56 protein-coding genes, 1 tRNA gene and 1 pseudogene are annotated in these 54,226 nt (G+C 67.6%); 27 read left to right on the top strand and 31 right to left on the bottom strand.

Annotated features, from left to right (window positions below):
• The first annotated feature begins 529 nt into the window (after positions 1 to 529).
• From tnpB to QQK25_RS24325, 3 genes and pseudogenes are all read left to right on the top strand, one after another.
• On the top strand, positions 530 to 868 hold the full coding sequence (tnpB, locus tag QQK25_RS10835; RefSeq protein ID WP_284187933.1) for an IS66 family insertion sequence element accessory protein TnpB: 339 nt from the start codon (positions 530 to 532) through the stop codon (positions 866 to 868).
• 25 nt (positions 869 to 893) lie between these two features.
• Positions 894 to 1,292: an IS66 family transposase gene (locus QQK25_RS10830; protein WP_438696434.1), complete on the top strand. Its 399-nt coding sequence runs from the start codon at positions 894 to 896 to the stop codon at positions 1,290 to 1,292.
• Positions 1,205 to 1,435: pseudogene (locus QQK25_RS24325) on the top strand (IS66 family transposase zinc-finger binding domain-containing protein); the annotation flags it as partial. The gene QQK25_RS10830 and the pseudogene QQK25_RS24325, both read left to right, overlap by 88 nt.
• A 159-nt stretch (positions 1,436 to 1,594) precedes the next feature.
• Here the strand turns inward: QQK25_RS24325 and QQK25_RS10820 are convergent.
• A tRNA-Met gene (locus tag QQK25_RS10820) sits at positions 1,595 to 1,671 on the bottom strand.
• 49 nt (positions 1,672 to 1,720) lie between these two features.
• On the opposite strand from QQK25_RS10820, the gene miaB reads away from it, so the two are divergent.
• The 8 genes from miaB (at position 1,721) to QQK25_RS10780 (ending at position 11,674) form a co-directional block, all read left to right on the top strand.
• The gene (gene miaB, locus QQK25_RS10815; protein ID WP_284187930.1) at positions 1,721 to 3,055 is read left to right on the top strand and encodes a tRNA (N6-isopentenyl adenosine(37)-C2)-methylthiotransferase MiaB; all 1,335 of its coding nucleotides are present in this window, start codon (positions 1,721 to 1,723) and stop codon (positions 3,053 to 3,055) included.
• Positions 3,056 to 3,124: 69 nt separating this feature from the next.
• Positions 3,125 to 4,087: a PhoH family protein gene (locus QQK25_RS10810; protein ID WP_284187929.1), complete on the top strand. Its 963-nt coding sequence runs from the start codon at positions 3,125 to 3,127 to the stop codon at positions 4,085 to 4,087.
• Positions 4,084 to 4,566, top strand: coding sequence for an rRNA maturation RNase YbeY (ybeY, locus tag QQK25_RS10805; protein ID WP_284187928.1), 483 nt, complete (start codon positions 4,084 to 4,086; stop codon positions 4,564 to 4,566). The genes QQK25_RS10810 and ybeY overlap by 4 nt, the downstream gene beginning before the upstream one ends.
• A gap of 84 nt (positions 4,567 to 4,650) precedes the next feature.
• On the top strand, positions 4,651 to 5,493 hold the full coding sequence (locus QQK25_RS10800) for a CorC family transporter (RefSeq protein ID WP_153162463.1): 843 nt from the start codon (positions 4,651 to 4,653) through the stop codon (positions 5,491 to 5,493).
• Positions 5,493 to 6,995: an apolipoprotein N-acyltransferase gene (gene lnt / locus QQK25_RS10795; protein ID WP_284187927.1), complete on the top strand. Its 1,503-nt coding sequence runs from the start codon at positions 5,493 to 5,495 to the stop codon at positions 6,993 to 6,995. Before QQK25_RS10800 ends, lnt begins: the two co-directional genes overlap by 1 nt.
• A gap of 77 nt (positions 6,996 to 7,072) precedes the next feature.
• Positions 7,073 to 7,471, top strand: a complete 399-nt coding sequence (locus tag QQK25_RS10790; protein ID WP_284187926.1) for a tellurite resistance TerB family protein — start codon at positions 7,073 to 7,075, stop codon at positions 7,469 to 7,471.
• A 56-nt stretch (positions 7,472 to 7,527) separates the two neighbouring features.
• Complete coding sequence (locus tag QQK25_RS10785) at positions 7,528 to 8,898, top strand: TrpB-like pyridoxal phosphate-dependent enzyme (protein WP_284187925.1); 1,371 nt, start codon at positions 7,528 to 7,530, stop codon at positions 8,896 to 8,898.
• A gap of 97 nt (positions 8,899 to 8,995) precedes the next feature.
• Positions 8,996 to 11,674 (top strand): cation-translocating P-type ATPase, encoded by a 2,679-nt coding sequence (locus QQK25_RS10780; RefSeq protein ID WP_284187924.1) that lies wholly within the window; start codon positions 8,996 to 8,998, stop codon positions 11,672 to 11,674.
• Between the two features lie 21 nt (positions 11,675 to 11,695).
• Here QQK25_RS10780 and QQK25_RS10775 read toward each other — a convergent pair whose 3' ends face one another.
• Positions 11,696 to 13,321: a methyl-accepting chemotaxis protein gene (locus QQK25_RS10775; protein ID WP_284187923.1), complete on the bottom strand. Its 1,626-nt coding sequence runs from the start codon at positions 13,319 to 13,321 to the stop codon at positions 11,696 to 11,698.
• Between the two features lie 300 nt (positions 13,322 to 13,621).
• Here QQK25_RS10775 and glyQ point away from each other — a divergent pair, with 300 nt between their 5' ends.
• Genes glyQ through gloA form a run of 6 tightly spaced genes read left to right on the top strand, consistent with a single transcriptional unit; the run spans position 13,622 to position 19,058 of the window.
• Complete coding sequence (gene glyQ / locus QQK25_RS10770; protein ID WP_284187922.1) at positions 13,622 to 14,530, top strand: glycine--tRNA ligase subunit alpha; 909 nt, start codon at positions 13,622 to 13,624, stop codon at positions 14,528 to 14,530.
• A complete protein-coding gene (gene glyS / locus QQK25_RS10765; protein ID WP_284187921.1) occupies positions 14,530 to 16,614 on the top strand; it encodes a glycine--tRNA ligase subunit beta in 2,085 nt (694 codons plus the stop codon). Before glyQ ends, glyS begins: the two co-directional genes overlap by 1 nt.
• Before the next feature lie 20 nt (positions 16,615 to 16,634).
• Positions 16,635 to 17,168, top strand: coding sequence for a D-glycero-beta-D-manno-heptose 1,7-bisphosphate 7-phosphatase (gene gmhB, locus QQK25_RS10760; RefSeq protein WP_284187920.1), 534 nt, complete (start codon positions 16,635 to 16,637; stop codon positions 17,166 to 17,168).
• Between the two features lie 14 nt (positions 17,169 to 17,182).
• Positions 17,183 to 17,935: a lysophospholipid acyltransferase family protein gene (locus QQK25_RS10755; RefSeq protein WP_284187919.1), complete on the top strand. Its 753-nt coding sequence runs from the start codon at positions 17,183 to 17,185 to the stop codon at positions 17,933 to 17,935.
• A complete protein-coding gene (locus tag QQK25_RS10750; protein WP_284187918.1) occupies positions 17,932 to 18,654 on the top strand; it encodes a M48 family metallopeptidase in 723 nt (240 codons plus the stop codon). Before QQK25_RS10755 ends, QQK25_RS10750 begins: the two co-directional genes overlap by 4 nt.
• Before the next feature lie 17 nt (positions 18,655 to 18,671).
• A complete protein-coding gene (gloA, locus tag QQK25_RS10745; protein ID WP_284187917.1) occupies positions 18,672 to 19,058 on the top strand; it encodes a lactoylglutathione lyase in 387 nt (128 codons plus the stop codon).
• Positions 19,059 to 19,085: 27 nt separating this feature from the next.
• On the opposite strand, the gene QQK25_RS10740 is transcribed toward gloA, so the two are convergent.
• From QQK25_RS10740 to fliO, 7 genes are read right to left on the bottom strand one after another with little or no spacing between them, the layout of a single operon-like run.
• Positions 19,086 to 22,226: a PAS domain-containing hybrid sensor histidine kinase/response regulator gene (locus tag QQK25_RS10740; protein ID WP_284187916.1), complete on the bottom strand. Its 3,141-nt coding sequence runs from the start codon at positions 22,224 to 22,226 to the stop codon at positions 19,086 to 19,088.
• Positions 22,223 to 23,263, bottom strand: a complete 1,041-nt coding sequence (locus QQK25_RS10735; RefSeq protein WP_284187915.1) for an HD domain-containing phosphohydrolase — start codon at positions 23,261 to 23,263, stop codon at positions 22,223 to 22,225. The genes QQK25_RS10740 and QQK25_RS10735 overlap by 4 nt, the downstream gene beginning before the upstream one ends.
• A gap of 38 nt (positions 23,264 to 23,301) precedes the next feature.
• Complete coding sequence (locus QQK25_RS10730; protein ID WP_284187914.1) at positions 23,302 to 25,404, bottom strand: PAS domain S-box protein; 2,103 nt, start codon at positions 25,402 to 25,404, stop codon at positions 23,302 to 23,304.
• Positions 25,405 to 25,410: 6 nt separating this feature from the next.
• A complete protein-coding gene (gene fliR / locus QQK25_RS10725; RefSeq protein ID WP_284187913.1) occupies positions 25,411 to 26,193 on the bottom strand; it encodes a flagellar biosynthetic protein FliR in 783 nt (260 codons plus the stop codon).
• A 4-nt stretch (positions 26,194 to 26,197) separates the two neighbouring features.
• Positions 26,198 to 26,467: a flagellar biosynthesis protein FliQ gene (gene fliQ, locus QQK25_RS10720; protein ID WP_153162450.1), complete on the bottom strand. Its 270-nt coding sequence runs from the start codon at positions 26,465 to 26,467 to the stop codon at positions 26,198 to 26,200.
• Between the two features lie 19 nt (positions 26,468 to 26,486).
• Complete coding sequence (gene fliP / locus QQK25_RS10715; RefSeq protein ID WP_284187912.1) at positions 26,487 to 27,242, bottom strand: flagellar type III secretion system pore protein FliP; 756 nt, start codon at positions 27,240 to 27,242, stop codon at positions 26,487 to 26,489.
• A complete protein-coding gene (fliO, locus tag QQK25_RS10710; protein ID WP_284187911.1) occupies positions 27,239 to 27,658 on the bottom strand; it encodes a flagellar biosynthetic protein FliO in 420 nt (139 codons plus the stop codon). The genes fliP and fliO overlap by 4 nt, the downstream gene beginning before the upstream one ends.
• Before the next feature lie 229 nt (positions 27,659 to 27,887).
• Here fliO and QQK25_RS10705 point away from each other — a divergent pair, with 229 nt between their 5' ends.
• The gene (locus QQK25_RS10705; RefSeq protein ID WP_284187910.1) at positions 27,888 to 28,091 is read left to right on the top strand and encodes a hypothetical protein; all 204 of its coding nucleotides are present in this window, start codon (positions 27,888 to 27,890) and stop codon (positions 28,089 to 28,091) included.
• A 75-nt stretch (positions 28,092 to 28,166) separates the two neighbouring features.
• On the opposite strand, the gene fliN is transcribed toward QQK25_RS10705, so the two are convergent.
• From fliN to fliF, 9 genes are all read right to left on the bottom strand, one after another.
• Entirely contained in the window at positions 28,167 to 28,625 is a 459-nt protein-coding gene (gene fliN / locus QQK25_RS10700) for a flagellar motor switch protein FliN (RefSeq protein ID WP_284187909.1), read from the bottom strand.
• A gap of 3 nt (positions 28,626 to 28,628) precedes the next feature.
• Complete coding sequence (gene fliM / locus QQK25_RS10695) at positions 28,629 to 29,627, bottom strand: flagellar motor switch protein FliM (protein ID WP_284187908.1); 999 nt, start codon at positions 29,625 to 29,627, stop codon at positions 28,629 to 28,631.
• A gap of 14 nt (positions 29,628 to 29,641) precedes the next feature.
• Complete coding sequence (locus QQK25_RS10690; protein WP_153162445.1) at positions 29,642 to 30,211, bottom strand: flagellar basal body-associated FliL family protein; 570 nt, start codon at positions 30,209 to 30,211, stop codon at positions 29,642 to 29,644.
• A 93-nt stretch (positions 30,212 to 30,304) separates the two neighbouring features.
• Positions 30,305 to 31,420: a flagellar hook-length control protein FliK gene (locus QQK25_RS10685; RefSeq protein WP_284187907.1), complete on the bottom strand. Its 1,116-nt coding sequence runs from the start codon at positions 31,418 to 31,420 to the stop codon at positions 30,305 to 30,307.
• A 73-nt stretch (positions 31,421 to 31,493) separates the two neighbouring features.
• Positions 31,494 to 31,943 (bottom strand): flagellar export protein FliJ, encoded by a 450-nt coding sequence (gene fliJ / locus QQK25_RS10680; protein ID WP_153162443.1) that lies wholly within the window; start codon positions 31,941 to 31,943, stop codon positions 31,494 to 31,496.
• A gap of 93 nt (positions 31,944 to 32,036) precedes the next feature.
• Positions 32,037 to 33,440 carry a flagellar protein export ATPase FliI gene (gene fliI, locus QQK25_RS10675; protein WP_284187906.1) on the bottom strand — a complete coding sequence of 468 codons (1,404 nt, stop codon included), beginning with the start codon at positions 33,438 to 33,440 and terminating at the stop codon, positions 32,037 to 32,039.
• Positions 33,440 to 34,153 (bottom strand): flagellar assembly protein FliH, encoded by a 714-nt coding sequence (locus QQK25_RS10670; RefSeq protein ID WP_284187905.1) that lies wholly within the window; start codon positions 34,151 to 34,153, stop codon positions 33,440 to 33,442. Before QQK25_RS10670 ends, fliI begins: the two co-directional genes overlap by 1 nt.
• Positions 34,154 to 34,168: 15 nt before the next feature.
• Complete coding sequence (gene fliG, locus QQK25_RS10665) at positions 34,169 to 35,170, bottom strand: flagellar motor switch protein FliG (RefSeq protein WP_284187904.1); 1,002 nt, start codon at positions 35,168 to 35,170, stop codon at positions 34,169 to 34,171.
• Positions 35,154 to 36,854, bottom strand: coding sequence for a flagellar basal-body MS-ring/collar protein FliF (gene fliF, locus QQK25_RS10660; protein ID WP_284187903.1), 1,701 nt, complete (start codon positions 36,852 to 36,854; stop codon positions 35,154 to 35,156). Before fliF ends, fliG begins: the two co-directional genes overlap by 17 nt.
• Before the next feature lie 154 nt (positions 36,855 to 37,008).
• Here fliF and QQK25_RS10655 point away from each other — a divergent pair, with 154 nt between their 5' ends.
• The 3 genes from QQK25_RS10655 (at position 37,009) to fliE (ending at position 39,941) form a co-directional block, all read left to right on the top strand.
• Positions 37,009 to 38,112, top strand: coding sequence for a sensor histidine kinase (locus QQK25_RS10655; protein ID WP_284187902.1), 1,104 nt, complete (start codon positions 37,009 to 37,011; stop codon positions 38,110 to 38,112).
• Between the two features lie 43 nt (positions 38,113 to 38,155).
• Positions 38,156 to 39,556, top strand: coding sequence for a sigma-54-dependent transcriptional regulator (locus tag QQK25_RS10650; protein WP_284187901.1), 1,401 nt, complete (start codon positions 38,156 to 38,158; stop codon positions 39,554 to 39,556).
• A 64-nt stretch (positions 39,557 to 39,620) separates the two neighbouring features.
• Positions 39,621 to 39,941: a flagellar hook-basal body complex protein FliE gene (fliE, locus tag QQK25_RS10645; protein WP_153162437.1), complete on the top strand. Its 321-nt coding sequence runs from the start codon at positions 39,621 to 39,623 to the stop codon at positions 39,939 to 39,941.
• A gap of 69 nt (positions 39,942 to 40,010) precedes the next feature.
• Here the strand turns inward: fliE and QQK25_RS10640 are convergent, their stop codons facing one another.
• The 3 genes from QQK25_RS10640 to rpiA all read right to left on the bottom strand — a co-directional run bounded on the left by QQK25_RS10640 (position 40,011) and on the right by rpiA (position 42,356).
• The gene (locus QQK25_RS10640; RefSeq protein ID WP_284187900.1) at positions 40,011 to 40,775 is read right to left on the bottom strand and encodes a flagellar brake protein; all 765 of its coding nucleotides are present in this window, start codon (positions 40,773 to 40,775) and stop codon (positions 40,011 to 40,013) included.
• 161 nt (positions 40,776 to 40,936) lie between these two features.
• Positions 40,937 to 41,635, bottom strand: coding sequence for a phosphate signaling complex protein PhoU (gene phoU, locus QQK25_RS10635; RefSeq protein WP_153162435.1), 699 nt, complete (start codon positions 41,633 to 41,635; stop codon positions 40,937 to 40,939).
• 58 nt (positions 41,636 to 41,693) lie between these two features.
• Positions 41,694 to 42,356 (bottom strand): ribose-5-phosphate isomerase RpiA, encoded by a 663-nt coding sequence (rpiA, locus tag QQK25_RS10630; protein ID WP_284187899.1) that lies wholly within the window; start codon positions 42,354 to 42,356, stop codon positions 41,694 to 41,696.
• Between the two features lie 203 nt (positions 42,357 to 42,559).
• Here rpiA and QQK25_RS10625 point away from each other — a divergent pair, with 203 nt between their 5' ends.
• Positions 42,560 to 42,988, top strand: a complete 429-nt coding sequence (locus tag QQK25_RS10625; protein ID WP_284187898.1) for a YidB family protein — start codon at positions 42,560 to 42,562, stop codon at positions 42,986 to 42,988.
• A gap of 80 nt (positions 42,989 to 43,068) precedes the next feature.
• Here the strand turns inward: QQK25_RS10625 and QQK25_RS10620 are convergent, their stop codons facing one another.
• The 9 genes from QQK25_RS10620 to QQK25_RS10580 all read right to left on the bottom strand — a co-directional run bounded on the left by QQK25_RS10620 (position 43,069) and on the right by QQK25_RS10580 (position 49,382).
• Positions 43,069 to 43,905: a hypothetical protein gene (locus QQK25_RS10620; protein ID WP_284187897.1), complete on the bottom strand. Its 837-nt coding sequence runs from the start codon at positions 43,903 to 43,905 to the stop codon at positions 43,069 to 43,071.
• Between the two features lie 68 nt (positions 43,906 to 43,973).
• The gene (locus tag QQK25_RS10615; protein WP_284187896.1) at positions 43,974 to 44,567 is read right to left on the bottom strand and encodes a tetratricopeptide repeat protein; all 594 of its coding nucleotides are present in this window, start codon (positions 44,565 to 44,567) and stop codon (positions 43,974 to 43,976) included.
• Between the two features lie 309 nt (positions 44,568 to 44,876).
• Positions 44,877 to 45,695: a nitrogen fixation protein NifM gene (gene nifM / locus QQK25_RS10610; RefSeq protein WP_284187895.1), complete on the bottom strand. Its 819-nt coding sequence runs from the start codon at positions 45,693 to 45,695 to the stop codon at positions 44,877 to 44,879.
• A 3-nt stretch (positions 45,696 to 45,698) separates the two neighbouring features.
• Positions 45,699 to 46,175, bottom strand: coding sequence for a nitrogen fixation protein NifZ (locus tag QQK25_RS10605; protein WP_284187894.1), 477 nt, complete (start codon positions 46,173 to 46,175; stop codon positions 45,699 to 45,701).
• A 24-nt stretch (positions 46,176 to 46,199) separates the two neighbouring features.
• A complete protein-coding gene (nifW, locus tag QQK25_RS10600) occupies positions 46,200 to 46,541 on the bottom strand; it encodes a nitrogenase-stabilizing/protective protein NifW (protein ID WP_284187893.1) in 342 nt (113 codons plus the stop codon).
• Positions 46,542 to 46,551: 10 nt separating this feature from the next.
• Positions 46,552 to 47,094: a hypothetical protein gene (locus QQK25_RS10595; protein ID WP_284187892.1), complete on the bottom strand. Its 543-nt coding sequence runs from the start codon at positions 47,092 to 47,094 to the stop codon at positions 46,552 to 46,554.
• A gap of 6 nt (positions 47,095 to 47,100) precedes the next feature.
• Positions 47,101 to 47,880 (bottom strand): serine O-acetyltransferase, encoded by a 780-nt coding sequence (cysE, locus tag QQK25_RS10590; RefSeq protein ID WP_284187891.1) that lies wholly within the window; start codon positions 47,878 to 47,880, stop codon positions 47,101 to 47,103.
• Entirely contained in the window at positions 47,873 to 49,009 is a 1,137-nt protein-coding gene (nifV, locus tag QQK25_RS10585; protein ID WP_284187890.1) for a homocitrate synthase, read from the bottom strand. Before nifV ends, cysE begins: the two co-directional genes overlap by 8 nt.
• 124 nt (positions 49,010 to 49,133) lie before the next feature.
• Positions 49,134 to 49,382 carry a hypothetical protein gene (locus tag QQK25_RS10580; protein ID WP_153162422.1) on the bottom strand — a complete coding sequence of 83 codons (249 nt, stop codon included), beginning with the start codon at positions 49,380 to 49,382 and terminating at the stop codon, positions 49,134 to 49,136.
• A 180-nt stretch (positions 49,383 to 49,562) separates the two neighbouring features.
• Between QQK25_RS10580 and QQK25_RS10575 the strand changes: the two genes are divergently transcribed.
• From QQK25_RS10575 to aroQ, 3 genes are read left to right on the top strand one after another with little or no spacing between them, the layout of a single operon-like run.
• The gene (locus QQK25_RS10575) at positions 49,563 to 50,318 is read left to right on the top strand and encodes a TerC family protein (protein ID WP_284187889.1); all 756 of its coding nucleotides are present in this window, start codon (positions 49,563 to 49,565) and stop codon (positions 50,316 to 50,318) included.
• Positions 50,315 to 50,743: a universal stress protein gene (locus QQK25_RS10570; RefSeq protein WP_284187888.1), complete on the top strand. Its 429-nt coding sequence runs from the start codon at positions 50,315 to 50,317 to the stop codon at positions 50,741 to 50,743. The genes QQK25_RS10575 and QQK25_RS10570 overlap by 4 nt, the downstream gene beginning before the upstream one ends.
• 46 nt (positions 50,744 to 50,789) lie before the next feature.
• The gene (gene aroQ, locus QQK25_RS10565; RefSeq protein ID WP_153162420.1) at positions 50,790 to 51,227 is read left to right on the top strand and encodes a type II 3-dehydroquinate dehydratase; all 438 of its coding nucleotides are present in this window, start codon (positions 50,790 to 50,792) and stop codon (positions 51,225 to 51,227) included.
• 6 nt (positions 51,228 to 51,233) lie between these two features.
• Here the strand turns inward: aroQ and QQK25_RS10560 are convergent, their stop codons facing one another.
• Positions 51,234 to 52,151 (bottom strand): LysR substrate-binding domain-containing protein, encoded by a 918-nt coding sequence (locus QQK25_RS10560; RefSeq protein ID WP_284187887.1) that lies wholly within the window; start codon positions 52,149 to 52,151, stop codon positions 51,234 to 51,236.
• Between the two features lie 151 nt (positions 52,152 to 52,302).
• On the opposite strand from QQK25_RS10560, the gene QQK25_RS10555 reads away from it, so the two are divergent.
• The gene (locus QQK25_RS10555) at positions 52,303 to 53,508 is read left to right on the top strand and encodes a YbfB/YjiJ family MFS transporter (RefSeq protein WP_284187886.1); all 1,206 of its coding nucleotides are present in this window, start codon (positions 52,303 to 52,305) and stop codon (positions 53,506 to 53,508) included.
• 119 nt (positions 53,509 to 53,627) lie between these two features.
• The coding region (locus QQK25_RS10550; RefSeq protein WP_498027232.1) for a L,D-transpeptidase scaffold domain-containing protein at positions 53,628 to 54,226 on the top strand (599 nt) is incomplete at its 3' end.

The raw sequence follows: 54,226 nt of genomic DNA, 5'->3' as shown, positions 1-54,226 counted from the left end.
CACACACGTGCGTGAAAGTAGGTCATCGTCAGACTATCCATTCAACACCCCCTCAGGCTATTCGCCTCAGGGGGTGTTACGCTTTGGAAAACAACAAAGCCGACACTAAGCGTAAGCACCCGGCCAACTCATCTTCCCCCGGCCCCTTAGCTCGCTAACCATAGTGTCCACTGGCCAATAGAAGTGGACTCTTTCATGAACGTCACGAAGCCCCGCCGTACCCGTCGTGCCCACTCCGAAGCATTCAAATAGTCCCTGATCGAAGCCTGCGGCGCGCCCGGCGCGTCAGTCGCCGGCGTGGCCCTGGCCAACGGGATCAACGCCAACCAGCTGCGGCGCTGGATGCGCGAGCGGGGCATCGAGCCACCCGAGCTGTCCTGTCTGCACTTACGTGTGGCGGCTTCGTTCCGGTGCAGCTTTCCCTCCGCGTTGATCCACCCATCCGGCGGGAACTGCGCAAAGGTGCCGCAGTGGTCACGGTAGACTGGCCCGCGTCCTCGGCCGCCGCGTGTGGCGCCTGGCTGCGCGAGTGGCTCGGGTGATCCGGATCGAGGCACTGTGGCTATCGGTGGCACCGCTCGACATGCGGGCCGGCATGGACATGATCCTCGCCCAGGTGGTGCGGGTCTTCGGCGAGGCGCGCCCGCATCATGCCTACCTCTTCGCCAACCGGCGCGGCACCCGGATGAAGGTGCTGATCCACGACGGCCAGGGGATCTGGCTCGCCTGCCGGCGACTCAACCAGGGGCGCTTGCGCTGGGCCGAGGGGAACGGTTCGCTGACGCTCTCCCAGGCCCAGTTCGACGCCTTGGTGCTCGGTCTGCCCTGGCAACAACTCGGGGGCGACGGGGCGATCCGAATGATTTGACTGTCCACCATCGGGTGATGTCCCGATGGCTGGATCCGTGCGCCAGCGGCATGATCCGGGCATGGCTCTCCCTCCCAATCTCCACGCACTCGGGGCCGACGCCCTGCGTCAGTTGCTCGTCGCCCAGAATCGGGAGCTCGTCTGGCGCCAGGCCAAGATCGACCAACTCACCCACGAGCTCTCGCTGCACAAGCGCTGGCGCTTCGGGATGAAGACCGAACGCCTGCCGGCGGAGCGGGCCCAGCTGTTCGAGGAGACGGTGGAGGCCGACCTCGCCGCGATGACCGAAGAGCTCGCACAGCTCTCGGGCAAACCATCTGCGGCCAAGGGGCAGCCAAGCGCAAGCCGCTGCCGCCCGAGCTGCCCCGCACCGAGATCCGCCACGAGCCAGACTCCACCACCTGCACCTGTGGCTGCCAGATGAAACGCATCGGCGAGGATGTCGCCGAGAAGCTCGATTACACCCCGGGCTCCTTCAGCGCCCTCCGCCACGTCCGCGGTAAGTGGGTCTGCGGGGTGTACAAAACCTTGGCGCAGGCGCCGGTACTCGCCCACGTGATCGAGCGGTACCCGACGCCGGAAGCGAAACGTGGTCTGGTGCCGGGATTTTATGGCGAAGCATGCCGGGCATGTGATACCCCTGCGTGACACCCCGGCAGCGCATGAGGGCGGTTCGGAACGTAAAAAAGCCGCTGAATCCTGCGATTCAGCGGCTTAGTGTTCTGTTGGTGGTGATGGGCGGAGTCGAACCGCCGACCTACGGGTTATGAATCCGTCGCTCTAACCATCTGAGCTACATCACCAACCTGAGCCCGCTATAATAGAGTTTTAGAGCACCTCGGTCAACACAAAATGAAAAAGCTTTATATCCGTACCTTCGGTTGCCAGATGAACGAGTACGACTCGGACAAGATGGCGGATGTGCTCGGAGCTGCTGATGGGCTGGAGAAGACCGATAACCCCGAAGAGGCCGACGTGATCCTCTTTAACACCTGTTCGGTGCGCGAGAAGGCACAGGAGAAAGTGTTTCATGATCTCGGTCGGGTCAAGCACCTGAAGCAGAAGAATCCCAACCTGATCATCGGGGTTGGCGGTTGTGTGGCGAGCCAGGAGGGCGAGGCGATCGTCGCACGGGCGCCGTATGTGGATCTGGTTTTTGGGCCGCAAACCCTGCATCGTCTGCCCAAGCTGATTGCCGAGCGCAAGTCGTCGGGGCGTTCGCAGGTGGATATCTCGTTCCCCGAGATCGAGAAGTTCGACAACCTGCCTCCCGCGCGGGTGGAGGGGGCGAGCGCCTTTGTGTCGATCATGGAGGGCTGTTCCAAGTACTGTACGTTCTGCATCGTGCCCTACACTCGCGGTGACGAGGTCTATCGGCCGCTGGCTGATGTGCTGGCCGAAGTGGCCGGTCTGGCTGCTCAGGGGGTGAAGGAAGTGACGCTGCTGGGGCAGAACGTGAATGCCTGGCGTGCGCCGATTGACGGCGAGAGCGGCGAGATGGCGGACTTTGCCTTCCTGCTCGAATGCGTGCATGACATCCCGGGCATCGAGCGCCTGCGTTATACCACCTCGCATCCGCGCGAGATGACCCAGCGCGTCGTCGATGCCTACGCCAAGCTGCCCAAGTTGGTGTCGCACCTGCATCTGCCGGTTCAGGCCGGGTCCGATCGCGTGCTGGCGGCGATGAAGCGCGGCTATACGGTGCTGGAATACAAATCGCTGGTGCGGCGGCTGCGAGCCGCGCGGCCCGACATCTCCCTGTCGTCCGATTTCATCATCGGCTTCCCGGGCGAGACCGAGGCGGATTTCGAGGCGACGATGAAGCTCATCGACGATCTCAAGTTCGATACGTCCTTCAGTTTTGTGTATAGCTCGCGGCCCGGCACGCCAGCTTCGGATCTGCCCGACGACACCCCGGCCGACGTCAAGCTCGCCCGCCTTGCGCGCCTGCAGAAGCGTATCGAGGAGCACGCGGCCGAGATCAGCGCCAGCATGGTTGGCAGCGTCCAGCGTATTCTGGTCGAAGGCCCGTCGAAGAAGGATCCCAACGAGCTCGCCGGCCGCACCGACAACAACCGTGTCGTAAACTTTGCGGGTAACCCTCGTCTGGTGGGTAATTTTGTTGATGTGACGATCACCTCGGCGCTGCCGCACTCCCTGCGCGGCGAGATCGTCGTGAAGGATTGAGCGACCGGATGACGGTCCGATCGTGACAGCCACTTTCCCGCCGGGCGCTGGTCTGGCAGCATGTACCTGATGAAGCCAACCGAAATCACGCTGCATCCCCTCGACAACCTGCGCCTCGCCAACCTGTGCGGGGCGCTCGACGAGAACATCCGCCAGATCGAAACTGCCTACGACGTGACCATCGCCCGCCGGGGCGAGCGTTTCACGCTGCATGGAGAGGCGCCGCAGGCTCACGTTGCGGCGCGCGCGCTGCGGCATTTTTACGATCGATCCGACGCGCCCCTGTCGGTGGATGACATCCAGCTCGGCCTCATCGAGCTCGCTAACCTGTCTCAGGCCAGCCCGGCGGCGCCGACGCTGCTCACCCGCAAGAGCGAGCTGCACGGCCGTACGCCGCGTCAGGTGGATTACATCCGGCAGATCCAGGAGCACGACATCACCTTCGGCGTCGGCCCGGCCGGCACCGGCAAGACTTATCTTGCGGTGGCGAGCGCGGTGGATGCCTTTGAGCGGGAACACGTGGAGCGCATCGTCCTCACCCGTCCGGCGGTCGAGGCGGGCGAGCGGCTGGGCTTCCTGCCCGGCGATCTGGCCCAGAAGGTCGACCCTTACCTGCGCCCGCTGTATGACGCGCTCTACGATCTGATGGGCTTCGATCGCGTCACCAAGCTCTTCGAGCGCGGCTGCATCGAGATCGCGCCCCTGGCGTTCATGCGTGGGCGCACCCTGTCGCGGGCCTTCATCATCCTGGATGAAGCCCAGAACACCTCGCCCGAGCAGATGAAGATGTTCCTCACCCGCATCGGCATCGGTTCGCGGGCGGTCATCACCGGCGACCTCACTCAGGTGGATCTCCCTCGCGGCCAGAAAAGCGGCCTGGGCGAGGCGGTTCAGGTGCTCGCCGATGTGCGCGGCGTGGCCTTCACCCACTTCCTGAAAGAAGACGTGGTGCGCCATCCCCTCGTCGCCCGCATCGTCGACGCCTACGAAAAGCATTCCCAGCGCAACCAGCAACAGCAGACCCAGCAATGACCCAACCCAAGCTGCCCCGCCGACTCGACCTTTCGGTGCAATACGCCTGTAACCGCGAGGGCGTACCCTCCCGCATCGATTTTCGCCGCTGGCTGCGCGCGGCCGAACCCGGCGCCGCGCGGATCACCGTGCGCATCGTCGATGAAGACGAAGGCCGCGAACTCAACCGCGATTACCGCGGCAAGGATTACGCCACCAACGTGCTCACCTTTGCCTATGATGAAGGCGAGGACATGCCGCTGCCCGAAGGTCTGCCGCTGATGGGCGATCTGGTGCTGTGCCGGCAGGTGGTCGAGCGCGAGGCGGCGGAGCAGGGCAAGGCGCTGGAAGCGCATTACGCCCATTTATCCGTGCATGGTATGCTGCATTTGCAGGGCTTCGACCACATCGAGGATGCCGAGGCCGAGGAAATGGAAGCGCGGGAGCGCGAGATCCTCGCCGGCCTGGGATATCCCGACCCGTACGCGGGAGAGCGATGATCCGGTGGGATGAGCAATGCGCCATGGGCGATGGGTCGGAACCCCGATTCATCGCCCATCGCCCATTTCTCATCAACCCCTTTTATGGAACCCTCCAGTAGTAAACCGTCCTTGCTAGAACGGCTTTCCGCCCTCCTGACCCGGGAGCCGGAAGACCGCGAAGAACTTCTGCACCTTCTGCACGCCGCCCACGACCGCAATCTGTTTGACGCGGACGCCCTGGCGATCATCGAAGGTGCGCTCCAGGTGTCCGAGATGCAGGTGCGCGACGTGATGATTCCCCGCGCGCAGATGGATGTCGTCAATCTTGCCGACTCCGTCGAGGACATCACCCGCTTTGCCATCGGCGCCGCCCACTCCCGCTTTCCCGTCGTGGGCGAAGGCAAGGACGACGTGCTCGGCGTGCTGCTCGCCAAGGATCTGCTGCGGGTCTTTGCCGGCGAATCCTTCAACCTGCGCGAGATGCTGCGCCCCGCGGTGTTCGTGCCCGAATCCAAGCGACTCAACGTGCTGCTGCGGGATTTCCGCGTCAGCCGCAACCACATGGCGATCGTGGTCGATGAGTACGGCGGCGTGGCCGGGCTCGTCACCATCGAGGACGTACTCGAGCAGATCGTCGGCGACATCGAGGACGAATACGACTTCGACGAGACCGCCGACAACATCCGCATCGACCAGGCCGGCCGCTACCGGGTCAAGGCGGGCACCGAGATCGAGGATTTCAACGAAGCCTTCGGCTGCGAGTTCAGCGACAGCGAGTACGACACCGTCGGCGGCCTGCTGATCCGCAAGCTCGGCCGCCTGCCCAAGCGCAACGAGGTCGTCGAGCTCGAAGGCCTGCGCTTCCAGGTGCTGCGCGCCGACAGCCGGCGCATTCACTCCCTGCTGGTCGAGCGCTTGCCCGACACCGACACGGTCGGCGGCTGATGGGCTGGCTGCGTCTCGTCGGGGCCCTCCTGGCCGGAGGGGCTTCGGTGCTCGCCTATGCGCCGGTCGGATTGTTTCCTGTGGTTTTCGTCGCGCTTGGCGTGCTGTTCTGGCTGCTCGGGCCGGGGGCGCCTGCTGCGCTGCTCGAGGCGTCGCCGGGCCGTCGCGCCCGGGCCGGATTCGTCACCGGTCTTGCCTGGGGCCTCGGGGCGATGCTCGGCGGTGTCTCGTGGCTTTATGTGGCGCTCCACCGTTTTGGCGGCATGCCGATGCCGCTGGCCGCGCTGGCGATCCTGCTTTTCTGTGCGCTGGTGGGCGTCTTTGCCGGGCTGGCCGGGGCCGCCTTCGGTGGGCTGCGGCGGGGCAGGGGGGGGCCGGATGCCGGGCTTTTCGCCGCCTGCTGGCTGATTTTCGAATGGACTCGCTGCTGGATCTTCACTGGCTTTCCGTGGTTGGCCATCGGCTACAGCCAGACGCCGCCCAGCCCGCTGGCAGGGTTCGCGCCGGTGGTGGGTGTGTTCGGCGTGGGTGGGCTGGTGGCGCTGGTGTCGGCCTTGGCCGTGGCCGCGCTGGCCGAGCGACGCTGGCAGCCGCTGCTGGGCGTGGCGCTGGTGATCGGCGCCGGGGCCGGGCTGCGCCAGATCGCCTGGACGGCGCCTGTCGGCGAGCCCGTCAAGGTGGCGCTGCTGCAGACCAACATCGGGCAGAGCCTCAAGTGGCGGCCCGAGATGCTCCAGCATTGGCTCGACCGCAACCTGACGATGGTCCGCGACAACCCGGCGCAGATCGTCGTGCTGCCCGAAACCACCATTCCGCTCCTCATCGACTACCTGCCGCCGGGCTACCTGGAGGCAGTCGGCCGCAGCGCGGCCAGCCACGGTGGCGACGTGATCCTCGGCACCTTCACCCGCGACGCGGAAGGCCACATCTTCAACGCCGCGATCAGCCTCGGCGTGTCGCCCTCGGGCCACTACGCCAAGCAGCATCTGGTGCCCTTTGGTGAATACTCGCCGCCGATGTTCCGCTGGTTCTACGATCTGGTGAACATTCCGATGGCTGACCAGACCCGCGGCCCCGAGCGCCAGCCGCCTCTGGCCCTGGCCGGGCAGAAGGTGGCGATCAACATTTGCTACGAAGACGTGTTTGGCGAGGAGCTGATCCGCAGCCTGCCCGAGGCCACGCTGATGCTCAACCTCTCCAATCTGGCCTGGTATGGCGACTCCTTCGCCCAGCCGCAGCATCTGCAGATCGCCCGCCTGCGCGCGCTGGAAACCGGCCGGCCGATGCTGCGCAGCACCAACACCGGGATGACCGCGCTGGTGATGCCCGACGGCCACGTCGAGGCGGTGCTGCCGCCCTTCGAGGCCGGCGCGCTGCACGTGTCGGTGCGCGGCTATCAGGGCCTGACGCCCTACGCCCGCTGGGGCAACGGCCCGGCGGTTGGCGTCGCGCTGCTGTTTCTGGGCCTGACGGTGCTCGCAGGGCGCCGCCGACGGGGCTGAGCCTCCGGTGGCGGGAGCGCTGGCGCGTATGAGCGTATGATCGCGGTTCGCCCTTTATCGAACAGGATCATCGAACCATGCGCGCTTATCCGACCAACAGCCCCGAGGCGCTCGCACGCCTGATCGCCATGGCGATTCTCGCCGATGGCCGGCTGGACAACCGGGAAATCGACTGGCTCAAGCACCACGACACCGTCGCCCTCGTCGGCATCGAGCAGGACGTGCTCATTCAGGCGCTGCTCGACTGCTGTCGAGACGTCATCACCGAGGCCGAACAGGAACGCGTGTTCCTCCTCGAAGAGCGCCGGCTGGCCCGGTTGGCCGACGACATCGTCGATCCAACCCTGCAGAAGGTCGCCCTGTCGGCGATCCTCATCATCGCCAAGGCCGACGGTGCGGTCAGTGAAGGCGAGCAGACCCTGCTGCGCTACCTGATGAAGCACTGGGGCATCGCCCTGGAAGATCTGGCCGCCTGAGCGTCGGCCGCCCCCTTTCAAACACGACAAAACCAAGACCGATCAGGAGGAAAACCATGAGCGACCAGATCAAGTATCTGCTCGACGAATCCCGCATGCCCAAGGCCTGGTACAACATCGCCGCCGATCTGCCGGTGCCGCTGCCGCCGCCGCTCCACCCGGGGACGCTCCAGCCCCTCGGCCCGTCCGATCTGGCGCCGATCTTCCCGAACGCGATCATCGCCCAGGAGATGTCCACCGAGCGCTACATCGACATCCCTGAGCCCGTCCGTGACGTGCTGTGCCAGTGGCGCCCCAGCCCGCTGTTCCGCGCCCGCCGTCTCGAAAAGTTGCTCGGTACCCCGGCCAAGATCTACTTCAAGTACGAAGGCGTGTCGCCCGCCGGCAGCCACAAGCCCAACTCCGCCGTGCCCCAGGCCTGGTACAACGCCCAGGAAGGCGTGAAGCGCCTCGCCACCGAAACCGGCGCCGGCCAGTGGGGCTCGTCGCTGGCCTACGCCGGCGGCCTGTTCGGGCTGGATGTGACCGTCTTCCAGGTGCGCGTGTCGTACGACCAGAAGCCCTATCGCCGCGCCCTGATGGAAACCTGGGGTGCCCGCTGCATCCCGTCGCCGTCCCCCGAGACCGATTACGGCCGCGCGGTGCTCGCCGAGCATCCGGACCACATCGGCTCCCTGGGCATCGCGATCTCCGAAGCTGTCGAGGTGGCCGCGAAGAACGACGACACCAAATACGCCCTGGGCTCGGTGCTCAACCACGTGCTGCTGCACCAGACCATCGTTGGCGAGGAAGCCATCCTGCAGATGGAGATGGCCGGCGACGACCCGGACGTGGTGATCAGCTGTGTCGGCGGTGGCTCCAACTTCGCCGGCATTGCCTTCCCCTTCCTGGGCCAGCAGCTGCGCGGCGAAACCACCAAGAAGCGCCGCATCGTGGCGGTCGAGCCCTCGGCCTGTCCGTCCCTTTCCCGCGGCAAGTACGCCTACGATTTTGGCGACACCGCCCACCTCACGCCGCTGGTCAAGATGCACACCCTCGGCAGCGACTTCACCCCGCCGGGCCTGCACGCCGGTGGCCTGCGCTACCACGGCATGGCGCCGCTGGTGAGCCACGTGATGGAGCTGGGCCTCATCGAAGCGCAGGCCTACGGCCAGACTTCGTGCTTTGAAGCGGGTGTGATGTTTGCCCGCGCCGAAGGCATCGTGCCGGCGCCGGAATCCACCCACTCCATCCGCGGTGCGATCCAGGAAGCCCTGCGCTGCAAGGCCGAGGGCAAGAGCGAGACCATCCTGTTCTGTCTCTCCGGCCACGGCCACTTCGACATGACCTCCTACACCAACTACCTCTCCGGCAAGCTGGTGGACCAGCAATACGACGAGAAGGAGCTGGCGATGGCCCTGTCGATGCTGCCCAAGGTCGACGCCTGACGGTTTGCGGGGCGGCCCCGGCAGCGGCCGCCCCGTTGAACCCGCCTGGTCGGGCTGCGGTCCGACCAGGCAAACCGCTTCAATCTGCCACTGTGCCATGACTGCCTCCGCGCCCTCCGACTGGCATGCCCGTCCTCACGACGAGGCATTCACTGAACTGGCTTCGAGCGCCGACACGGGGCTCGCCGAAGGCGACGCTGCCGAGCGCCTGGCCCGCCACGGCCCCAACCGCATCGACGCCAAGGCCGGCCGCGGGCCGCTCCTGCGTCTGGCGCTGCAGTTCCACCAGCCCCTCATCTACATCCTGATCGTCAGCGGGGCCATCGCCGCGTTCCTCGGCGAATGGGCCGACGCCGGCGTGATCTTCGGCGTCGTCGTGGTCAATGCGTTGATCGGCTTCATCCAGGAAGGCCGCGCCGAGAACGCCCTGGCCGCCCTGGCCCGCAGCGTGGCCAGCGACGTGACGGTGCTCCGCGATGCCACCCGCCGCCGGATTGATGCCGTCGAACTGGTGCCCGGCGACGTGGTGTGGCTGGCTGCCGGCGACAAGGTGCCGGCCGATCTGCGGCTGTTCGACGCTCGCGCCCTGCAGGTCACCGAGGCGTCCCTCACCGGCGAATCCACCGCCGTCGCCAAGCACGCCAACCCGATCGCCGCCGACAGCGTGCTGGCCGACCGGGCCAACATGGCCTACGCCGGCACCCTCGTCGTGGCCGGGCAGGCCGGCGGGCTGGTGGTGGCCACCGGGCGCGCCACCGAGACCGGCCGCATCGCCGATCTGCTCGACGCCACCGAGACCCTCGTCACGCCGCTCACCCGGGCGATGGAGCGCTTCTCCAACTTTCTGCTGGTGGTGATCCTGGGTCTTGCCGCCCTTGGTTTTGCGGTGGGCAGCCTGCGCGGCGAGCCGCTCCTCGACATGCTGATGGCCGCGGTGGCGCTGGCCGTGGGGGCGATCCCCGAAGGGCTGCCGGCGGCGATCACCGTCACCCTGGCCATCGGCGTCGCGCGGATGGCGAAGCGCCGGGCCATCATCCGCCGGCTGCCGGCGGTCGAGACCCTCGGCAGCACCACGGTGATCTGCTCCGACAAGACCGGCACCCTCACCGAAAACCAGATGACCGTCCGCGCCCTCGTTGCCGGCGGCCAGCACTTTGCCGTGGACGGAGACGGCTACGCGCCGGAGGGTGCGGTGACGCTGGACGGCCAGCCCGCCGCCGTCGCCGGCCCGCTCCGCGACCTGCTGGTGATCGGCGTGCTGTGCAACGACGCCGGTCTGGCCCAGAAGGACTGCGCCTGGACGATCACCGGCGACCCCACCGAGGCCGCGCTGCTGGTGGCCGCCCGTAAGGCCGGGCTGGACGAGCAGCAGCTGCGCGCCGATTCACCGCGCGTAGACGAGATCGCCTTCGACTCCGCGCGCCAGTACATGGCCAGCCTCCATCGCCTGGACGGCCAGCCGGTGGCGCTGGTGAAGGGCGCGCTGGAGGCGATCCTGCCCCGTTGTTCTAGCCAGCTCGGCCCGGACGGCGAGCCCGTCGCCATTGACATGGACGCCGTCGACGCCCAGGCCCGGGCGCTGGCGTCCGACGGCCTGCGGGTGCTGGCCTTCGCCCGCGCCGAGGTGGCCGGCGAAAGGCTGGACGAATCCGCCCTGGCCAGCGGCCTGTGCCTCGTGGGCCTGCAGGCCATGCTCGATCCACCGCGTCAGGCGGCGCTTCGGGCGATCCAGGCCTGCGCTGCGGCCGGAGTGGCGGTCAAGATGATCACCGGCGACCACGCCGAGACCGCCCTCGCCATCGCCCGCAAGCTCGGCCTCGCCGGCCCCACCTCGCGGGCCGTCACCGGGCGCGAGCTCGCCGCCATGGACGACGCGGCGCTGCAGGTGACGGTGGGCGAGGTGAGCGTCTTCGCCCGGGTCGAGCCCGAGCAGAAGCTGCGCCTCGTCCAGGCCCTGCAGGCGCGGGGCGAGGTGGTGGCGATGACCGGCGACGGGGTGAATGACGCGCCGGCCCTCAAGGCGGCCGACATCGGCGTGGCGATGGGCGCCGGCGGCACCGAGGTGGCCAAGGACGCCGCCGCGATGGTGCTCACCGACGACAACTTCGCCACCATCGAGGCGGCCATCGAGGAAGGGCGGGGCGTCTACGACAACCTCGTCAAGTTCATCATCTGGACGCTGCCCACCAACTTTGGCGAAGGGTTGGTGATCCTCTTCGCGGTGCTGGCCGGCGTCACCCTGCCGATCACGCCGCTGCAGATCCTGTGGATCAACATGACCACCGCGGTGCTGCTGGGGATGGCGCTGGCCTTCGAGCCGATCCAGCGGGACGTGATGGGCCGGCCGCCGCGGGCGCCGGGCGCGGCCATCCTCGACGCGGTGCTGATCCGCCGCATCGTGCTGGTGGGCGTGCTGCTGCTGGTCGCCTCCTTCGGGCTGTTCCTGCGCTGGCGTGGCCTCGGCGCATCTCTGGAGGAGGCGCGCACGGTGGCGGTCAATGTCTTCGTGGCGGGCGAGATCGCCTACCTCTTCAACTGCCGCAACCTGCGCGGGCCGTTCTGGTGTTGCGGGTGGTGGTCGAACCCGTGGTTCTGGGGCGGCATCGGCGCGATGGTGGCGCTGCAGGCGCTGTTCACCTATCTGCCGGCGATGAATCGGGTGTTTGCCTCGGCGCCGATCGGTCCGATGGCGTGGCTGGAAATCGGGGCGGCAGCGCTTGCGACGGCGCTGGTGGTGGGGATGGAAAAACGCCTCGGCCGGGGCCGAGGCGTTTAGCGTCGTGCGGGGGAGGGGGCGTCAGACCCGGAAGCGGGCGATCTGATCCTTGAGCCCGCCGGCGATGCGTTCGAGGTTGACCGCCGCCTCGGCCGCGCCGCGGATGTTGGCCGAGGTGTTTTCGACCATGTGCGAGATCTCCTCGACCTGCTGGGCGATGGACGTGCTGGCGGCGCTCTGTTCGTGGGTGGCGTCGGCAATCTCATGGGCGCGGGCCAGGGCTTCCTGGGCGCCGGCCTCGATGGCCGTCAGGGCGCCGGTGGCCGCGGTGGCCAGGGCGATGCCGTGATCCACTTCGGGCAGCGCGGCGTTCATCGCGCGGACCGCTTCGCCGGTGTCGCCCTGGATGCCGGTAATCATCTGCTCGATCTCGGTGGTGGCGGACGAGGTGCGTTCGGCCAGCTTGCGGACTTCGTCGGCGACGACCGCAAAGCCGCGGCCCTGCTCGCCGGCGCGGGCTGCCTCGATGGCGGCATTGAGCGCCAGCAGGTTGGTCTGGCCGGCGATCTCCTTGATCACGTTGGCGATGGACGACACCTCGCCGATGCGCTCTTCAAGGGCGCGGATGCGGTCCGAGGCGCCGATCACCGTCCCCGACATCTTGCGGATCGCGCTGACGGCCTCCTCGACGCGGGTGCTGCCCTCGGCGGCGAGGCGCATCGACTGCTGGGCATTGAGTTCGGTCTCGCGGGCGCTGGCCGAGATGTGGCTGGAGCTGACGGTGAGCTCCTCCATCGCCGCAGCCATGGCCGCCGTGGCGTCGGACTGGCGTTCGGCGGCGTCGGCCACCTGGGTGGAAACCCGCGAGATGTGGTCGGCGTTGCTGACCAGCTGGTTGGCGCCTTCGTTGATCTCGCCGACCATCCGCCGCAGGGCGCGCATCATGTCCGCCAGGGCGTGGAGCATGCTGCCTTGACGGGGCTCGCCCAGATCGGTGGTGAGGTTGCCGTCGGCCGCCTGCTGCATCACCGTGGTGGCGCTCCGGGGCTCGCCGCCGAGCTGGCGGGTCACGCTCTCGCTGATGCGCCAGCCGAAGAGGCCGAGGACCGCCAGCAGCAACAACGAAATGCCGCCGAGGATCGTGGCGATGGCGCGGAACTCCCGGTCCACGTCATCCACGTAGATGCCGGTGCCGATGATCCAGCCCCAGGGGGTGAAGCCGGTGGCGTACGAGACCTTCGGGCTGGATTCCTGTGCGCCGGGTTTCGGGAACCAGTAGTCCACGAACCCGCCGCCAGCGTTGGCCGCCTTCACGATGTCCTGGATGATGAGTTTGCCGTTGGTGTCCTTCAGTCCGCTGGCGTCGCGGCCTTCCATCTCGGGCTTGGTGGGAAACAGGATGTAGTGGTTGGTGGTGGTGACGATGAACAGATAGTTGTTGCCGTCGTAGCGCACGGAGCGCAGGGTTTCGGTGGCGGCTTTCTTGGCATCCGCCTCGGATAGCGTGCCGGCCTGGGCCAGCGCATGGAAGTGTTTGATGATGCTGGCGCCGCTTTCGACCATGTGCTTGGTCTGCACCTTGCGGTCGTCCATCATGGACGTGCGCAGGCTGCCCAGGCTGACGGCGCACAGGGCGACCAGGCCGAGCATCATCATTCCGATGAGCAGGCGCATACGTGCGGCGACGGCCAGGTTGGCTAACTTCATGGTCTGGATTCTCCTTGGTGACGCCTGCTTACCGTCCTATTCCCATGGCGGCCGGCCGAACTGGCGGCCCCCGGAGCAACGGCAGGTCTTTTTAATTGACAAGTGATGTGACGCAAGCTTTTACGGTTCGTGGAAGCAATTCCTTGAGTTAAGTAGGGATATTCGGCGGTCGTGGGGCATTGGCGGGGTGGGTGGGGTGGTTTCCGGTACCACCCATGCGGCCGGGCGTTCCCTGACTGCCCAAACACAGTAAAATCGATACTTTGCCCAAAACCGCGCGGCCCTCGCCGCGGAGCATCCATGTCCGTCCAAAAACCGACTTTCCAGCAGATCATCCTGCGCCTCTCGAACTTCTGGGCCGAGCACGGCTGCACGCTGCTCCAGCCTTACGACATCGAGGTCGGCGCCGGCACCTTCCACACCGCCACCTTCCTGCGCGCCATCGGCCCGGAGCACTGGAACGCCGCCTACGTTCAGCCGTCCCGCCGCCCGAAGGATGGCCGCTACGGCGAGAACCCCAACCGCCTGCAGCACTACTACCAGTACCAGGTGGTGCTCAAGCCCTCGCCGGTCAATATCCAGGAGCTATACATCGACAGCCTGCGCGCGCTGGGCATCGATCCGAACGCCCACGACATCCGCTTTGTCGAGGACGACTGGGAATCCCCCACCCTCGGCGCCTGGGGGCTGGGCTGGGAAGTCTGGCTCGATGGCATGGAAGTCACTCAGTTCACCTACTTCCAGGAAGTCGGTTCGCTGTCGTGCCGCCCGGTGCTGGGCGAGATCACCTACGGTCTCGAGCGCCTGGCGATGTACCTGCAGGGCGTCGAAAATGTGTATGACCTGGTCTGGTCGATCGGCCCGGACGGCACGCCCGTCACCTACGGCAACGTCTATCACCAGAACGAAGTGGAGCAATCCACCTACAACTTCGAGCACTCCAACGTCGAATGGCTGTTCCGCCTGTTCGGCGAATACGAAGGCGAGGCCAAGCGCCTGATGGCCGTGCCGCTGGTGCTGCCGGCCTTCGAGATGGTCATGAAGTGCTCCCACACCTTCAACCTGCTCGACGCCCGTGGCGCGATCTCGGTGACCGAACGCGCCGCCTACATCGGCCGCGTGCGTGCGCTGGCCCGTGAAGTGGCCCAGGCCTATTACAACTCCCGCGAAGCCCTCGGCTTCCCGATGCTGAAGAAGGAGGCCGCGTGATGACTGGCGCGACCCTGCTCGTTGAACTGCTGACCGAAGAACTGCCGCCCAAGGCCCTGCCCAAACTGGGCCAGGCCTTCTCCAACGCCATCGTGGCCGGCCTGCGCACCCGCGGCCTGGCTGCCGCCGACGGTGCCTTCCGCTGGTTCGCCACCCCGCGCCGCCTGGCCGTGACGGTTGCCCACGTGCTCCCCGAAGCCGCCGCCAAGGACGTCACCGAAAAGATCATGCCGGTCTCGGTCGCCCTCACCGCTGATGGCCAGCCGACCCCGGCCCTGACCAAGAAGCTCGAAGGCAAGGGCATTCCCCTGTCGGCCGTGGCGAGCTTCGAGCGCCGCATGGACGGCAAGGCCGAGGCCCTGTTCTACACCAGCACCGTGGCCGGCGCGAAGCTCGCCGACGTGCTCGCCGGCATCGTCCAGGACGCCCTCAAGTCGCTGCCGATCCCCAAGGTGATGCGCTGGGGCGACGGCGACGCCACCTTCGTGCGTCCCGCCCACAAGCTCACCCTGCTCCACGGCGCCGACGTGGTGCCGGGCAGCGTGCTCGACATCCAGTCTGGCCGCACCACCCGCGGTCACCGCTTCATGAGCAAGGGCGACATCGAGATCGCCACCGCCGACGCCTACGAGCCCACGCTCCTCGCCGAAGGCAAGGTGATCCCCGATTTCGCCGAGCGCCGCGCCAACATCGAGAAGCAGCTCGTCACCGAAGCCGGCCGTCAGGGCGCCACCCTCGGCGAATACGCCGATCTGCTCGATGAAGTCACCGCGCTGGTCGAGCACCCGACCGTTTACGTGGGCGAGTTCGAGGCCGAATTCCTGGCCGTGCCGCAGGAATGCCTGATCCTCACGATGCGCGCCAACCAGAAGTATTTCCCGCTGTTCGACAACCAGGGCAAGCTCACCAGCCGCTTCCTGATCGTCTCGAACATGGAGCTGGCCGATCCCACCAACATCATCGCCGGCAACCAGCGCGTGGTGCGCCCGCGCCTGTCCGACGCCCGCTTCTTCTTCGAGCAGGACATCAAGGCCGGCCTCACGCCGCGCGTGGTCAAGCTCGGCTCGGTGGTCTATCACAACAAGCTCGGCTCCCTGGGCGACCGCGTCGAGCGCCTGTCCACCGTGGCCCGCAAGATCGCCGGCATGCTGGGCGCCGACGAGAACCTCGCCAACCGCGCCGCGCTGCTCTCCAAGGCCGATCTGCTGACCGACATGGTCGGCGAGTTCCCCGAACTGCAGGGCATCATGGGCCGCTACTACGCGCTGGCCGAAGGCGCGCAGCCGGTGGTGGCGGAGGCAATCGAACAGCACTACCGCCCGCGCTTTGCCGGCGACGCGCTGCCCGACTCCAACATCGGCCGCGCCCTGGCCCTGGCCGACAAGCTCGACGCCCTAACCGGCTTCTTCGGCATCGGCCAGATCCCCACCGGCGACCGCGATCCCTTCGGCCTGCGCCGTGCCGCCCTGGGCGTGCTGCGGATCCTGATGGAGGGTCAGCTGCCCCTCGATCTGGTCGCGCTCATCAACGAATCTGCCGGGGCCTTCAACCCGGGCGTGCTCGGCGCCGAGCTGCCTGGCCCGCTGTTCGACTTCATGCTCGAACGCCTGCGCAACCTGCTGCGCGAAGCCGGCCATGCCCAGGACGTGGTGGATGCGGTGCTGGCGCTCCGCCCCACCCGCATCGATCTGGTAGTGCCCAAGCTCGAGGCCGTCGTGGCCTTCCAGCAGCTGCCCGAAGCCGCTGCCCTGGCCGCCGCCAACAAGCGGATCGTCAACATCCTCAAGAAGACCGAGGTTGCTCCGGGCGAACCGGACGTGGCGCTGCTCGTCGAGGACGCCGAGAAGGCCTTGTTCCACGCCATCGTCGAAGTCGCCCCGCTGGCCCGCTCCCACTTCCAGAACGAGGCCTACACCGAAGCCCTGCGCGTGCTCGCCGGCCTGCGTGCGGCGGTGGACCGCTTCTTTGACGAGGTGATGGTGATGGCCGATGAGCCGCTGGTGCGTCAGAACCGCCTGGCCCTGCTGGCTCAGCTGGCGGGTCTCATGAACCAGGTGGCCGACATCTCGCGGCTTTCCGCATGAGCCGGGCGAGGGGGCAGTCCATGAAACTCATCGTTCTCGACCGGGATGGCGTCATCAACTTCGACTCCGACCAGTTCATCAAGTCGCCGGACGAATGGAAGCCGATCCCCGGCTCCCTCGAGGCCATCGCGCGCCTCAACGAATCCGGCTGGCGGGTGGTGGTTGCCTCCAACCAGTCCGGGGTCGGGCGCGGGCTGTTCGACATGGACACCCTCAACGCCATCAACGAAAAGATGACCAAGACGCTCGCCCAGGTGGGCGGGCGGCTGGATGCCATCTTCTTCTGCCCCCACGCCGCGGATTCCACCTGCGACTGCCGCAAGCCCAAACCGGGCATGTTCCAGCAGATCGCCGAGCGCTTCAATGTGGACATGCGCGGTGTGCCGGTGGTGGGCGACAGCCTGCGCGACCTGCAGGCCGGCGTCGCCGTGGGTTGCACGCCGTTTCTGGTGCTGACCGGCAAGGGCGTCAAGACCCAGGCCGACCCGGCCCTGCCGCCCGGCACCCAGATCTTCCCCGACCTGGCAGCCATCGCTGCCCAGCTCACCGTCTGACTGGAAACCCCTCCGTGGTCCTGATCCGCAACCTGTTGTTCATGCTCGCCCTGGGCATCTTCACGCCGCTCTACGCCCTCATCGGCATGGCGACCTTCCCGTTCCGCCCGCAGACGCGCCACAAGCTCATCCGGGGCTGGGCGCGGATCATGATCTGGGTCATCAAGCACGTGCTGGGCATTCCGTACCGGCTCGAAGGCGCCGCCAACATTCCGGCCGGGCCGGCCATCGTGCTCTCCAAGCACATGTCCGCCTGGGAAACCATCATGCTGCAGGATGTCTTTCCGCCGATGGTTTTCGTGATGAAGCGCGAGCTCCACAAGGTGCCGTTCTTCGGTTGGGGGATCTCCCAGATGCCGATGATCGCCATCGACCGGGCGGCCGGCAAGGACGCCCTCAATCAGGTGGTCGAGCAGGGGAGCGACCGTCTCAACCAGGGCTTCTGGGTCACCGTCTTCCCTGAGGGCACGCGGGTGGCGCCCGGCACCACCAAGCGCTACAAGCCGGGCGGCGCCTGGCTCGCCCGCGCCACCGGCACCCCGGTGGTGCCCGTGGCCCATAACGCCGGCGAGTTCTGGCCGCGCAACGCCTTCTTCAAGCGCCCCGGCGAAGTGGTGGTGAGCGTCGGCCCGGCCATCGACACCCATGGGCTGACGGTGGACGAGATCAACGCCAGGGCCGAAGCCTGGATCGAGGCCGAGATGCGCCGGCTGTTCCCGTCCCACTACCGCAACGCCGGCAAGCGTCAGGAGCCGGCCAAGGCGTGACCGCGCCGGCCGTCGAATCCCGCGAGATCCTTCTCGACGGGGTGCGCGTTGCCTACACCCTGCGGCGTAGCGCCCGCAAGACGCTGGGGCTGCGCATCGATCACCGGGGGCTCACCGTAGGCGTGCCGCTCCGGGTGGGCCTGCGCGAGGCCGAGGCCTTCATCCGCAGCCACGCCGCGTGGGTCGTCGAAAAACTCCACAACCGTCCGCAGCCCGAGCTCCGTCCGGCCTTCGAGGCCGTCGAAGGGGCGGCCGTGCCCTTTCTGGGCGAGGCCTGGCGGCTCTCCATCGGGCGCGGTAACAACCGGGTGCTGTGGCATGAGATCGGCCCGGAGCGGGTGCTGGAGCTGGCCCTGCGTAGCGGCGGTGATGCCCGCCGGCTATTGTTGCGGGAATTGCAACAAAGAGGCCTCGATTTGTTCAAAAACCGGGTCGAGGAGTTCTGCCTGCGGTTGGGCCGACCGGTGCCGCCGGTGGCGCTCTCCAATGCCCGTACGCGCTGGGGCAGCTGCAGCAGCCGCAGCGGCATCCGTTTGCACTGGCGGCTCATCCATCTGCCCCTCGGCCTGATCGACTACGTGGTGGCCCATGAGGTCGCGCATCTTGTCGAGATGAACCACTCGCCGCGTTTCTGGTCCGTGGTTGAGTCGATCTATCCCGATCACGTCGCCGCCCGCAAGGCCCTGCGCCAGGTGGCGGCGAGTCTTCCTTCCCTCTGACCTTCAGGAAAACAACCATGCGTCTTCTGCACACCATGCTTCGCGTCGTGGACCTCGACCGTTCCATCGCCTTCTACACCGAAGTGCTCGGCATGCGCCTCCTGCGCCGCAACGATTACCCGGAGGGCAAGTTCACGCTGGCCTTCGTGGGCTATCAGGATGAGTCGGAAGGGGCGGTGCTGGAGCTCACCCACAACTGGGGCGTCGAGTCCTACGAGCTGGGCACGGCCTACGGCCACATCGCGCTGGAGGTGCCCGATGCCTACGCGGCCTGCGCGGCGATCAAGGCCCGCGGTGGCAAGGTGGTGCGCGAAGCCGGCCCGATGAAGCACGGAACGACGGTGATCGCCTTTGTGGAGGACCCGGACGGCTACAAGGTGGAGCTGATCCAGGCCAAGTCCTGACCCGCGCCGCCCCCGCCGGCCGGGGGCTCAGGCGGCGGCGAACGCTTCGCGCAGGGCGGCGAGCTCGGCGCGCAGGGCTTCGAGGGCCTGGGGTGCGTCGGCCATGCGCTTTTCGCGGCCGATGCGTTCGAGTTGTGCGGCCCCTGTCTGGGCCCGGCCGGCGCAGAAGTTTGACACCGCACCCTTGAGGGCGTGGGCCGCGTTGTGCAGGGCCTCTGCGTCGCCCTCGACCACCGCTGCCTCGATGTCGGCAAACAGCCGCGGCTCGTCCTCGATGAACATCCCGATGAGTTGTTCCAGCAGCTCCTCGTCACCGCCGAGGTTGAACAGCACTTTCTGACGTTCGAACACCGGGCCGCTGATGCTGGTGGGTTCGCTGGGCGGCGGCGGCGCCGGGTCGCCCCGGCCAGTGTGCTGGATGAGCACCTCGACCAGATCCGGGGCATGCACCGGCTTGGAGAGGTAGCCGTCCATACCGGCGGCGAGGCAGCGCTCCCGGTCGCCCTTCATGGCGTGGGCGGTCATCGCCACGATGGGGGTGCGGGTGGCGCCGGCGGCTTCGCGTTGGCGGATCTGCGCGGTCGCGTCGAATCCGCCCATGATGGGCATCTGCACGTCCATCAGCACCAGGTCGTAGCGGTTGCGGGCGTGGAGCTCCAGCGCTTCCTTGCCGTTGTTGGCCACGTCGGCCTGATGGCCGAGCTTGCCCAGCAGGCGCAGGGCAAGGGTCTGATTCACCACGTTGTCTTCGGCCAGCAGGATGCGCAGCTGGCGCTTCTGCTCGCGCAGGCTGTGGCGGGTGATGAGGGGCGAGCGGTCGGCGCTGCTGCTGTTGCCGGTGTTGTCGTCGATCGGCTCCACCGACAGCAGGATGGCATTGAGCAGGTCGGACGCCATGATCGGCATCGGCAGATACGCGGAGATGCCCATCTCGCGGCAGCGGGCGCCGTCGCCCCGGCGGCCTTCGCCGGCCAGCATGACGATGCATGGGGGCGGCGCGGCGGCGGAGAGGATGGCTTCGGCGAGGTCGAAGCCTTCGATGTCCGGGAGCTGGGTGCTGATCAGCACCACCTTGAAGGGTTTGTTCTCGGCGGTGGCGCGGGCCTGTTCGCGCAGGGCGCCGCTGGCGTCGGAGACGGTGACCGGCTTCATCCGCCACTGGCCCAGCAGCTCGACGAGGGTTGCCCGCTCGGTGCTGCTGTCCACCGCGACGAGGACCGGCAGGCCTTCGAGGTGGGCTTGTTCGTCCAGTACCGGCGTGGCGTGGCCGGCTTCGAAGCGGGCGGTGAAGCGGAAGGTGCTGCCTTCGCCCGGAGTGCTGGTGACGCCGATCCGCCCGCCCATGGCCTGGACGAGCTGGGCGCTGATGGTGAGCCCCAGCCCGGTGCCGCCGTAGCGGCGGGTGGTGGAGGAGTCGGCCTGGGAGAATGCTTCGAAGATCAGGCTCTGTTTTTCTGGCGGGATGCCGACCCCGGTGTCGTGCACGTTGAAGGCGAGCTCGACCTTGCCCGGGTCGCCGTTGCCGGCTTCGGTGCCCGGTTCGACCAGGAGGCGCACTTCGCCGTGCTCGGTGAACTTGATGCCGTTGGAGATGAGGTTGATGAGCACCTGACGCAGGCGGTGGGGATCGCCGATCAGGTTGTCGGGCACCGTCGGGGCCACCTGGGCGGTGATGCGCAGGTTCTTCTCGTCGGCCCGCTGCTGGAGGGTGCGCACGGCGAGGGCGACGCAGTCGCGCAGGCTGAAGTCGATGTGCTCGAAATCGAGCTTGCCGGCCTCGATCTTCGAGAAGTCGAGGATGTCGTTGATGATGCCGAGCAGGGAGTTGGCGGAGGTCTTGACGAGGCTGAGGTATTCCCGCTGCTCGTTGTCGAGGGGCGTGTCGAGGGTGAGCTCGGTCATGCCGATGATGGCGTTCATCGGTGTGCGGATCTCGTGGCTCATGTTGGCGAGGAAGTCGCTCTTGGAGCGGCTGGTGGCCTCGGCGACGTCCCTGGCCTGGCGCATGGCGGCTTCGGCGGCCTTGCGCTCGCCGATATCGCGCACGTAGGCGGTGATCAGCCGGCGACCGGCGCTGTGGACGGCGACCAGGGCGACCTCGGCGGGGAATTCGACCGGGCCGCTGCCGGTGTGCCGGACGGCGATGGCCTCGGTACGCTGGGCGAGGGTGCCGGCCTGGGTGTCGGCCAGCAGGTCGAGGAGGGCCTGGGTCTGGGCGTCGCGGATGCGCTCGGGGAAGAGCAGGGCCACGGCGCGCTGCCCGATGGCCTCGCGGGCGGGGATGCCGAAGGTGCGCTCGGCGGCCGGGTTGTATTCGAGGATGAGGCCGTCTTCGCCGATGGTGACGATGCTGTCGAGGGAGGCTTCGGTGATGGCCCGGTTGCGCGATTCGCTGGCGGCCAGGGCCGACTGGCCTTCGTGCAGGCGCACCGAGGTCTGGTTGAGGGCGTCCACCAGCTGGCGCAGTTCGGCGATCGGGCTATCTTCGTCGAGGGTCTTGCCGTGGCTCGTCTCGAGGGTTTCGGCAAAGTGGGTGGCGCGGGCGAGGCTGCGCAGGGGCGGGCGCAGGAACTGGCGGATGACGAGGGTGCCGATGACGAGGGTGACGATCGCGGCAATCAGGCTGTCGATGATGATGTGCTGGAGGTTGTCGCCGGCCGCCGGGGCGACCTCGATGCGCAGCCAGCCGAGGGGGGCTGCCGCGCCAATGCCGGCCCAGGCGACGAAGTGTGTGGAACCGTTGCCGGTATTGCCCTGGGAGGCCCGGCGGGCGCTGTCCGGGAGGAGGACGGGGACGCCTTCGATGGGCTCGACGGCGATCGGCGCACCGCCTGTGCTCCGGCCGACGCTGGTGATCGGCACGCCCTGACGGTCGGTGACCGTGGCCCGGCGGATGTGGGGGTTGTATTCGAGCTTGAGCAGGTGGCCGGTGGCGCTGGCGATGTTGCCGCTGGCCAGGTGGGGTTCGAGGGCCGAGGCGAGGGCGTGGGTCAGTTCGTCAGCGTGCTGGCGTTCGAGCCGCTCGATGAACTCGACCTGCTCGTTGCCCAGGTAGATCGCGTAGGCGCCAAGGGACAGCGTGAGCAGGAAGGTGAACAGGGCAGTGAGCTGCTGTCCGAGGGTGTGCAGCCCAGCGCCTTGCGCCAGGCGGTGGAGGGCGTCTTTCATTCGTCTTTGAACCGCTCGCGGATTTCCAGTACTTCCGGGATCAGGCCCAGGAAGCTGTCGACGCAGGCCGGGTCGAAGTGGCTGCCGCGGCCTTCGCGGATGAAGTTGAAGGCGGTGTCCAGCTCCCAGGCCGGCTTGTAGGGACGCGGCGAAGTGAGTGCGTCGAAGACGTCGGCCACGGCGACGATGCGCCCGACCAGCGGGATGGCGTCGCCGGCGAGCCCGTCGGGGTAGCCGCTGCCGTCGTATTTCTCGTGGTGGGTGAGGGCGATCTCGGCGGCCATCTGGATCATGGGCGAGGACGAGCCCTTGAGGATGTCGTGTCCGATGCGCGGGTGTTGGCGCATGATCACCATCTCTTCGGGGGTCAGCCGGCCGGGCTTGAGCAGGATGTTGTCGGGCGTGCCCACCTTGCCGATGTCGTGCATCGGGGCTGCGGTGAGGATGCGTTCGCAGGTTTCGGCATCGAGCCCCAGATCGCGGGCGATGATCTGCGAGTAGTGGGCCATGCGCAGGATGTGGGCGCCGGTTTCCGGGTCGCGGAACTCGGCAGCGCGGGCGAGGCGGGTGATGGTTTCCTGCTCGCGGGTGACGATCTCGGCGGTTTTCAGGATCACGGCAGCCTGAAGGTCGTCGTTCCAGGTGCGCATGCGCTGGTGGCTGGCACGCAGCGACAGCATGGTGCGCACCCGGGGGTCGAACTCGTGGCGGTCGATGGGCTTGGTGAGGAAGTCGTTGGCGCCGGCCGCGAGGCTCTCGTAGCGCACTTCCTTTTCGTGGGCCGCGGTGACCATCAGGATCGGGACGGTGTCGGCCGGGTAGAGCTTGCGGACGGTCTCGATGAACTCGATGCCGTTGAGGTCCGGCATCATGTAGTCGACGATGACCAGGTCGGGCTCGTGGCTGCCGCACCATTGGAGACCTTCCAGCGGCGAGCTGAAGGTGACGATCTCGGTGCCCGGCGGCGTGAGCTTGCGGACGAGGGCCTGGATCAGTGTGAGGTTGAGCGGCGTGTCATCGACGATGGCAATGGCCATGAGTTCTCCCGGTAGGCCGCCGAAGCCGGCGGCCAGCGTCAGATTATCGGCCCGAGGTCGTCGAAGTTGAGTCCTGGGCCGGGGCTTGCGGCTGCATCGGCGGCAGTCTGACCCTCGCCGCGGGCGGGCGCCGTGCGCGGCAGGGCGAGGACAAAACGTGTTCCGTTGCCGGGCGAGCTGTGCACGGTGATGCGCCCCCCCAGCACCTGGGTGACCAGATTGTAGACGATATGCAATCCGAGACCGGTTCCACCGCGTCCGAGGCGGGTGGTGAAGAAGGGGTCGAAGATGCGTCGCTGGTCGGCGAGCGGGATGCCCCGGCCGTCGTCGGCGAACTCGATCTGGACGCTGTCTTCGTCCATCACCCGCGGGGTGACCGTGATGCTTCCCCGGGGGAGGCCTTCGAAGGCGTGAAGCAGGGCGTTGGTGACGAGGTTGGTGAAGATCTGCCCGAGGGGGCCGGGGTAGCTGTCGAGGGTGAAGGGCGCCGTCTCGAGCACGTCGAGGGTGAAATCCCCGTGCTTGAACATGGGGCTGATGGTGATGGCCATCTCGCGCAGCACTTCGTTCAGCTCGAAGCGCCGGCGCTGTTCGCTGGTCTGATCCACCGCCACCTGCTTGAAGCTGCGCACCAGCTCCTCGGCCCGCAGCAGGCTGCGCATCAGCAGATCGACGGCCTGCCGGGTGCCCTGGGTGAAGCGGTCGAAATCCGTGCGGCGCAGCTTGCCGGTGCTGTAGGCGCTGATCAGGTCGTCGGTGCGGGCGGCGAGGGTCGAGGCGACGGTGACGCTGTTGCCGATGGGCGTGTTGAGCTCGTGGGCGATGCCGGCGACCAGGGAGCCGAGGGCCGCCATCTTCTCGCTGCGGACGAGCTCTTCCTGCGTCTGATGCAGGATGCCGAGGGCCTTGGTGAGCTCGGCGGTGCGTTCGGCGACGCGCAGTTCGAGGCTCTGGTTGAGATCCTCGATGTGGGCCTGGACGCGGCGTAGTTCGGAGATGTCCACCATCGACCACAGGGCGCAGTCCTCGTCACGAACCCGCAGCCGCCGGGCCGAGACGAGGCAGTTGGCGATGCCCGGACGGCCGATGGGGCGCAGGCGGACTTCCCGCTGCCCGACCACGTCGCTGGTGGCGAAGCAGCCGTAGAGGTCGTCGTAGTCGGCGGGGTCGAGCCAGCAGCCGAGCTCGCCGCTGGTGCGGTTGATGATCTCGTCGCGGGGGCAGTCGAACAGGCGCTCCCAGGCCGGGTTGGCGTCGAGGTAGGTGCGGTCGCTGATGCGGGTGAGAGCCAGGGCGAAGGGCGCCGAATTGAAGATGGTGGAGAACTTGTTCTGGCTGTCGTGGAGGTTGGCGACGGCGGCCTTCTGGTCGGTCACGTCGCGGATGATGCAGATCAGGCAGGTCTGGCCGGCGATGTCGACGGTCGAGGCATTGACCAGGCAATCCCGGTGGCTGCCGTCGGCGGTGCCGAGGGTGCACTGGAAATCCCGCAGCACGGCGTGTTCCTGGAGCAGCTCGACGATGGCGACCCGTTCTTCCGGGTAAGGCCACAGGCCGAGGGCGTGGGCGGTGGTGCCGAGGGCGGTATCCCGCTCCCAGCCGGTGAGGGTGACGAAGGCGGGATTGACGGCCAGCAGCTTCCCGTCCCGCAGGCGGCTGAGGGTGATCGCCTCGGGGCTGGAGTGAAAGGCCGTCGAGAACATCACCTCGGAGATGCGCTGGGCTTCGGCGGCCTCCTGGCGGGCTTTTTCGAGGCGGCGCTGGGGGGTGATGTCCTGGCACACCGCGAGGATGCAGGCCTGACCGTCGATCTCGAGCGCCCGGGCCCGCAGCAGGGCTTCGAGGGGCGCGCCAGACTTGGTGACGAGGATCACCGGACGATTGACCACGTCACGGCCCGCCAGCAATTCGGCCCGGATCGCGGCCCGGTCTTCCGGGTTGTGCCACAGCTGAAGGTCGCTGCAGCTGTGGCCGACGCTCTCGTCCCGGGCGTAGCCGAGGGCGGCGCTCCAGTTGTCGTTGACGTCGATGAGCCGATCGTCATCGAGGGTGGCCAGGGCGACCATGTCCGGCAGGAAGCGGAACAGGGCCGCGAAGCCGGCGTGGGCCGGGTTGAGGGGCGGGGTGGCGGGCGGTGGCATGGGGTTTCAGCGCAGGGCGCGGACCAGGTCGGCCATGGTTCCGAAGCCGACGTCGTAGAAGTGCTGGAGCAGCGGGGCCAGGTGGTTGAGGGCCAGGATCAGCACGCCGAAACCCACCGTCAGGGTGATCGGGAAGCCGATGGCGAACAGGTTGAGCTGCGGCGCGGCGCGGGTCAGGATGCCCAGCGCGATGTTGGTGATGAGCAGCGCGGTGACGATCGGCAGGGCCATCAGCAGGCCGGCCGAGAACACCGTGGCGCCAAAGCGCGCCAGCAGCAGCCAGCCGCCCTTGTGGGGCGGGGTGGCGCTGATCGGCATCCACTCGAAGCTGTGGGCGAGGGCGTCGACCAACAGCAGGTGGCCATTGAGGGCGAGGAAGATGAGCGTGGCCATGAGGATCAGGAACTCGCCGACGACCCCGGTCTGGCCACCGGCCACGGGGTCGAAGAAGGTGGCGAAGGACAGGCCCATCTGCAGGCTGACGATCTCGCCCATCACGTCGAGGGAGGCGAACACGACCCGCAGCACGAGGCCCATCGCCACGCCGGTCATGGTTTCGATCGCAATGATGAGCAGGCCGTCCCACGAGCCGAGGGAGATCGTCGGGGGCGGCGGCAGGGCCGGGACGATGCCGATGGTGATCGCCAGCCCCACCATCAGCTTGATCCGCCGCGGGATGCCGTTGTTGGAGAACACCGGCGCCATCCCCACCAGCCCGAGGATGCGGGCGAGCGGGAAGGCGAGCATCGCAAGCCAGGCGTCGAGCTGGGCGCTGGTGACCGACAGCATCGGGCTACCCGATCATCGCGGGGATGTTCTCGAACAGGCGGCGGATGAAGTCGGTCATCATCGTGATCATCCACGGCCCGGCCACCACCAGGGTGATGAAGGTGGCGATGAGCTTGGGCACGAAGGACAGGGTCTGTTCGTTGATCTGGGTGGCGGCCTGGAAGATCGACACCACCAGACCGGTGACCAGCGCGGCGATGAACAGCGGCGCGGAGACCAGCAGGGTGAGTTCGAGGGCCTGGCGGCCGAGGTCGATGACGGTGGTGGGAGTCATGGCGGGTTCCTTCCGGCGGCTATCCGAAGCTCTGCACCAGCGAGCCGATCAGCAGGTTCCAGCCATCCACCAGCACGAAGAGCATGATCTTGAACGGCAGCGCAACGATGGCCGGGCTCATCATCATCATCCCCATCGACATCAGCACCGAGGCGACCACCATGTCGATGATCAGGAAGGGGATGAACACGATGAAGCCGATCTGGAAGGCGGTCTTGAGCTCGGAGGTGACGAAGGCGGGGATCACCACCCGCATCGGCAGCTCCTCGGCCTTCTCGACCCGCGGCGTCTTGGCGAGCTTGGAGAAGAGGTTGAGGTCGGGCTCGCGGATCTGCTTGAGCATGAAGGCCTTGACCGGCACGGTGGCCCGGTCGAGGGCTTCGTTGAAGGTGATGCGGTTTTCGGAAAGCGGCTGCCAGGCCTCGGTGTAAACCTTGTCGGCCACCGGCGCCATGATGAAGAAGGTGAGGAACAGCGACAGGCCGACGATCACCTGGTTGGGGGGCGAGGTCTGGGTGCCCATCGCGTGGCGCAGCAGCGACATCACGATGATGATCCGGGTGAAGCTGGTCATCATCAGCACGATGGCCGGCAGGAAGCTCAGGGAGGTGAGCAGCAGCAGGGTCTGCACCGACAGGCTGTACTGGGTGCCGCCACCGCCGGCGGGTGCGGTGGTGAGGGCCGGCATGGCCTGGGCGAGCGCCGGCAGGGGCAGCGCCAGCAGCAGGGGCGGGATGAGCGGCGCCAGACGGCGCAGGGCGGAGAGGGCTTTCATCGGGGGCGACGCTCCAGCGTCTGTTTGAGCCAGGTCTGGAAATCCGCGCCACCGGCGGCGGGCGACGGTGTGTCGCCGGGGGCGGTGGGCAGGTCGATGGCGTCGAGGGTGTGCAGCGCGGTGATCCGGCCGGGTGAGACGCCCAGCACCAGCACCTTGTCGGCCACTTCCACCAGCACCACGCGCTCCCGCGGGCCGACCGAGGTGGCGCCGCGCACCTTCAGCAGCCCGCCCTTGCCGCCCTGACCGGCGCCGAGGCGCTTGAGCAGGTGCAGGCTGCCGATCAGCAAACCGATGATGAGGGCGAGGCCCAGCAGCATCTGCACGACGCTGCCCGTCACGTCGGCGCTGCCGTCGGCAGGCAGGACGGGGCCGGATAAGAGCAGCAGGCCGGCAGGGGGCAGTAAGTGGCGCATGGCGATTGGGGGAGGAATCCGGGGCATTCCGGGGGGAGCCTGGAGGGGAGAATAGCCCCGGCCCGCGGCGTGGCATGGGCCGATTAGGCGGGCAAAACGGCACTTTTTCATGCTTTCGGCTTTTGCCTGCTGAACTGCGCCGGGCGCCTATACTCAAACGGCACGGAGCGCCCGATTCTTGCCGGGCCGCTCGGGAAGACGGCAGACCCAACAGAGTGGAGGTGCGATCATGTTGCTGTGGCATCGTGACAGCCAGCTCGCGGCTGGCGTGACGGACGGAGGGGCGCCGGGTGCGGCGTCGTCCGGTTACGAGGAGAAGCGTCAGCGAGCCCTCAAGATTCTCGGCGAGCGCTGGCTGCTCCATCGGGCCAATGCACCCGACCGCCGCCCGGCGAGTTCGGTGCTGATGAGGGGGCGGACCGGGGTGGTGTGACGTCCGCCAGATCGTGAATGCAGTTCGGCCCCGCGGTGTTGCGCCGCGGGGCCGAAAGCTTTTGTGGGGCGGGGATCAGGAGCGCAGTTTGCGGATGCGCTCGGCGGGCGTGATGATGTCGGTGAGGCGGATGCCGAACTTGTCATTCACGACCACCACCTCGCCCTGGGCGATCAGGGTGCCATTGACGAGCACGTCCATCGGTTCGCCGGCAAGGCCATCGAGCTCGACCACCGAGCCGTGGGCCAGTTGCAGCAGGTTGCGGATGGCGATCTTGGTGCGTCCCAGCTCCACGGTGAGCTGCACCGGGATGTCCAGGATCATGTCGTAGTCGTTGATCGAGCCGCTCTTGGCGCCGGCCTGGCCGAAGTCCGGGAAGAGCTGGCTGGCGGGCTTGGCCTGGAAGGGGGATTCATCGCCGAGGGCAGGCTCTGCCGGGTCGGTGAGGCCCTCGGCGGCGGCCTGCTCCTGCATCGCAGCGGCCCAGTCGTCGTCGCTGATCTGGTTGTCGTCGGGGGTATCGGTTTCTGACATGGCTCACTCCTGGCTGGGGGCCGGGGTTTCTTCTTCCTGGGCGAGGAAGCGTTCGATCTTCAGCGCGTACTGGCCGCGCTGCACGCCGTAGCGGCATTCCATGAAGGGGATGCCGTCCACTTCAGCCTGGATGGTTTCGGGGATGTTGAGGGGGATCACGTCGCCGGGCTTCATGTTGACGATGTCCCCCAGGGTGACCTTGGCGTAGCCCAGCCGGGCCGCCAGCGTGACTTCGGCGCTCTGCAGCTGCTTGCCCATCATGCTCACCCAGCGGTTGTCCTGGGTGATGTGGTCGCTCTGCATCGTCGAGTAGAGCGTCTCGCGGATGGGCTCGAGCATCGAATACGGGAAGCAGAAGTGCATCTCGGCCTGGGCGCCGCCGAATTCCAGCGTGAACGACGCCGCCACCACCACTTCGGAGGGCGTGGCGATGTTGGCGAACTGGGGGTTCATCTCCGAGCGCACGTATTCGAACTCGAGCTTCTGTACCGGCGCCCAGGCCTTGGCGTATTCCTCGAAGGTGACCTTCAGCAGGCCCTGGATGATGCGCTGCTCGGTGAGGGTGAAGTCGCGGCCTTCGACGCGGGTGTGGAAGCGCCCGTCGCCGCCGAAGAGGTTATCCACCACCAGGAACACCAGGTTCGGGTCGAGCACGATCAGGGCGGTGCCCCGCAGCGGCTTGGAGGTGAACAGGTTGAGGTTGGTGGGCACCACCAGATTGCGGACGAACTCGCTGAACTTCTGCACCTTGATCGGGCCGACCGAGACCTCGACGTTGCGGTGCATGTAGTTGAACAGCCCGATCCGCAGGTAGCGGGCGAAGCGCTCGTTGATGAGCTCCATCGTGGGCATGCGCCCACGGACGATGCGTTCCTGCGTGGCGAGGTTGTACGGTCTTATCCCGTCTCCGCCCTCTTCGCCGGCGTCCTGCTCGTCGGACTCCCCGGTGACGCCCTTGAGCAGGGCATCAACCTCTTCCTGGGAGAGAAAGTCCTGAGCCATGGTGGTTTTTCCGCTTACTGCACGATGAACTGGTTGAACAGCACGGCCAGCACGGGGCCGTCATCCTCGGGGCGGCTGCGCTTGTTCTTCTTCTTGGGGTTGGGCGCGTAGCCCAGCACGTCGTTGGCCTCTTCCTTCACCTCGTCGGCGAGCTCCTCGCGGCCTTCGGTGGTGGCGAGGTCGGACGGCTTCTTGGACGACAGCAGCATGATGACCCGGTGCTTCAGCTCGGGCATGTAGAGCTTGAGCGAATCGCCCACCTTGGCGTCGGACACCCGCAGCACCATCGTGGCCTGCAGGAAGTGGTCGCCCTCTTCGGGGGACAGGTTGACCGTGAACTGCTCGAGCTGCACGAAGACCGGCGGCTTGGACGGGTCCACCTTCACCTTCGGCGGCTCGTGGGACACCGGTTCTTCCTCTTCCTCGCCCTCGGCGTGCTTCTTCTTGCCCAGCAGCATGAAGGCAGCGCCGCCCGCGATCGCCAGGATCAGGACAGCGACGATGATGATGATGAGCTTCTTCTTGCCCCCCTTGGCAGGGGCTTCGCCCTCGGCGGCTTCGGCTTTGGCCGGTGCTTTCGACATGCTGGATTTCTCCTTATCTCAATGCATTGTTATCCATCACGTCCGCCCGGCAAGCCTCGAATAGGGGCCAAAGCCCCCGTCATTTGTGGCGATTCAGGCGAACGTATCCACCAATCCTTCTGCGCGCCGCAGCCAGGGGCTGGCCGCGGCGGTGCTGACGCCGATCTCGTTGGTGCCGCGCGAGGGGTTGAACTGCCCGCCGCGCCGGCCTTCGCCGGAGCCGCCGGGCTGGCCGGAGGTGCCCACGTCGGTCTGGCCCAGGTTGATGCCGCTCTGCTCCAGCACCTCGCGCAGGCGGGGCAGGCTCTGCTCGATCAGGTCGCGGGCGGCCGGCGTGGCGGCGACGATCTGCGCGGTGGTCTGGTCGCCGCTGATGGTGATCGACACCTCCACCTTGCCCAGCTGGGGCGGGGTGAGGGTGAGTTCGGCGTGGCTTTCCGACTGGCCGACCATCCAGCTCACCCGGTTGCCCACTTCCTCGGGCCAGCCGGGGGCGCCGGCCGGCGTGGCGACGTGCAGAGGCACCGGGCTCGCGACCGGCTGGGCGCTTTCGCCCCGCAGGTTGGCAAGGGCCGCCGCGTGGATCGCCGCGAAGTTGTTGGTCGGGGCGGCGGCCACGTCAGCGCCGGTTTCGGTCTCGTGGCGGCTGCTGGCGATGGCGAGGCCGCCAGCGAGGTCGGCCGGCGGTGTCTTGGGGGCGGGGGTGGCATCCGGACCGGCAGGTGCGGCATGGTGGCCGGCAAGATTTGCCGCATCGGCCGCCAGATCGGTCAGCCCTTGGCTGGGCTTGCCGGCCTCGCCGCCATCGACGCTGAGGCCCGCGGTGGTGTCGATGGCGCCCTTGGCGGAGTCCGGTGTGACGCCGGTGGTGGTGCGGGGCAACGGCGTCGGGATGGCGTTGGCTGCGGCAGCGGCGCCGGCCAGCAGCGCGGAGAGGTCGGCCGGCGCAGTGGGCGCCTGGGCCTGGGCTGCGTCTTCGGTGGGCTTGGCGGCTTCGTCGCTCACGGCGGCGGCCTTGGCGTCGCTGGATGCGGCCTCGTCGGGGCTGGATTCGCCGCGCATCTGGCGTTTCAGTTCGGAGGCGAAACCCTGCTCGGGCGCTTCCGTCTTTCCGGTGTCGGCGGACGCGTCGGGGCGCGTGCCGGTGGCGGATTTGACGGAGGCGACGGGCGCAGTGTTGGCGATCGGGTTCAGGGCCGGTCCGGGCATGATGTTGAGTCCTGGTGAGGATGCTGACCCACGTTACCCAGCAAGCCACGTGCCAGGGCGGCGCCCGGGCGGATCACTCCTCTTCGGGGCGATCGCGGAATTGCTTGGCGGCGTGTTCGTCGGTGAGCCGCTGTTCCTGCTTGGCTTCCTTGCGGGCCTGCTCGCTCTGGTGGCGGTGCGACAGGGTGTCGAAGGCCTTCACCTTGTTGCGCTGATCCACCCAGGCCTGCTGGCCCTGCTCGGTGCGCTGCCTGGAGTCGGAGACAAGGCGCTGCTGCTGGGCGATCGCGTCATCGAGCTTGCCGAGGAAGGCGCTGAAGTTGCGCCAGGCGTCGGGGCCGATGCCGTTGCGGGCCGCTTCCACGAAGCGGGCCTGGTATTCCTTGCGATAGTCCACCAGCAGGGCGAGCTTTTCCTCCACGGCGTGTTCGCTCGCAATGAGCTCGCCGAGCTTGCGCGCGGCGTCGTCCATGCGGCTGTTCGCCAGATCCAGCAGGGTTTGCAGCGGGAACCGCTCAGTCATCTTCACGTTCCTTCGGCGTTATCGGGCAGGGGACGGGAATCTTTAGGGGCGGGGTGACATCACCTTTCGGGCGCCGGGGGGTGTGAAAGCTGCTCATGGCGTGGCTCCGAAAAGGGCGTGCAGCTTTTCAACAGCGGATTCGTAGGGTTCGCACTCTTCGATGCGTTGCTGCAGGAAGGCTTCGAGCCGCGGGTACATGGCCACGGCCTGGTCGAGCACCGGGTCGGAGCCGGCGTGGTAGGCGCCCACGGCGATCAGGTCGCGGGAGCGCTGGTAGCGGGAGAACAGCTGCTTGAAGCGCCGCACCATGTCGAAGTGCTGGCTCTTGACGAGGTTGTGCATGGCCCGGGAGATCGACTGCTCGATGTCGATGGCCGGGTAGTGGCCTTGGTCCGCCAGATTGCGCGACAGCACGATGTGGCCGTCGAGGATCGCCCGGGCCGAGTCGGCGATCGGATCCTGCTGGTCGTCGCCTTCGGCTAGCACGGTGTAGAAGGCGGTGATCGAGCCGCCGCCTTCCGGCCCGTTGCCGGCCCGCTCGACGAGCGCCGGCAGGCGGGCGAATACCGATGGCGGGTAGCCGCGGGTGACCGGCGGTTCGCCAATGGCGAGCGCAATCTCGCGCTGGGCCATGGCATAGCGGGTGAGGGAATCCATGATCAGCAGCACTTGCTTGCCCTGGTCGCGGAAGTACTCGGCCACCGTGGTGGCGTAGGAAGCGCCTTGCAGGCGCATCAGCGGGCTGCAGTCGGCCGGGGCGGCGATCACCGCCGAGCGGGCCAGGCCTTCGGGGCCCAGGTTGTGCTCGATGAATTCCTTCACTTCGCGGCCCCGCTCGCCGATCAGCCCGACGACGATCACGTCGGCGGCGGTGTAGCGGGCCATCATGCCAATGAGCACCGATTTACCCACGCCGGAGCCGGCAAACAGGCCCATCCGCTGGCCGCGACCGACGGTGAGCAGGCCGTTGATGGCGCGGATGCCCACGTCCAGCGACTGGCTGATGGGCGCCCGCTGCAGCGGGTTGATCGGCCGCGCCTGGAGCGAGCGGCTGTGCCGCATCGCCAGCGGGCCGAGGCCCTCCAGCGGGCGGCCGGCGCCGTCGACCACGCGGCCGAGGAGCTCGTCGCCCATGGGCAGGTGCTTGGCCCGGTCGGAGGCGCGGCGGCGCGGTTCGATGCGCTCGCCGGCGATGAGCGGCGGCTGGGTTGGCTCAACCGGCAGCACCTGGGCGCCGGGGGCCAGGCCGAACACGTCGTCGGTGGGCATCAGGAAGATTTTTTCACCGTGGAAGCCCACCACTTCGGCCTCCACCGAGGCGCCACCCGGGATCACGATGCGGCAGCCCGAGCCCAGCGGCAGCTTGAGCCCGGAGGCTTCCATCACCAGCCCGTTGATGCGGGTGAGGCGGCCGGACAGCTGATAGGGGGCGGTGGCGCCCACCAGCTTGCGGCTGTCGGCGAGGTAGGCGCGCCAGGTTTCGGTGCCGTGGTCCATCAGCTGCCGTCCCCATCCCACAGGACATTGCGGCCGAGGTTGTCCATGATGCGGCGCCAGCGGGTCTGCAGGGTGGCGTCGATCTGGCTGCCGGCGGCTTCGATGCGCGCGCCGCCACGGGCGATGCTGGCGTCTTCCACCAGCCGGTGGCCGCCGTGGGTGAGCTGCTCGCCCAGGTAGTCGCGGACCATCGCCAGGTCTTCGGGGTTGAGATGCACCATGGCGTGGGCCTGGGGCAGTTGCAGCAGGGCCTCGCGGATCAGTTCGGCGACGGATTCCGGGTTGTGGGCGAGGCTGTGGCGCACCATCTGGCGGGCCACCTCGATGGCGACGGCGAGGATCTCGTCGGCCACTTCCTGGTCGAGGCTGGTCATGGCGTTCTCGAGGCTCTGCACCAGGCCGTGGAGCTGCATCGCCTCCATCCGCCCGCGGGCCGTGGCCTCCTCGTAGCCGGCGTCGTAGCCTTCCTTGCGGGCTTCCTCGTGGATGCGCTCGATCTCGTCGGCTGTGGGCAGGTGGATGTGCGGCTCGGGGATCGGAATCTCGGGCTCGAGCTCGACCGGCGCCTCGAACACGGGTTCGGGGGGCGGCGGTTCGGGCTCGGGGTCGGCGGCGAGGGCAGGGGCGTCGTCGACGGGCGCCGGCATCAGCGGCTCGTCGAAGGACGGCAGTTGCCAGCGCCGGTAGGCGCCGGATGCCTGGGTCGGGCTCATTGCAGCGCTCCGCCTTTACACGAAGGCATCGTCGCCGCCTCCGCTGGACAGCGCGATCTGGCCTTCCTCGGCCAGACGGCGGGCCGTCTTGAGGATTTCCTTCTGCTCGGCCTCGACCTCGGACAGGCGCACCGGGCCGCGGGATTCGAGATCCTCGCGGAGCATCTCGGCGGCGCGCTGGGACATGTTCTTGAAGATCTTCTCGCGCATTTCGGGCGGCGCGCCCTTGAGGGCGATGACCAGCGAGTCGCTCTGCACTTCGCGCAGCAGGGTCTGGATGCCGCGGTCGTCGAGGTCCATGAGGTTCTCGAACACGAACATCTCGTCGAGGATCTTCTGGGCGAGGTCCGGGTCGTATTCGCGCACGTTGTCGAGGATCGCCGTCTCGGCGGCCGAGCCGACGAAGTTGAGGATGTCCGCCGCGTGGCGCACGCCGCCCATGGCGGTCTTCTTGACCGTCGTGGCGCCGGCCAGCATGCGGGTGAGGGCTTCGTTCAACTCGCGCAGGGCCACCGGCTGCACGCCGTCGAGGGTGGCGATGCGCAGCAGCACGTCGTTGCGCAGGCGGTCGGTGAAGTGCTTGAGGATCTCGCCGGCCTGGTCGAACTCCAGGTGCACCAGGATCGTGGCGATGATCTGCGGGTGTTCGTTCTTGATGAGATCGGCGGCGGTGGCGGCGTCCATCCACTTCAGGCTTTCGATGCCGGCGGTGTCGGAGCCCTGCAGCACGCGGCCGATCAGGTGGTTGGCACGTTCGTCGCCGAGGGCCTTGGTGAGCATGGCCTTGATGTGCTCGTGGTCGGCCTCGATGGGCGAGCCCTTCTCGGAGAAGACGATCAGCTCGTCGAGGATGCCCTCGACCCGCTCCCGGGGCTGGGCCGTCATGCCCGCCATCGACGCGCCCAGTTTCTGGACTTCCTTCGGGCCGAGCAGCTTCAGCACTTCGGCCGCCTCGTCGGCGCCGAGCGTCAGCAGGAGCAGGGCGCTCTTTTCCAGCCCTTCATCGTTGCTGCTCATTGCTTCCCATCCATTCCTTGATCAGGTTGGCGACCATCCGCGGGTTGTCCTTGGCCAGGGCCAGGGCCTTGGCGAGTTTCTCCTCGTAGGCGAGGCGCGCGGCGGCTTCGGGCGACAGGGCTACTTCGGCACCTTCCTCTTCACCTTCCTCGCCCTCTTCGCCTTCCTCGCCAGCGGCAGCGGCCTCGGCCGCGGCTTCTTCTTCCTTGGTTTCCGGTTGCGGCATGACCTGCTTCAGGAGCGGGCGGATCACGCCGAAGGCCACGAAGGCGATCACCCCGGCAATGACCAGATACTTGATGAGCTCCTTGAACAGCGCGACGTTGTCCGGGTCCTTCCAGATCGGCGTCTCGAGCTGATCCTTGTCGGAGGCCACGAAGGGGCTGCTGGCCACGCTGATGGTGTCGCCGCGGTCCTTGCTGTAGCCCACCGCGTCGCGCACCAGATCCTCGACGCGCTTGCGCTCTTCATCCGTGAGCGGAACCGGCTTGGCGACGCCGTTCTTGTCCTTCTCTTCCTTCTGGTTGAGGGCCACCGCCACCGACAGCCGGCGGATCTGGCCCAGCGCCTTGCGGGTGTGCTGGATGGTCTTGTCCACCTCGTAGTTGATGGTCGCGCTCTTGGTGGTGCTGAGGGGCGGCTGCTGGTTCGGGCCGGCAGCACCGCCGACCGGCGGGGTGGTGAGCGGGGCGGTGGCCGGCACCGGCGGCTGGTTGGTGAGCGCGCCCGGCACGCCCTGGGCGGCCTGTTCGCGGGTGGTGCTCTCGTTGCTCTGCTGGCTGCGGATCGCCTGCTCGGGCGACGGGTTGGGGCGATAGGTCTCGGCGGTCTGCTCGGTGACGTTGAAATCCACGTCGGCCGACACCTGGGCGCGGAAGTTGCCCTTGCCGAACAGCGGCGTGAGGATGGCGTTGATGCGCTCGATGTAGCCCTCCTCCAGCTCGCGGGTGTATTTGATCTGGGTGGCGTCGAGGTTGGTGCGCAGCGGGTCCGGCTTCTTGGTGAGCAGGGTGCCGTCCTGGTCGATCACGCTCACGTTTTCGTTGGTGAGCTGGGGCACGCTGGACGCGATGAGGTGCACGATGCCGGCGATCTGGCCGGGGTCGAGGGCGCGGCCGGTGTGCAGGTTCACCATCACCGAGGCGGTGGGCTTCTGCTCGTCACGCAGGAAGGCGGTCTGCTTGGGGATAGCCAGATGTACCCGGGCGCCGGCCACGCTGGCGATCGCCGAGATGGTGCGCGACAGCTCGCCTTCGAGGGCGCGCTGGTAATTGACCTGCTCGTGAAACTGCGACAGCCCGAGCTTCTGGTTCTCCATCAGCTCGAAGCCCACCAGCCCGCCCTTGGGAATGCCCTGGGCGGCGAGGCGCAGGCGCAGGTCGTGCACGTTGGCGGCGGGGACGAGGATCGCGTTGCCGTTGTCGGAGAACTTGTAGGGGATGTTCTGCTGCTGGAGGCTGGCCACGACGGCGCCTCCGTCCTTCTCGGCGAGGTTGGAGAACAGCACGGCGTAGTCCGGCTGCCGGCTCCACAGGAGCACGCCGACGACCAGCGCAATGGCGAAGGCCAAAGCGGCGCCCGCGGCGAGCTTCTGGCGCTGCGACAGATTGCGGATGTTCTCCAGCACCTGAGTGAACGGTGAGGCGGGCGGCGGTGGAGCGACGGCGGCGTCTTCTGCTGCCATGGAAACATTCCCCTCTTACGGATGCTCGCATTCTCGGCGAGGCGCAATCCGATCAAGGGCAGGATTAGCAGCAGTTTTTGCCGCCTATTTGCCGCCTTGGCTTGCCGCCGACGGGCCTAAGCTGCGAACCGGTGAATTTCGCCCCGTGCCCTTCATGAACCTGCCCGCCACCGAAGACCGTCTCGACGCCCGCCAGCTGGCTGAAGCCTTTCGCCAGTTCAGCGAGGCGTCGGAGGCCCTGACCGGTGCCTACGCCGGCCTGCAGACGCAGGTTGGTCAGCTGACCGAACGTCTCAGCGTGCTGATGGGCGCGCTGCCGGCGGGCGTCGTCGTGCTCGACCGGGACGGCCGCGTGGTTCAGGCCAACCGGGCCGTCGAGGCGATGTTCGAGGCGCCGCTGGCCGGCGTGGATTGGGCGGCGTTTTCTGCCGCCCGCCTGGCGCCCACCGAAACCCCGGGCGAATGGCAGCTCGGATCGGGCGCCGAAACCCGTCGCCTCACCCGCGACGACGCCGCGCTCGAATCCGGCGACGGCCACATCGTGCTGCTGACCGACGTGACCGACGCCCACCGCATGCGCCTCGCTGCCGAACGCAACGAGCGCCTCGCCGCGATGGGCGAGATGGTCGCCGGGCTGGCCCACCAGTTGCGCACGCCGCTGTCGGCCGCGCTGCTCTACACCGCCAACCTGGTGCAGCAGGAAATGGGCCCCGCCGACCGGGAGCGCATCGGCAACCGGGCGATGGAGCGCCTGCGCCATCTCGAAAAGCTGATCCGCGACATGCTGCTGTTTGCCCGTGGCGAAACCCTCGGCCGCGAGCCCTTCGGCATCTGCGATCTGGTGGCCGAGCTCACCCACACCCTCGAGCCCCTGGCCCGCGCCAAGGGGCTGACCCTCGAATCCGCCTGCGCCTGCGGCGACACCCAGGTGGTGGGCGACCGCAAGGCCATCGCCGGCGCCCTCACCAACCTGCTCGAGAACGCCGTCCAGGCGCTGGATGCCGGCGGCGTGATCCGCTTCGAGGCCCGGCTGGACGGCGCGCTTACCCGCTTTACGGTGGCCGACAACGGCCGCGGCATTGATCCGGCACTACAGTCGCGGCTCTTCGAGCCGTTCTTTACCACCCGGCCCGACGGAACAGGATTGGGCCTGGCGATCGCGCGGGGCGTGGCCCGGGCCCACGGGGGAGACATCGGCATCGATTCCGAACCCGGTCGTGGCACGGTTTTTTCGCTGACCCTCGCCATGGGCGGCTGACGCCCGGCTCGCCCAGTTGCACCCCGCTTTAGAGAGACGTCCCATGCCCGAAGCCCTCAACATCCTGGTAGTCGAAGACGATGCGCCCCTGCGCGACGCCGTGTGCCTGACCCTCGAGGTCGCCGGCCACGCGGTGACCGGCGTCGGCGACGGCCCGGCGGCCCTGTCCGAGGTGGAAAAGCAGGCCTTCAACCTGGTGTTGTCAGACCTGAAGATGCAGCCGATGGACGGCCTGCAGCTGCTGGCCGAGCTGCGCCAGCGTCTGCCCCAGCTGCCGGTGCTGCTGATGACCGCCTTCGGCGATGTCGAGAAGGCCGTTGACGCCATGCGCGGCGGCGCCTGCGACTTCCTGATGAAGCCCTTCGAGCCCAAGGTGCTGCTCGAACACGTCGAGCGCTACGCCGTCACCCGGCGCGACGACGACATGATTGCCGCCGACCCCCACACCCGCAAGCTGCTGGCCCTGGCCGACAAGGTGGCCGAGACCGACGCCACGGTGCTCCTCAACGGCGAGTCGGGCACCGGCAAGGAAGTCTTTGCCCGCTACCTGCACGAACACTCCTCCCGCCGCAGCGGCCCCTTCGTGGCCATCAACTGCGCGGCGATCCCCGACACGCTCCTCGAAGCCACCCTGTTCGGCCACGAGAAGGGCGCCTTCACCGGCGCCGCCAGCAGCCAGGCTGGCAAGTTCGAGCAGGCCGAGGGCGGCACGCTGCTGCTGGACGAAATCTCCGAGATGCCCCTGGGCCTGCAGGCCAAGCTGCTGCGCGTGCTGCAGGAGCGCGAGGTGGAGCGGGTGGGCGGCAAGAAGGCGATTCCGCTCGACATCCGCGTGCTGGCCACCACCAACCGCGACATGAGCAAGGAAGTGGCCGCCGGCCGTTTCCGCGAGGATCTGTTCTACCGCCTCAACGTGTTCCCGCTGGCGATCCCGTCGCTGCGCGAGCGGCCCGGCGACATCGTGCCCCTCGCGCGGCATTTCGCGCTGCTGCATGGCGTGCGTCTCAAGCGCGTGGGGCGCCTGTCGCCCGAGGCCGAGGAGGTGCTCCTCACCTATCACTGGCCGGGCAACGTGCGTGAGCTGGAAAACACCGTCCAGCGGGCGCTGATCCTCAGCAGCGGTCAGGCCGTGTCGGGCGAGACAATCCGCCTGTGCCTGCCCCACTGGAACGGCGAGCCGGTGCGGATGGTGGTGCCGCCGCCGGCGACGATGCCGGCACCGTTTGCCGTGGAGCCGGCAATTTCTGCCGTCGATGCCGCTGCCGAAGCCCGCGAAGCCGCTCGCCCGGCCAACATGAAGGATCTGGAGCGGGAGCACATCCTGCAGGTGCTGAAAGAGGTCGGCGGGTCGCGAAAGCGAGCCGTGGCGCAGCTTGGCATCTCCGAGCGCACCCTCCGCTACAAGCTCCAGCAGTACCGCGAGGAAGGGCTTTTCAGCGGCTGATGCGCACCTTGTGCTCTGTGGCACGTCACTTGCTCTGCTATAGTCGAGTCAAAGGAGCAGGATCATGGATACCCGCGGAATCGATCAGATGTTGTCGGAGCTTCGCGCCACTTCGCAGGTGGCGTCGGGCAAGTCCGCCCAATCGGCCCAGGCCGCCGGCGAGACCGATTTCGGTCAGGTGCTTCAAACCGCCATCGACCAGGTGAGCTCCGCCCAGATGCAGGCCCAGGAAATGTCCAAGGGCTTCTCGGCGGGCGATCCGAACGTCAATCTGCAGGACGTGATGGTCAATCTGCAGAAGGCCAACCTGTCGTTCCAGCAGATGGTTCAGGTGCGCAACAAGCTCGTCACCGCCTATCAGGACATCATGAACATGTCGGTGTGACGGCAGTTCAGGGTTCAAAGACAAAAGCCGGCGAAAGCCGGCTTTTGTCTTTGTGCGTGAGCGCGGGACTCAACGGATGCGTTCGCGGGCGTTGCGCTCGCGTTCGGCCTTGAGGATGTAGCGCTGGATCGTCGAGGCCATGCTGGCGGGGAGGTCGGTGAACTCGCAGCCGGCGCGGAGCATGGTGCTGCCGTCCCGGTTGGTGATGCGGAAGATGTTGCGCACCCGCAGCGAGGTGACGATCGGGCCCGTCTCGGGGAGCATCAGGCGGCAGTCGGTCAGGATGGTTTCCGGCTCCAGGGTCGGCTCGTTCGGCGGCAGGAGGATCGCCAGCCCGCCGCTGCTGATGTCGAGCACGGTGGCCTCCATCGACACCATGCGCTTCTCGCCGCCGCTGCTCACGGGGATCAGGCAGCTGAGGCTGTGGGGGTTGCTGGCGATCAGCCGGTAGTACTCGCGGCGTTGCAGGCGCAGCAGCACCTCGGGGAGCGCGATGCGGAAGGCGGTGTGGCCTTCGTGGTTGATGCGCACGGGCCTGGTCGCGGCAAACTGGATCTTGATCTTGTCGAGCTGGGTGACGCAGATCAGCTGCTCGGTACCATCCACGCGGTCGTTGATCACGTCGCTGCTGGCGGCGTCGAGGATCAGCGTGTCGTTGTCCGGATTGACGTCCAGAATGGCGGTGAGGAAGGAGTCGGCGCTGGCGTCGATGAAGGCACTGATCATCGCGCGCTTCTGCACGAGGCTGCGCAGGTTGTAGAGGATGTCGGTCTTTCCGCGGAGCAGGTAGCGGGAGTGTTCGTCGGCCTGCAGGAGTTCGAACTTGAGCGGCATGATGGCAGTGGCGTTCGGAGATCGGCTGAAACACCGATTCTAACAGTCGGGTGGATGACCCCGACGGTGGAGCAAGTCGCATGCCCGATGAAATCTGCGATACAAAATGAATCGGGGGACGGAAAACCGTCCCCCGACTGACTGACCGACGGCCAGATGGATCAGCGCGTGGCTTCCCGCTCGATTTCCTCGAGGCTGGTGTGGCGCACGTCGCGGCCCTTGACCATGTACACCACGTACTCGGCGATGTTCTTGGCGTGGTCGCCGATGCGCTCGACCGACTTGGCGACGAACATCAGCTCGATGGCCTGGGAGATCGTGCGCGGGTCTTCCATCATGTAGGTGATGAGCTGGCGCATGATGCCCTTGAACTCGGCATCCACCTCCTTGTCGTGGCGCACCACCTGGGCGGCGGCCACGGTGTCGAGGCGGGCGTAGGCGTCCAGCGCGGTGCGCAGCATGTCCACCACCGCGTCGGCGATGTGCCCGAGGCGGATCTGCGGCATGAAGGGCGAGCCGTTGCTGTGCAGCTGCTTGGCCGTCTTGGCGATCTTCTTCGCCTCGTCGCCGATGCGCTCAAGGTCGGTGATGGTCTTCTGGACGGTGCTCACCATGCGCAGGTCGACCGCGGTGGGCTGGCGCTTGGCAATGACCTGGTTGCAGGCTTCGTCCAGCTCGATCTCGAGCAGATTGACCCGGTTGTCGTTTTCGATGACCTGATCGATCAGCAGCGGATCGCCGTCGGAAAGCCCTTCCATCGCCTTCACGATCTGCAACTCGACCATCCCGCCCATCTGGAGAACCCGGTTGCGGATTCCTTCCAGTTCGGAATCGAACTTCTTGGAGGTGTGCTCGTTCATTGAAAATCCTAAGGCTGGTAAGCGCAGCAGATTAACAGCGGTTCATGACGTTTTTGTTTCAAGTGCGTTCGTAGGTGACAACCCCGCCGGCGGTGGCGAGCAGCAGCACATCGGCGCCGCGACGGGCGAACAAGCCGTTGGTGACAACGCCCACGATACCGTCAACGGTGGTCTCGAAGGCTGCCGGATCGGCGATCTGCAGGCCATGCACGTCGATGATGATGTTGCCGTTGTCGGTGACGAAGCCTTCACGCAGCACCGGGCGGCCGCCCAGCGCCGCGAGCTGGCGGGCGACCTGGGCGCGGGCCATCGGGATCACCTCGACGGGCAGCGGAAAGCGGCCCAGGCATTCGACCCGCTTGGTGGCGTCGCAGATGCAGATGAACTTGTCGGCCACCGCCGCGACGATCTTCTCGCGGGTGAGCGCGCCGCCACCGCCCTTGATCATCGCGAGGGACGCGTCGATCTCGTCGGCGCCGTCAACGTACACCGGCATCTGGTCCACGTCGTTCAGATCGAACAGGCGGATGCCGTGCCCGGCAAGGCGCTTGGCCGAGGCTTCGGACGAGGCCACGGCGCCGGCGATGCGGTCTTTCATCGTGGCCAGGCCATCGATGAAGAAGTTGGCCGTGGAGCCGGTGCCGACACCGACGATGCTGCCTTCGACGATGTAATCGAGGGCACGCAGCGCCGCCTGTTGCTTGAGTTCGTCCTGAGTCATGGTGTGAGCTGCTTGAAAGCCAAAACCCGGATTTTACCCGTACCGGTGCGTGGTTTGCGGTTTGTCACGCTTGTGTCTCCATTCCACAAAGCCTTACACCCGGGTAGCAGGGAGCGCGTAAAGTGTTACGCCGCTGCCACACATTCCCGCTGCGGCGGGCCGGCAGGATTTCCCGAAACAACACTCAAAGAAGGAGCTTCACGATGGGTTTGCTCGATCAACTGGCAGGTCAGGTTCTGGGGTCGCTGGCTGGCGGCGGCCAGCAAGGTGGCGGTGGTCAAGCTGCCCTGCTGCAGCTGGTGATGAATCTGCTCCAGAACAACGGCCAGGGTGGCCTTGGCGGTCTGCTGGCGCGGCTCGGCCAGGCTGGCCTGGGTGAGCAGGCCGCGTCGTGGGTCGGCACTGGCCAGAACCTTCCGGTGAGCGCCGATCAGATCGGCCAGATCTTCGGTGGCAGCGAACTGGGCGATCTGGCCGCCCAGCTCGGCATCCCGACCGAACAGGTCGCCGGCCACATCGCCAACGTGCTGCCTCAGGTGGTCGATCAACTGACCCCGAACGGCCAGGTGCCCGAGGGTGACGTGGACCTCGGCCAGGCGTTGTCCGGCCTGGTGGCCATGCTGGGCAAGTGATCGCCTGATGGTAAAAAAGCCCTGCCGGATTGGCAGGGCTTTTTTATTGGAACGATGTTCCGTCTGGCGCCGGGTTCAAGTTAATTCACCTTGAGCTGACCGCCCCGGCCAAGACCGCCCTTGACCTCCTGCGCCTTGTAGTTGCGCAGGGCGACGACCATCTTGTTGTAGGCGTCGGTAAAGGCGGCGACGGTGGCCTTGCCTTCCGGGGTCTGGGAGAAACCACCCAGGCCGGCGGCGGCGCCGGGGCCGAAGCCGCCGAGTGCGGCGCCAAAGTTGGTGGCGGTGGCGTTGCCTTCGGAGATGGCCAGCTGCACGCCCGAGCGGATGTCGAAGATGGTCATGGTGACCACCGAGACCTTGCTCTCGAGGCCGGCGGCGAGGAGCGCGCCACCCGCGCCCAGGCGGCCGCCCAGGGCGCCGGCCATGCGGCCGGTGGAGGAGTTGTCGATGATGATCGACGGTTCCATGTAGTAGTCGGCGGCGACGCGCTGGCCCTTCTGCTGCTTGGAGCCGGCCCGGAACTCGCCCGAGTTGCGCTGCTTGTCGGTGATGGCCGACAGCTTGCTTTCGGTGCGGGCGTTGCCGATCGAGGTGATCACGAAGCAGTTGGACTGCTGCACCGCCAGGCGGATCAGCGGCTCGATGGTGGTGACCTTGGTGGCGGCGCCGAAGCTGGCGAACCACTCCTTGCCGCGGCCGTCATCCACCGCCAGGGTGCCCAGCGGGGCGGGGCAGCGCTCCAGGTTGGCGTTGGCGCCGGCGCTGGTGCCGCCGCCGGCCGCGCCGCTCACCGCGGTGGCGTCGGACGAGCCGGTGCTGATGGAGCCACCGGCCAGCGGGTTGTTGGCACAGCCGCCGAGGGCCAGGGAGGCGACGATCACGCCGGCGAGGGAGGTCAGTTTAGTGTTCAGCATCGGCACTCATCCTTAGGAAGAAGATTGTTGGGTGTTGTGGCGCGGCCCGGGGGCGCAAGCCTGGGATTTCAGTAGCGGCGGCCGTAGGCGCGGCTGTCGTACCAGCCGCCGTTGCGCCATTGCCATTCGTATTGGTACCTGTCCATCCAGTAGCTGTTCCAGATGGCTTTCTGGGAATCCACCCAGCGCCGGTAGGCCACTTCGTCCTGCCTGGCCCTGGTGGCCTGGGAAAGCAGGGCCTTTGCTTCCTTGTCGCCCCGGCCGGCGGCGATGGAGAGCCACTTTTCGGCTTCGGCGGGGTCGGAGCCCATCTCTTCGAGGCCCATCAGGTAGAGGCGGCCGACGGCGGTCTGGGCCTTGAGGTAGCCGCGTTCGGCGGCGTCGCGCATCCACTTGAGGGCCTGGTAGCTGTCCTGGCGCACGCCGTCGCCGCGGAAGTAGCGCAGGCCCAGATCGTAGGCGGCGCGGGGGTCTTTCTCGGCGAGGGCGATGAGCCGGGCGGCCTGCTGTTCGGCGGCCGAGTCGCCCGTGGCGTTGGGATTGAAGGTGACGGCGTCACGCGGGCGGTCCTCGCAGCCGCGATCGTCGCAGATGCGCACGGTGGGCGACTGGGCGAGTACGGCGGTGGACAGCCACAGCAGCAAGACAGGGAGCTTCTTCATCATGGCACTCCTGCAGATCCTTCGGGAAACGCGATCCGTGGCGGCGGGCTAGGCGCGCTTGCGTGCCGACGCGTGAACCCGGCGTTTCGTTTCAGCATAGACGCCAATCTGCCGATCGGCCCGGATGACGGAAGGCAGGGTTCCGGGGCCGCGGGGCGTGCGGTGGCTTGCGTCAAGCTGACGGATTATCCCGCCTCGCATCGCGCCATTCAACCCGGAAGTGAGCACCGCGTGGAAGGATTTGGCAGCCACGTGCGAATGCCCCGGAGGATCGCCAAGGCTATCCCGGGAGGGTGCGCCGGTGGCGGCTCAGCGCCGGGCGCCGAGGCCCTTGATCCAGTCCCGCTGGGCCGTCTGGCGGCGTTTGTCGCCGAGGCGTTCGATGATGCGGTCGCGGACTTCCTCGAAGGGCGGGATGCCGAAGGGCAGGATCTCCTCGCACAGGATGATGTGCAGGCCGATGGGCGATTCGAGCACGGGGCTGATCTCGCCGGTCTCCAGCGCGAAGGCGGCGGGTTCGAGTTCCGGGAAGAGCTGGCCGCGTTTCACGGTGCCGAGCTTGCCGCCTTCCATCGCGGTGGGGCACTGGGAGTGGCGCAGGGCGACCTTGCCGAAGGCGTCGGCGTCCTTCACCGTGTGGCGCAGGGTTTCGAGGCGGGCGGCGGCGTCGGCCTTGTCCTTGCGGCTGTCGAAGGTGATGAGGATGTGGCGCAGGCGGCGGGTTTCGGGGCGGTCGAAGGCTTCCGGGTGCATGCGGTAGAAGATTTCGGCGTCCACCGCGGTGACGTCGGGCACGGCGGCGGCGATGCGTTCGAGCACGGCCTCGATGCGCAGATCGCGGGAGACGGCTTCTTCGAGGCCGGCTTCGTCGAGCCCGCTGCGGGCGAGATCCTGGGCCATGGCGTCCGGGTCGGTGTAGCGCTGGCGGATTTCGCCCAGGCGGGCGGCGACGGTGGCGGCGGGCACCACCACCTGGGCGGCTTCGTCGCTTTCGAGGATGCGTTGCTCGATGCCGTACTGGCGGCTGAGCACCTCGGTCACACGGCTCAGCTGGGCGTCGTCCAGCTCGCCCGGTGCGGTCTGGAAGAGTTCCCAGGCGAGCTTGAGCTGAAGGTAGGCGTCGTGCATGGTTCAGCCCTCGTCCTCGTCGGCGGTGTTGCGGCCGGCGCCCTCCAGGATGCTCTCGGGGATCTGCAGCACCCGGCCGGGCAGGTCGTCGAAGTGGATGTGGTAGGCCACGCCGCCCGGGGCGTCGCGGATGACCTTCATCACCTCGCCGATGGCGCCGTCCTTGACGAGCACCTCGCCGCCCACGGCGAGCTGGCGGGTGGCCTTTACCTTGTCCCGGAACTCGAAGCGCGAGGGCGTCCAGGCTTCGTCGGCGCCGATGAGCTCTTCCTCGCGGCAGCCGACGATCTTGCCTTCATCCAGGAAGTTCACCGAGTAGATGACCTGATCCTGCAGGAAGGTGCCCACATCCACCACGTAGCCGATGCTGCCGCGGCGCACCAGCGGGGCGCCGGGGTCGAGGCCGGGGTAGGTGCCGTCGTTGCGCACGTTGCGCGTGAGGCGCACGGCTTCGCCGTATTCCCAGCGGGCGTTCATCATGGTGCTTCCTCCCGGCGGGCTTCGTTACTGGACGAAGACCTTGTCGATGGATACGAAGGATTCCATGCCGCCGTCGGGCTTGGAGACGGTCTGGAACACCGCGAAGACCTTCTCGGTGAGGGAGTTGGAGACCACGAAATCCTGGTAGGCGCGCTCCAGCCACAGGCGGTAGATGCCGCGCTGCTTGTCCTCTTCGGGCGGCATGTTGGGCACCTGGCGGGCCAGGTAGTCGTGGAAGCGCTGCAGGATGTGCAGGCGGTTCACGTGCACCACCGAAGCCTCGTAGGGCACTTCGAAGTAGTCGAGAAAGTCTTCGGCGGAAACCAGTTCTTCCATGGCTTCGGCGAGGGTCAGCGTGTCTTCCATGGCAGCCTCCTCAGGCTAGGGCAAGGTCATCGGTTGAGGGTGTTTCTTCGTCGGTGGCCGGCGATTCGTAGATGGCCACCACTTCCAGCAGGCGGGCGGTGCCCAGCTGGTCGCGGCTGTCGAGGGACGACAGTTTTTGCAGGCGCCGGCGCGAATCGTCGATCCGCCCCAGGCGCAGCAGCACCACGCTGGCGGCCTTCAGGGCCAGCAGGTAGAAGCGCAGCAGCCCGAAGGACTTGGCTGCAGCGTGGGCCAGCCAGGCTTCGTCGAGCTTTTCCCAGTTGTCGGGCAGCTCCAGGTGATGGCCGGAGAGCTGCATCGCGCGCTCGGCCACCTGCAGGGCGTCGTCGAGCCGGTGCTGGTAGAAGTAGTAGCGATACAGGCCGACCAGCACCGTGAGGTTCTCGGGCGCCAGCAGGTGGGCGCGCAGCAGGGCGGTTTCGGCCGACGGGTCGCCGTATTCGGCGGAGGCCTGGGCGAGCAGTTGCTCGGCCGCGGCGGGCATCGGCACGTCGAAATACAGTTCGCAGTCGGAGAAGTCGAGCAGGTCCATGATAGGTCAGTGGATTTCGGGGTTTTCGCAGCACAGGTCGCCGGCGGAGCAGACGGCGCACTGGCCGCTGTGGTCGGCGGGCGGGGCGTCGTGCCGGAGCAGGGCCAGTTCGCGCTCCAGCTGGTCGATGCGCTCGACGAGGCAGGAGATGGATTTGGCGACCGGGTCGGGCAGCACGTTGTGATCGAGGTTGATGCCGTCGTCGGCCCGGTTACCGGCGGCGCGGGTATTGACGATGCGGCCGGGTACGCCGACCACGGTACGGTCGGCCGGCACGTCGCGCACCACCACCGAGTTTGCGCCCACGCGGACGCGCTCGCCGATGGTGATGGGGCCGAGGATCTTGGCGCCGGCGCCCACCACCACGCCGCTCGACAGCGTCGGGTGGCGCTTGCCGCGGTTCCACGAGGTGCCGCCGAGGGTGACGCCGTGGTAAAGGGTCACGTCGTCGCCCACTTCGGCAGTCTCGCCGATCACCACGCAGGCGCCGTGGTCGATGAAGAAACGCCGGCCGATGGTGGCGCCGGGGTGGATGTCCACGTTGGTGACGAGCCGCCCGACGAAGGACAGGAAGCGCGCCGGATAGCGCCAGCCGGCCTGCCACAGGCGATTGGAGATGCGGTGGGCGAGGATGGCGTGGACGCCCGGGTAGGTGGTCAGCACCTCGATGGTGGAGCGGGCCGCCGGATCACGCTGGAACACGCAGGCGAGGTCTTCCTTGAGCAGGGTCCACAGGGCGGGCTGCGCGGCGAGGGTAGGCGGGGTCATGGTGATCGATTCAGACATGGCGGTGGCTCCGGGCCGAGGCGAGCAGGGCGTGCAGGTCGGCCACGTCGGGCGAATGCTTGTGGGCGGCGACGAAGAGCCGGATGTGACCGAGGAGGGCGCTGGCTTCGGCGTCGCCGAGGCTGATCCCCAGGCCGGCATAGACCACCTGCACCGCGCGGGGGCCGGAGTGCTTGCCGAGCACGATGCGGTGGCTGCGGCCCACGTCCACCGGGTCGAAGCCCTGGTAGTTGTCCGGGTGCTTGAGCAGGCCGTCGATGTGGATGCCGGCCTCGTGGGTGAAGGCGCCGGGGCCGACGACGCTCTTCTGCCAGGGCACGTCGCGGCCCGAGGCGTGGGCGACGCTGCTCGACAGGGCCAGGAAGCCCTTCAGGTCGATGTCGGTGCGGATGCCGTGGAGCTTCTCGAGGCCGACCACCACTTCTTCCAGCGGGGCGTTGCCGGCCCGCTCGCCAAGGCCATTGACGGTGGTGTTCGCGTGGGTGGCGCCGGCCTTGCACGCGGCCAGGGTGTTGGCGGTGGCGAGGCCCAGGTCGTCGTGGGCGTGCATCTCGATCTCGAGGCCGGTGCGCGCCCGCAGGTGGGCGATGCGCTCGAAGGTGCCGAAGGGTTCGAGCACGCCCAGCGTGTCGGCAAAGCGCAGGCGGCGGGCGCCGGCGCGTTCGGCAGTCTCGGCCAGCTGGGCCAGGAAGTCCGGATCGGCGCGGGAGGCGTCCTCGCAGCCGATGCCTACATCCAGGCCCAGGTCGAGGCCCATCGCCACGTAGCGGGGAAGCTCGTCGAGCAGCCACTGGCGCGGGCGGCGCAGCTTGTGGGCGAGGTGCTGGTCGGATGCCGGTACCGAGATGTCGATGAGGTCGGCGCCCAGGTCGCGGCAGGCGTCGATGTCGGCGGCGTGCATGCGGCTCCACACCATCAGCCGGGCCTCGAGGCCGAGGTCGGCCACGGCGCGGATGGATTCGCGCTCCTCGGCGCCCATCGCCGGGATGCCGACTTCCAGCTCGGGCACGCCGATGGCGTCGAGCTGGCGGGCGATGTGCAGCTTTTCGTCGAGGGAGAACGCCACGCCCGCCGACTGCTCGCCGTCGCGCAGGGTCGTATCGTTGATGGTGACAAAGGGCTGCTTCATGGCGTTCGGCCTCCTTGCCAGATATCTAGCAAGGCCGATGCCAGGCGCTAAGTCACTGATTTATATGTGGGGCGATTTTGGACGTCGGGTTCGTGTCGCGAACCCGACAAGGCTTTGGCAGGCATCAGGTGAGCCGCACCGGGCGGGCGGCGAGGGCGGCTTCGAGGGTGGCGAAGCGCCGCCGGGGATCGGCGGTGAGGCGGAAGTAGCGGCAGTTGTCTTCTTCGCGGCCGCAGTAGCTTTGCACCGTGACGCGCTGGATGCCGGGAAAGCCCGGGTTGTCCTCGATGCTGCGGATGGCGCCGGTGCCGGTGTCGTACACGCCGGGTTTCTCGCACAGCCAGTCGGGCTTGAGGGGGAAGGCGTTGTTCATGGCGGGCCTCGCTGAGAACGGTTCGCAATTGTAAAAAGCGTAGCACCGGCACCGCCGTGGCGCTGCCAGGCCATCGCAGGGGGCGCGGGGCGGGCGCTTCGCCTCTACAATTCCACCTTTGCGCCCGGCGGCTTGCCGGGCGGCGCAGCGGGCGCGTGTTTGGCCCGGGGACAAGGAATCATGCAGGAAATGCTGTTCGACCACGCCTTCTGGATCGCCCTGATCCAGATCGTGGGTATTGATATCGTGCTGTCGGGTGACAACGCGGTGGTGATTGCGCTGGCGGCGCGGGGCCTCAACCCCGCCGACCGCAAGCGCGCGGTGATGTGGGGCAGCACGGCGGCGGTGGCGATGCGCGTCACCCTCACCGTGGTGGCGGCCGAGCTGTTGCAGCTGCCGCTGCTCAAGGCGGCGGGGGCGCTGCTGCTCCTGTGGATCGCGGTGCAGCTGCTGGTGCCGGAGGACGAGAGCGACGGCGAGGGCGGCGCGGTGGTGTCGGGCATGGCGGCGGCGATCAAGACGATCATGCTGGCCGATCTGGTGATGAGCATGGACAACGTGGTGGCCATCGCCGGGGCGTCGAAGGGCAATCTGGCGCTGCTGATCTTCGGCCTGGGGCTGTCGATCCCGCTGGTGGTGTTCTCCAGCACCTTCCTGATGAAGCTGATGGAGCGCTTCCCGATCGTGGTGACGGGCGGCGCGGCGCTGCTGGGTTTCGTGGCCGGCGAGATGCTGGTCACCGACCTGATGCTCGGCCCGTGGATCGACGCCCACGCGCCGTGGCTGCATCGCGTGCTGCCGGTGGCCGGCGCGGTGCTGGTGGTGCTGGTGGGCCGGCTGCTCGCTGCCCGCGCCACCGAAGTCGAACGCGAAACCCTCGAACTCGATCTGGGCGAGGCCGCTGCCGGCGAGCCCGCCGCGAAAGGAAAGCCATGACCCGCATCCTGCTGCCCATCGACGGCTCTCCGGTGTCGCGCCGCGTGGCGGACGCCCTGCTGGCCCGGATCGACGCGGGCCTGACGGCGCCGGAGATCCACCTTATCAACATCCAGCGGCCGGTGAGCCAGGACGTGGGCCAGTTCGTGAACCACGAGGCCCTGCGCGACTTTCATCGCGATGAAGGCCTCAAGGCCCTGGCCGAGGCCCGCGCCGTGCTCGAGGCCGCCGGCCATGCGCCGATTCCCCACGTGGTGGTGGACGACCAGCCGGCCGCCGCCATCGTCCGCTTTGCCGGCGAGCAGGCCATCGACGAGATCGTGATGGGCAGCCACGGCCGCGGCGCGGTGGCGGCGATGCTGCTCGGTTCGGTGGCGCGGGAGGTCTCCCGGCTCGCCGGCATCCCGGTCACTCTGGTCAAATGACACGCCGGCCCGCATCGGCAATTTCAGCGTTAAAAGGACAGTTCAAGTGAAGACCATCCTCGTGCTCAACGGCATCAACCTCAACATGTTCGGCAAGCGCGACCCGGCCCAGTACGGCACGGCCACGCTGGCCGAGATCGACGCCGCGGTGGTGGCCCTGGGCGCTGAGCTGGGCGTGCAGGTGGAATGCTTCCAGACCAACCACGAGGGCGAGATGGTGGAGCGCATCCACCGGGCCTTTGAAGAGGGCGTGGCGGCGGTGGTCATCAACGCCGGCGCGTGGACCCACTACAGCTATGGCCTGCGCGATGCGCTGGCGATCCTCAAGGCGCCCATCGTCGAGGTGCACATGTCCAACATCCACGCCCGCGAGGCCTTCCGCCACCAGTCGGTGCTGGCCGAGATCGCCAAGGGGCAGATCTGCGGCTTCGGGCCCGACAGCTACCTGCTGGGTCTGCGGGCGGCGGTCAATCTGATCGGCTGATCCCTCTCAGCGCTGGCTGGCGAAGGCCTCGACCCGCAGCCAGTCGGACAGCAGCCGCACCTCGGGTCGTGGATCGCCCGAGGCCGCGACCAGGAAGTACGCCCGCTGCGATACATGCCGGTAGCCGCAGGCCATCGGCAGCAGGCGCCTGCTGGCGAGGTGCTCGGCCAGCAGCACGCTGCGCCCCAGGGCCACGCCCTGGCCGGCCACCGCAGCGGCGATCAGCTGGTCGTAGTGGTTGAAGTGCAGCACCGCCTTGGGCTGCACGTCGGCCAGATCCAGCTTCTTCAGCCAGATCGACCACTCCAGCCAGGGCTCGGGGGTCGAATCATCGTAGTTGAGCAGGGTGAGCCGGGCGATGTCCTCCGCCCGGGCCGGACGCACCGCCAGCTCGCCCAGCACCTCGGCCGTCGCCACCGGAAAGATGTCCTCGCCAAACAGCAGATGGCTGGCCGGCGGCGGCGGGTCGGCCATCACGTAGCGCAGGGCCAGGTCGATGCCTTCGCGCTGGATGTCCACCAGCCGGTTGTTGGCCGAGATGCGCACGTCGATCTCCGGGTGCTCGGCCAGAAAGCGTGACAGGCGCGGCACCAGCCACAGGGCCGCGATGCCGATGGTGGTGGACAGCGTCACCGGCCGGCGCTGCCCGACGCGGATCGACTCGACGGTGCGCGTGAGGGTGCGGAACACCTCCTGAATGCTCGCCAGCATCGCCTCGCCCGCCGGGGTGAGGGTGAGCTTGCGATGGCCGCGCACGAACAGCGGCACGCCCAGCTGTTCTTCCAAAGCCTGCACCTGACGGCTGATGGCCGACTGGGTGAGGCACAGCTCAGCGGCGGCGAGGGTGAAGCTCAGGTGGCGGGCGGTGGCCTCGAAACCCTGCAACGGGGCGAGGCAGGTGAGCTGTCGGATCGGGTTCTGCATGCGGATTTCGCATTCGTTGGATGAAGATTCAGCGTTTGCTTGTATGCCTTCCGCCGACAATAATCAAGCTGAAACGGTGCGTTCCCGGCGTAGGAACGCATGCACCCGGCGCATGCGCTGCCGCGCCCTCAGCCTTACTGGAGACACATTCATGAACGACGAAGACCGCCAGCGGCTGAAAGTCCTCACGGCCGGCATCCTCGGCCTCCTGTTGTTCCTGGGCATCGCCCGCTTTTCCTATACCCCGCTGCTGCCCCTGATGCGCGAACAGGCCGGCCTCGGCGTGGCCGCCGGCGGCTGGCTGGCGGCGATCAACTACGCGGGCTATCTGTCGGGCGCGCTGCTGGCGATGACCATCAGCAGCCTTGCCCTGAAGGATCGCCTGTACCGGGCCAGCATGGTGCTGGCGGTGGCGAGCACGGTGCTGATGGGCCTGTCCACCAGTGAACTGGTGTGGGCGGTGTCGCGCTTTGCGGCGGGGCTGTCCACCGCCGGCGGCATGCTGCTGGGCTCCGGGCTCATCATGAACTGGCTCATGCGCAACCGGCATCGCAGCGAGCTGGGCATCCATTTTTCGGGCATCGGCCTGGGTATCGCCGGGGTGTCGGCGGTGGTGGCGTTACTGAGCCTGTGGCTCGACTGGCGCACCCAGTGGTTCGCGCTGGCGGCCCTCGGCGCGCTGGTGGCGATCCCCGCCTGGCGCTGGCTGCCGCGGCCCGACGTGACCCCGCTCGCCGGTAGCGGCGCCCACATGCAGGACAAGCCGCCCGGCCGAGTCTTTCTGCTGCTGATGATGCTCGCCTACTTCTGCGCCGGCGCGGGCTTCGTGGTCAGCGCGACCTTCATGGTGGCCCAGGTGGGCAGCCTGCCGGGCATGGCCGGCAAGGGCGCGCTGGTGTTCCTGGTGGCGGGCGTGGCGGCGGCGCCGGCCTGCATCGTGTGGGATCTGATCGCCCGCCGCATCGGCCAGCTTCAGGCGCTGACCCTGGCGAGTGGCCTGCAGGCCTTCGGCATCCTGCTGCCGGTGATCGGCGACGGGCTGCTGGCGGCGCTGGCGGGCGCGGTGCTGTTCGGCGGCACCTTTGCCGGCATCGTGAGCCTGGTGATGGCGATGGCCGGGCGCTTCTACCCGACCCGCCCGGCCAAGCTGATGAGCAAGCTCACTGCCGCCTACGGCGTGGCGCAGATCGGCGCGCCGGCCATCACCGGCCTGCTGGCGGGCCAGCAGGGCAGCTACGCGGCGGGCTTCTACCTGGCTTCCGGCGTGATGGTGGTGGGTACGCTGCTGTTCGGCGTGCTGTGGCTGGTGGAGCGGGCCGGCGGCGCGGCACCGGCGGGCACCCCGCGCACGGCCTAGGTTTGTGGCGGAGCGTCGCGGTGCCGTGCATTGCGGGGGCGCTCGGGGTAACCTGTCGCGCCTCGAACACATGAAAGCTTCATCCCGCGATGTTTGTGTCTCTCTTCCGGCCTCTGCAGATGCGCCCGCTGCGCATCCGGCACGGGCTGCTGGCCGCCCTGATGGCGGTGTCCGGCCTCGCCTGCGCCGCCAATGGCGAGGCAGGGCTGCAGTGGTTTGACGCCGGCCGGCCCCGCAACACCGCCTGGACGGCAGTCGATCTCCTCCTCAAGGCGCCCGACGACGGGCTCGATGCCGACGACTACGACGCCGGTGGCCTGCGTCAGGTGCTCACCGCGCTGGAGGGCGGCACCAGCCTGCCCGAGGCCGATCTCGCTTCCCTCGACGGCGCGCTGACCAACGCGCTGCAGCGTTTTCTGTCCGATCTGCACTTCGGGCGCCTGCCGCCCAAGGCCGTGCGCGAGAACGGCGGCGCTGCCAGCCTCGACCGCTTCGACCCGGCCGCTATCCTGCGCGCAGCGCTGGCCGCCAATCGGCTGGCTGATGTGGTGACCGACGCCGCCCCGGCCCAGCTGCCCTACACCAGCCTGCGCGAGGCCCTGCGCCGCTACCGCGAGCTGGCCGACGACCCGACCCGCAGCAAAGCCTGGAAGACACCGCTGCCGGCCCTGGCCGCCCGCAAACTCGAGCCCGGCCAGCCGTGGGCGGGCGTGCCCCT

Source organism: Zoogloea oryzae (assembly GCF_030161255.1).
Classification (GTDB): Bacteria; Pseudomonadota; Gammaproteobacteria; order Burkholderiales; family Rhodocyclaceae; genus Zoogloea; species Zoogloea oryzae.
The sequence above is the reverse complement of the archived record's forward strand: the minus strand, read 5'-3'. Positions and strand labels throughout refer to the sequence as shown.

Coding starts and splice junctions, on each gene's coding strand:
- QQK25_RS10830 (WP_438696434.1), top strand. CDS start 894: ATGGCTGGATCCGTGCGCCAGCGGCATGATCCGGGCATGGCTCTCCCT.
- miaB (WP_284187930.1), top strand. CDS start 1,721: ATGAAAAAGCTTTATATCCGTACCTTCGGTTGCCAGATGAACGAGTAC.
- QQK25_RS10810 (WP_284187929.1), top strand. CDS start 3,125: ATGAAGCCAACCGAAATCACGCTGCATCCCCTCGACAACCTGCGCCTC.
- ybeY (WP_284187928.1), top strand. CDS start 4,084: ATGACCCAACCCAAGCTGCCCCGCCGACTCGACCTTTCGGTGCAATAC.
- QQK25_RS10800 (WP_153162463.1), top strand. CDS start 4,651: ATGGAACCCTCCAGTAGTAAACCGTCCTTGCTAGAACGGCTTTCCGCC.
- lnt (WP_284187927.1), top strand. CDS start 5,493: ATGGGCTGGCTGCGTCTCGTCGGGGCCCTCCTGGCCGGAGGGGCTTCG.
- QQK25_RS10790 (WP_284187926.1), top strand. CDS start 7,073: ATGCGCGCTTATCCGACCAACAGCCCCGAGGCGCTCGCACGCCTGATC.
- QQK25_RS10785 (WP_284187925.1), top strand. CDS start 7,528: ATGAGCGACCAGATCAAGTATCTGCTCGACGAATCCCGCATGCCCAAG.
- QQK25_RS10780 (WP_284187924.1), top strand. CDS start 8,996: ATGACTGCCTCCGCGCCCTCCGACTGGCATGCCCGTCCTCACGACGAG.
- QQK25_RS10775 (WP_284187923.1), bottom strand. CDS start 13,321: ATGAAGTTAGCCAACCTGGCCGTCGCCGCACGTATGCGCCTGCTCATC.
- glyQ (WP_284187922.1), top strand. CDS start 13,622: ATGTCCGTCCAAAAACCGACTTTCCAGCAGATCATCCTGCGCCTCTCG.
- glyS (WP_284187921.1), top strand. CDS start 14,530: ATGACTGGCGCGACCCTGCTCGTTGAACTGCTGACCGAAGAACTGCCG.
- gmhB (WP_284187920.1), top strand. CDS start 16,635: ATGAAACTCATCGTTCTCGACCGGGATGGCGTCATCAACTTCGACTCC.
- gloA (WP_284187917.1), top strand. CDS start 18,672: ATGCGTCTTCTGCACACCATGCTTCGCGTCGTGGACCTCGACCGTTCC.
- QQK25_RS10740 (WP_284187916.1), bottom strand. CDS start 22,226: ATGAAAGACGCCCTCCACCGCCTGGCGCAAGGCGCTGGGCTGCACACC.
- QQK25_RS10735 (WP_284187915.1), bottom strand. CDS start 23,263: ATGGCCATTGCCATCGTCGATGACACGCCGCTCAACCTCACACTGATC.
- QQK25_RS10730 (WP_284187914.1), bottom strand. CDS start 25,404: ATGCCACCGCCCGCCACCCCGCCCCTCAACCCGGCCCACGCCGGCTTC.
- fliR (WP_284187913.1), bottom strand. CDS start 26,193: ATGCTGTCGGTCACCAGCGCCCAGCTCGACGCCTGGCTTGCGATGCTC.
- fliQ (WP_153162450.1), bottom strand. CDS start 26,467: ATGACTCCCACCACCGTCATCGACCTCGGCCGCCAGGCCCTCGAACTC.
- fliP (WP_284187912.1), bottom strand. CDS start 27,242: ATGAAAGCCCTCTCCGCCCTGCGCCGTCTGGCGCCGCTCATCCCGCCC.
- fliO (WP_284187911.1), bottom strand. CDS start 27,658: ATGCGCCACTTACTGCCCCCTGCCGGCCTGCTGCTCTTATCCGGCCCC.
- QQK25_RS10705 (WP_284187910.1), top strand. CDS start 27,888: ATGTTGCTGTGGCATCGTGACAGCCAGCTCGCGGCTGGCGTGACGGAC.
- fliN (WP_284187909.1), bottom strand. CDS start 28,625: ATGTCAGAAACCGATACCCCCGACGACAACCAGATCAGCGACGACGAC.
- fliM (WP_284187908.1), bottom strand. CDS start 29,627: ATGGCTCAGGACTTTCTCTCCCAGGAAGAGGTTGATGCCCTGCTCAAG.
- QQK25_RS10690 (WP_153162445.1), bottom strand. CDS start 30,211: ATGTCGAAAGCACCGGCCAAAGCCGAAGCCGCCGAGGGCGAAGCCCCT.
- QQK25_RS10685 (WP_284187907.1), bottom strand. CDS start 31,420: ATGCCCGGACCGGCCCTGAACCCGATCGCCAACACTGCGCCCGTCGCC.
- fliJ (WP_153162443.1), bottom strand. CDS start 31,943: ATGACTGAGCGGTTCCCGCTGCAAACCCTGCTGGATCTGGCGAACAGC.
- fliI (WP_284187906.1), bottom strand. CDS start 33,440: ATGGACCACGGCACCGAAACCTGGCGCGCCTACCTCGCCGACAGCCGC.
- QQK25_RS10670 (WP_284187905.1), bottom strand. CDS start 34,153: ATGAGCCCGACCCAGGCATCCGGCGCCTACCGGCGCTGGCAACTGCCG.
- fliG (WP_284187904.1), bottom strand. CDS start 35,170: ATGAGCAGCAACGATGAAGGGCTGGAAAAGAGCGCCCTGCTCCTGCTG.
- fliF (WP_284187903.1), bottom strand. CDS start 36,854: ATGGCAGCAGAAGACGCCGCCGTCGCTCCACCGCCGCCCGCCTCACCG.
- QQK25_RS10655 (WP_284187902.1), top strand. CDS start 37,009: ATGAACCTGCCCGCCACCGAAGACCGTCTCGACGCCCGCCAGCTGGCT.
- QQK25_RS10650 (WP_284187901.1), top strand. CDS start 38,156: ATGCCCGAAGCCCTCAACATCCTGGTAGTCGAAGACGATGCGCCCCTG.
- fliE (WP_153162437.1), top strand. CDS start 39,621: ATGGATACCCGCGGAATCGATCAGATGTTGTCGGAGCTTCGCGCCACT.
- QQK25_RS10640 (WP_284187900.1), bottom strand. CDS start 40,775: ATGCCGCTCAAGTTCGAACTCCTGCAGGCCGACGAACACTCCCGCTAC.
- phoU (WP_153162435.1), bottom strand. CDS start 41,635: ATGAACGAGCACACCTCCAAGAAGTTCGATTCCGAACTGGAAGGAATC.
- rpiA (WP_284187899.1), bottom strand. CDS start 42,356: ATGACTCAGGACGAACTCAAGCAACAGGCGGCGCTGCGTGCCCTCGAT.
- QQK25_RS10625 (WP_284187898.1), top strand. CDS start 42,560: ATGGGTTTGCTCGATCAACTGGCAGGTCAGGTTCTGGGGTCGCTGGCT.
- QQK25_RS10620 (WP_284187897.1), bottom strand. CDS start 43,905: ATGCTGAACACTAAACTGACCTCCCTCGCCGGCGTGATCGTCGCCTCC.
- QQK25_RS10615 (WP_284187896.1), bottom strand. CDS start 44,567: ATGAAGAAGCTCCCTGTCTTGCTGCTGTGGCTGTCCACCGCCGTACTC.
- nifM (WP_284187895.1), bottom strand. CDS start 45,695: ATGCACGACGCCTACCTTCAGCTCAAGCTCGCCTGGGAACTCTTCCAG.
- QQK25_RS10605 (WP_284187894.1), bottom strand. CDS start 46,175: ATGATGAACGCCCGCTGGGAATACGGCGAAGCCGTGCGCCTCACGCGC.
- nifW (WP_284187893.1), bottom strand. CDS start 46,541: ATGGAAGACACGCTGACCCTCGCCGAAGCCATGGAAGAACTGGTTTCC.
- QQK25_RS10595 (WP_284187892.1), bottom strand. CDS start 47,094: ATGGACCTGCTCGACTTCTCCGACTGCGAACTGTATTTCGACGTGCCG.
- cysE (WP_284187891.1), bottom strand. CDS start 47,880: ATGTCTGAATCGATCACCATGACCCCGCCTACCCTCGCCGCGCAGCCC.
- nifV (WP_284187890.1), bottom strand. CDS start 49,009: ATGAAGCAGCCCTTTGTCACCATCAACGATACGACCCTGCGCGACGGC.
- QQK25_RS10580 (WP_153162422.1), bottom strand. CDS start 49,382: ATGAACAACGCCTTCCCCCTCAAGCCCGACTGGCTGTGCGAGAAACCC.
- QQK25_RS10575 (WP_284187889.1), top strand. CDS start 49,563: ATGCAGGAAATGCTGTTCGACCACGCCTTCTGGATCGCCCTGATCCAG.
- QQK25_RS10570 (WP_284187888.1), top strand. CDS start 50,315: ATGACCCGCATCCTGCTGCCCATCGACGGCTCTCCGGTGTCGCGCCGC.
- QQK25_RS10560 (WP_284187887.1), bottom strand. CDS start 52,151: ATGCAGAACCCGATCCGACAGCTCACCTGCCTCGCCCCGTTGCAGGGT.
- QQK25_RS10555 (WP_284187886.1), top strand. CDS start 52,303: ATGAACGACGAAGACCGCCAGCGGCTGAAAGTCCTCACGGCCGGCATC.